At 65.4% G+C, this 56,000-nt stretch carries 52 protein-coding genes, 1 tRNA gene and 1 pseudogene (2 of these 54 running past the window's edge); 18 read left to right on the top strand and 36 right to left on the bottom strand.

Annotation, left to right across the window (positions count from 1 at the left end; translation table 11 throughout):
- On the bottom strand, positions 1-265 hold the 5' portion of the coding sequence (locus tag RRU_RS15060) for a DUF2321 domain-containing protein (protein WP_042440478.1). Its footprint begins 218 nt before the window's first position; 265 of the gene's 483 nt are visible here — the first part of the coding sequence; its start codon is at positions 263-265; its stop codon lies off the left edge, out of view.
- 299 nt (positions 266-564) lie between these two features.
- Here RRU_RS15060 and RRU_RS15055 point away from each other — a divergent pair, with 299 nt between their 5' ends.
- Positions 565-819, top strand: a complete 255-nt coding sequence (locus RRU_RS15055; protein ID WP_011390667.1) for a DUF2442 domain-containing protein — start codon at positions 565-567, stop codon at positions 817-819.
- Between the two features lies 1 nt (position 820).
- On the opposite strand, the gene RRU_RS15050 is transcribed toward RRU_RS15055, so the two are convergent.
- The 11 genes from RRU_RS15050 to RRU_RS15000 form a co-directional block, all read right to left on the bottom strand.
- Positions 821-1,546, bottom strand: a complete 726-nt coding sequence (locus RRU_RS15050; RefSeq protein ID WP_011390666.1) for a 4'-phosphopantetheinyl transferase family protein — start codon at positions 1,544-1,546, stop codon at positions 821-823.
- An 89-nt stretch (positions 1,547-1,635) separates the two neighbouring features.
- Complete coding sequence (locus RRU_RS15045) at positions 1,636-2,013, bottom strand: hypothetical protein (RefSeq protein ID WP_011390665.1); 378 nt, start codon at positions 2,011-2,013, stop codon at positions 1,636-1,638.
- Between the two features lie 92 nt (positions 2,014-2,105).
- Positions 2,106-3,707, bottom strand: coding sequence for a sensor histidine kinase (locus tag RRU_RS15040; protein WP_011390664.1), 1,602 nt, complete (start codon positions 3,705-3,707; stop codon positions 2,106-2,108).
- Positions 3,697-4,380 carry a winged helix-turn-helix domain-containing protein gene (locus tag RRU_RS15035; protein ID WP_011390663.1) on the bottom strand — a complete coding sequence of 228 codons (684 nt, stop codon included), beginning with the start codon at positions 4,378-4,380 and terminating at the stop codon, positions 3,697-3,699. The genes RRU_RS15040 and RRU_RS15035 overlap by 11 nt, the downstream gene beginning before the upstream one ends.
- Before the next feature lie 51 nt (positions 4,381-4,431).
- Positions 4,432-5,241: a peptidase gene (locus RRU_RS15030; protein ID WP_011390662.1), complete on the bottom strand. Its 810-nt coding sequence runs from the start codon at positions 5,239-5,241 to the stop codon at positions 4,432-4,434.
- An 82-nt stretch (positions 5,242-5,323) separates the two neighbouring features.
- Positions 5,324-5,935, bottom strand: coding sequence for an ABC-type transport auxiliary lipoprotein family protein (locus RRU_RS15025; protein ID WP_011390661.1), 612 nt, complete (start codon positions 5,933-5,935; stop codon positions 5,324-5,326).
- A 47-nt stretch (positions 5,936-5,982) separates the two neighbouring features.
- On the bottom strand, positions 5,983-6,936 hold the full coding sequence (locus RRU_RS15020; RefSeq protein WP_011390660.1) for an MlaD family protein: 954 nt from the start codon (positions 6,934-6,936) through the stop codon (positions 5,983-5,985).
- Between the two features lie 52 nt (positions 6,937-6,988).
- Positions 6,989-7,822: an ABC transporter ATP-binding protein gene (locus tag RRU_RS15015; RefSeq protein WP_011390659.1), complete on the bottom strand. Its 834-nt coding sequence runs from the start codon at positions 7,820-7,822 to the stop codon at positions 6,989-6,991.
- Positions 7,823-7,827: 5 nt separating this feature from the next.
- On the bottom strand, positions 7,828-8,655 hold the full coding sequence (locus RRU_RS15010; protein ID WP_011390658.1) for an MlaE family ABC transporter permease: 828 nt from the start codon (positions 8,653-8,655) through the stop codon (positions 7,828-7,830).
- 8 nt (positions 8,656-8,663) lie between these two features.
- Positions 8,664-8,999 (bottom strand): STAS domain-containing protein, encoded by a 336-nt coding sequence (locus RRU_RS15005; protein ID WP_011390657.1) that lies wholly within the window; start codon positions 8,997-8,999, stop codon positions 8,664-8,666.
- Positions 9,000-9,542: 543 nt separating this feature from the next.
- Positions 9,543-10,049, bottom strand: a complete 507-nt coding sequence (locus RRU_RS15000) for an Lrp/AsnC family transcriptional regulator (protein WP_011390656.1) — start codon at positions 10,047-10,049, stop codon at positions 9,543-9,545.
- Between the two features lie 188 nt (positions 10,050-10,237).
- Between RRU_RS15000 and RRU_RS14995 the strand changes: the two genes are divergently transcribed.
- A complete protein-coding gene (locus RRU_RS14995; protein WP_011390655.1) occupies positions 10,238-11,215 on the top strand; it encodes a DMT family transporter in 978 nt (325 codons plus the stop codon).
- 598 nt (positions 11,216-11,813) lie between these two features.
- A pseudogene (locus RRU_RS14990) lies at positions 11,814-12,238 on the top strand (transposase); the annotation flags it as partial.
- Between the two features lie 128 nt (positions 12,239-12,366).
- Here the strand turns inward: RRU_RS14990 and RRU_RS14985 are convergent.
- From RRU_RS14985 to RRU_RS14965, 5 genes are all read right to left on the bottom strand, one after another.
- Positions 12,367-13,152, bottom strand: a complete 786-nt coding sequence (locus tag RRU_RS14985) for a hypothetical protein (protein ID WP_148265480.1) — start codon at positions 13,150-13,152, stop codon at positions 12,367-12,369.
- Positions 13,145-13,768: a hypothetical protein gene (locus RRU_RS14980; RefSeq protein ID WP_164922588.1), complete on the bottom strand. Its 624-nt coding sequence runs from the start codon at positions 13,766-13,768 to the stop codon at positions 13,145-13,147. Before RRU_RS14980 ends, RRU_RS14985 begins: the two co-directional genes overlap by 8 nt.
- 64 nt (positions 13,769-13,832) lie before the next feature.
- Positions 13,833-15,269 carry a cryptochrome/photolyase family protein gene (locus RRU_RS14975; RefSeq protein WP_011390653.1) on the bottom strand — a complete coding sequence of 479 codons (1,437 nt, stop codon included), beginning with the start codon at positions 15,267-15,269 and terminating at the stop codon, positions 13,833-13,835.
- A 135-nt stretch (positions 15,270-15,404) separates the two neighbouring features.
- On the bottom strand, positions 15,405-16,055 hold the full coding sequence (locus RRU_RS14970; RefSeq protein WP_011390652.1) for a hypothetical protein: 651 nt from the start codon (positions 16,053-16,055) through the stop codon (positions 15,405-15,407).
- Positions 16,052-16,492 carry an HIT domain-containing protein gene (locus RRU_RS14965; RefSeq protein WP_011390651.1) on the bottom strand — a complete coding sequence of 147 codons (441 nt, stop codon included), beginning with the start codon at positions 16,490-16,492 and terminating at the stop codon, positions 16,052-16,054. Before RRU_RS14965 ends, RRU_RS14970 begins: the two co-directional genes overlap by 4 nt.
- A gap of 319 nt (positions 16,493-16,811) precedes the next feature.
- Here RRU_RS14965 and RRU_RS14960 point away from each other — a divergent pair, with 319 nt between their 5' ends.
- On the top strand, positions 16,812-17,738 hold the full coding sequence (locus RRU_RS14960) for a DMT family transporter (protein ID WP_011390650.1): 927 nt from the start codon (positions 16,812-16,814) through the stop codon (positions 17,736-17,738).
- Between the two features lie 352 nt (positions 17,739-18,090).
- Here RRU_RS14960 and RRU_RS14955 read toward each other — a convergent pair whose 3' ends face one another.
- The 3 genes from RRU_RS14955 to RRU_RS14945 all read right to left on the bottom strand — a co-directional run bounded on the left by RRU_RS14955 (position 18,091) and on the right by RRU_RS14945 (position 20,831).
- Positions 18,091-19,005, bottom strand: coding sequence for a LysR family transcriptional regulator (locus RRU_RS14955; RefSeq protein WP_014626469.1), 915 nt, complete (start codon positions 19,003-19,005; stop codon positions 18,091-18,093).
- 131 nt (positions 19,006-19,136) lie between these two features.
- Complete coding sequence (gene trxB / locus RRU_RS14950; protein ID WP_011390648.1) at positions 19,137-20,081, bottom strand: thioredoxin-disulfide reductase; 945 nt, start codon at positions 20,079-20,081, stop codon at positions 19,137-19,139.
- Positions 20,082-20,216: 135 nt separating this feature from the next.
- Positions 20,217-20,831 carry a peroxiredoxin gene (locus tag RRU_RS14945; protein WP_011390647.1) on the bottom strand — a complete coding sequence of 205 codons (615 nt, stop codon included), beginning with the start codon at positions 20,829-20,831 and terminating at the stop codon, positions 20,217-20,219.
- A gap of 244 nt (positions 20,832-21,075) precedes the next feature.
- Here RRU_RS14945 and RRU_RS14940 point away from each other — a divergent pair, with 244 nt between their 5' ends.
- The 5 genes from RRU_RS14940 (at position 21,076) to RRU_RS14920 (ending at position 25,262) form a co-directional block, all read left to right on the top strand.
- Entirely contained in the window at positions 21,076-21,570 is a 495-nt protein-coding gene (locus RRU_RS14940; RefSeq protein ID WP_011390646.1) for an Lrp/AsnC family transcriptional regulator, read from the top strand.
- 98 nt (positions 21,571-21,668) lie between these two features.
- Positions 21,669-22,601: a metal ABC transporter substrate-binding protein gene (locus RRU_RS14935; protein ID WP_011390645.1), complete on the top strand. Its 933-nt coding sequence runs from the start codon at positions 21,669-21,671 to the stop codon at positions 22,599-22,601.
- Between the two features lie 47 nt (positions 22,602-22,648).
- The gene (locus RRU_RS14930) at positions 22,649-23,551 is read left to right on the top strand and encodes a manganese/iron ABC transporter ATP-binding protein (protein ID WP_011390644.1); all 903 of its coding nucleotides are present in this window, start codon (positions 22,649-22,651) and stop codon (positions 23,549-23,551) included.
- Positions 23,548-24,408, top strand: coding sequence for a metal ABC transporter permease (locus tag RRU_RS14925; RefSeq protein ID WP_011390643.1), 861 nt, complete (start codon positions 23,548-23,550; stop codon positions 24,406-24,408). Before RRU_RS14930 ends, RRU_RS14925 begins: the two co-directional genes overlap by 4 nt.
- Entirely contained in the window at positions 24,405-25,262 is an 858-nt protein-coding gene (locus tag RRU_RS14920) for a metal ABC transporter permease (protein WP_011390642.1), read from the top strand. Before RRU_RS14925 ends, RRU_RS14920 begins: the two co-directional genes overlap by 4 nt.
- 27 nt (positions 25,263-25,289) lie before the next feature.
- Here RRU_RS14920 and RRU_RS14915 read toward each other — a convergent pair whose 3' ends face one another.
- The 7 genes from RRU_RS14915 to carA form a co-directional block, all read right to left on the bottom strand.
- Positions 25,290-25,991, bottom strand: a complete 702-nt coding sequence (locus tag RRU_RS14915; protein WP_011390641.1) for an RES family NAD+ phosphorylase — start codon at positions 25,989-25,991, stop codon at positions 25,290-25,292.
- Complete coding sequence (locus RRU_RS14910; protein WP_011390640.1) at positions 25,988-26,434, bottom strand: antitoxin Xre-like helix-turn-helix domain-containing protein; 447 nt, start codon at positions 26,432-26,434, stop codon at positions 25,988-25,990. Before RRU_RS14910 ends, RRU_RS14915 begins: the two co-directional genes overlap by 4 nt.
- Before the next feature lie 121 nt (positions 26,435-26,555).
- A complete protein-coding gene (locus tag RRU_RS14905; protein ID WP_011390639.1) occupies positions 26,556-27,077 on the bottom strand; it encodes a hypothetical protein in 522 nt (173 codons plus the stop codon).
- A complete protein-coding gene (locus RRU_RS14900) occupies positions 27,077-27,820 on the bottom strand; it encodes a hypothetical protein (RefSeq protein WP_164922586.1) in 744 nt (247 codons plus the stop codon). Before RRU_RS14900 ends, RRU_RS14905 begins: the two co-directional genes overlap by 1 nt.
- A 168-nt stretch (positions 27,821-27,988) precedes the next feature.
- Entirely contained in the window at positions 27,989-28,462 is a 474-nt protein-coding gene (greA, locus tag RRU_RS14895) for a transcription elongation factor GreA (RefSeq protein WP_011390637.1), read from the bottom strand.
- An 85-nt stretch (positions 28,463-28,547) separates the two neighbouring features.
- Positions 28,548-31,796, bottom strand: coding sequence for a carbamoyl-phosphate synthase large subunit (gene carB / locus RRU_RS14890; protein WP_011390636.1), 3,249 nt, complete (start codon positions 31,794-31,796; stop codon positions 28,548-28,550).
- Between the two features lie 84 nt (positions 31,797-31,880).
- Positions 31,881-33,050 carry a glutamine-hydrolyzing carbamoyl-phosphate synthase small subunit gene (gene carA, locus RRU_RS14885; RefSeq protein WP_011390635.1) on the bottom strand — a complete coding sequence of 390 codons (1,170 nt, stop codon included), beginning with the start codon at positions 33,048-33,050 and terminating at the stop codon, positions 31,881-31,883.
- 320 nt (positions 33,051-33,370) lie between these two features.
- Between carA and RRU_RS14880 the strand changes: the two genes are divergently transcribed.
- The 4 genes from RRU_RS14880 (at position 33,371) to RRU_RS14865 (ending at position 38,338) form a co-directional block, all read left to right on the top strand.
- Positions 33,371-33,829, top strand: coding sequence for a GatB/YqeY domain-containing protein (locus RRU_RS14880; protein ID WP_011390634.1), 459 nt, complete (start codon positions 33,371-33,373; stop codon positions 33,827-33,829).
- Positions 33,830-34,023: 194 nt separating this feature from the next.
- Positions 34,024-35,886: a DNA primase gene (gene dnaG / locus RRU_RS14875; protein WP_011390633.1), complete on the top strand. Its 1,863-nt coding sequence runs from the start codon at positions 34,024-34,026 to the stop codon at positions 35,884-35,886.
- Positions 35,887-36,111: 225 nt separating this feature from the next.
- On the top strand, positions 36,112-38,202 hold the full coding sequence (gene rpoD, locus RRU_RS14870) for an RNA polymerase sigma factor RpoD (RefSeq protein WP_011390632.1): 2,091 nt from the start codon (positions 36,112-36,114) through the stop codon (positions 38,200-38,202).
- 60 nt (positions 38,203-38,262) lie between these two features.
- Positions 38,263-38,338, top strand: a tRNA-Ile gene (locus tag RRU_RS14865).
- A gap of 90 nt (positions 38,339-38,428) precedes the next feature.
- Here the strand turns inward: RRU_RS14865 and RRU_RS14860 are convergent.
- Together RRU_RS14860 and mprF are read right to left on the bottom strand one after the other, a co-directional pair.
- Positions 38,429-39,799, bottom strand: coding sequence for a virulence factor family protein (locus RRU_RS14860; protein WP_011390631.1), 1,371 nt, complete (start codon positions 39,797-39,799; stop codon positions 38,429-38,431).
- On the bottom strand, positions 39,796-42,423 hold the full coding sequence (gene mprF, locus RRU_RS14855) for a bifunctional lysylphosphatidylglycerol flippase/synthetase MprF (protein ID WP_011390630.1): 2,628 nt from the start codon (positions 42,421-42,423) through the stop codon (positions 39,796-39,798). The genes RRU_RS14860 and mprF overlap by 4 nt, the downstream gene beginning before the upstream one ends.
- A gap of 360 nt (positions 42,424-42,783) precedes the next feature.
- Between mprF and RRU_RS14850 the strand changes: the two genes are divergently transcribed.
- Positions 42,784-43,803, top strand: coding sequence for a lysylphosphatidylglycerol synthase transmembrane domain-containing protein (locus RRU_RS14850; protein ID WP_011390629.1), 1,020 nt, complete (start codon positions 42,784-42,786; stop codon positions 43,801-43,803).
- A 35-nt stretch (positions 43,804-43,838) separates the two neighbouring features.
- Here RRU_RS14850 and RRU_RS14845 read toward each other — a convergent pair whose 3' ends face one another.
- From RRU_RS14845 to RRU_RS14835, 3 genes are all read right to left on the bottom strand, one after another.
- Positions 43,839-44,486: a hypothetical protein gene (locus RRU_RS14845; RefSeq protein ID WP_011390628.1), complete on the bottom strand. Its 648-nt coding sequence runs from the start codon at positions 44,484-44,486 to the stop codon at positions 43,839-43,841.
- A 77-nt stretch (positions 44,487-44,563) separates the two neighbouring features.
- A complete protein-coding gene (locus RRU_RS14840) occupies positions 44,564-45,832 on the bottom strand; it encodes a threonine ammonia-lyase (RefSeq protein WP_011390627.1) in 1,269 nt (422 codons plus the stop codon).
- Between the two features lie 771 nt (positions 45,833-46,603).
- Positions 46,604-47,599 carry an aldo/keto reductase gene (locus RRU_RS14835; protein ID WP_011390626.1) on the bottom strand — a complete coding sequence of 332 codons (996 nt, stop codon included), beginning with the start codon at positions 47,597-47,599 and terminating at the stop codon, positions 46,604-46,606.
- Positions 47,600-47,730: 131 nt separating this feature from the next.
- Between RRU_RS14835 and RRU_RS14830 the strand changes: the two genes are divergently transcribed.
- Positions 47,731-48,648 carry a LysR family transcriptional regulator gene (locus RRU_RS14830; RefSeq protein ID WP_011390625.1) on the top strand — a complete coding sequence of 306 codons (918 nt, stop codon included), beginning with the start codon at positions 47,731-47,733 and terminating at the stop codon, positions 48,646-48,648.
- A 413-nt stretch (positions 48,649-49,061) separates the two neighbouring features.
- On the opposite strand, the gene RRU_RS14825 is transcribed toward RRU_RS14830, so the two are convergent.
- Positions 49,062-50,369, bottom strand: coding sequence for an NAD(P)/FAD-dependent oxidoreductase (locus tag RRU_RS14825; protein WP_011390624.1), 1,308 nt, complete (start codon positions 50,367-50,369; stop codon positions 49,062-49,064).
- A gap of 198 nt (positions 50,370-50,567) precedes the next feature.
- On the opposite strand from RRU_RS14825, the gene RRU_RS14820 reads away from it, so the two are divergent.
- From RRU_RS14820 to RRU_RS14810, 3 genes are read left to right on the top strand one after another with little or no spacing between them, the layout of a single operon-like run.
- The gene (locus RRU_RS14820; RefSeq protein ID WP_011390623.1) at positions 50,568-51,752 is read left to right on the top strand and encodes an ABC transporter substrate-binding protein; all 1,185 of its coding nucleotides are present in this window, start codon (positions 50,568-50,570) and stop codon (positions 51,750-51,752) included.
- Between the two features lie 58 nt (positions 51,753-51,810).
- A complete protein-coding gene (locus tag RRU_RS14815) occupies positions 51,811-52,302 on the top strand; it encodes an L-2-amino-thiazoline-4-carboxylic acid hydrolase (RefSeq protein ID WP_011390622.1) in 492 nt (163 codons plus the stop codon).
- Positions 52,299-53,474, top strand: coding sequence for a M20 aminoacylase family protein (locus RRU_RS14810; RefSeq protein WP_011390621.1), 1,176 nt, complete (start codon positions 52,299-52,301; stop codon positions 53,472-53,474). Before RRU_RS14815 ends, RRU_RS14810 begins: the two co-directional genes overlap by 4 nt.
- A gap of 29 nt (positions 53,475-53,503) precedes the next feature.
- Here RRU_RS14810 and RRU_RS20190 read toward each other — a convergent pair whose 3' ends face one another.
- From RRU_RS20190 to RRU_RS14795, 3 genes are all read right to left on the bottom strand, one after another.
- Complete coding sequence (locus tag RRU_RS20190; RefSeq protein ID WP_011390497.1) at positions 53,504-55,072, bottom strand: TerC family protein; 1,569 nt, start codon at positions 55,070-55,072, stop codon at positions 53,504-53,506.
- A gap of 45 nt (positions 55,073-55,117) precedes the next feature.
- Positions 55,118-55,780, bottom strand: a complete 663-nt coding sequence (locus RRU_RS14800; protein WP_011390496.1) for an exopolysaccharide biosynthesis protein — start codon at positions 55,778-55,780, stop codon at positions 55,118-55,120.
- A gap of 156 nt (positions 55,781-55,936) precedes the next feature.
- Positions 55,937-56,000, bottom strand: the 3' portion of a protein-coding gene (locus RRU_RS14795; RefSeq protein WP_011390495.1) for a diguanylate cyclase domain-containing protein. 1,604 nt of this gene lie beyond the right edge of the window; the window shows 64 of its 1,668 coding nt (coding positions 1,605-1,668); its start codon lies beyond the right edge, outside the window; the stop codon is at positions 55,937-55,939.

The following is a 56,000-nucleotide window of genomic DNA, read 5'->3' as shown; positions in this document are numbered from 1 at the left end:
TGGCAGCTTCGATCTTAGTCGTCGTCCAAGGGAAAGCTTTGCCGCACGCGTGGCAAAAGCTGGGTGCTGTGTAATTTTGGCCAATGATTGCAAAGTCATCAACGTAATACTTGCCCCTGATCTTCGTAGAACAAGAGGGGCATTTCGTCATGGTTTCCGAGCCGCATTTATCACAGAAATTCGCCATCAAGTTCGGAGAATGCTCGACGCTCGATGTTGTATGGTGTCCATTGCCGCAGACTTGTGCCGTCAAATAATAGCCCATCGCATCGACCCCAGAAATTGATTGCTGAACCATAGCTCAATGAGACATGCCAATCTAGCAACCTCTAGGACGCTCGTGAACCAAGTCTAAGGGGTATTCAAGAGTTGGAAAAAACCGCCATAACGCAGTTACCGCTGACCCCACTCATATGCGGCCTTGGCGCCCATCCACCAAAAGGGGACGGGGATCAAGCAAACCACCCTAGAAAACAGGGCCGTTATCAATTCATCCCAACCCGCGTCTGCTTGCTATGATGGCGTGATCACAAGGAGGTAACGGAAAGATCAAGGAGGCCTGGAATGGATATTTCGGCTAAGTCCGTCACGTTCCATGAAGACCGCATGTGGGTGGATCTTTCCGACGGTCGGACCCTGGGTATTCCCCTTTCCTGGTTTCCCCGCCTGCTGGAGGCGACACCCGAACAACGCCAGGGTTTCGAGATCGGTTCGTGGGGGATCCATTGGGAGGCGATTGATGAGGACATCTCGATCGCCGGTCTTCTCGCGGGGCGGGGGGATCAGACGAAACGGGGCCGTTTGGTGAACGCGCTTTGAGTTAGGCGTTCGCCTCCTCCGCCGCCCTCAGGATCTCGGTCACGCTCAGTCTTTCGGCTTTGGGGAGGGGCGACGGGGCGGGGGGGAGGGGCGACGGGGTAGGGTCGCGCAGGGCGAGGGCCAAGCTGTGGCCGGGGGCAAGCGTCCAGCGGCCCAGGCGCCACGCCGCGATCGGGCCGAAGACCGGGGCGGCCTCGATAAGGCTGGGGGGATCGCTGTTCACGCGGAAGCTGGTCAGCCCCTGTTGCAGCCCGCTACCCAGGGCCTTGACCATCGCCTCTTTGAGCGTCCACAGGCCGATGAAGGCGGCGTCTCGCTCTCCGGGGGGGCGTTCGGCCAGGGCGGCGGCCTCGTGGGGATGGAAAAAGCGCCGGGCCAAGCCCAACGAATCGGGCGCGCGGTCCAGGCTTTCGACATCAACCCCGATGGCGGCACCCGTCTTGGGAACGCCACCGATGGCGGCGGTGATGTCGTCCCTGGAGCGCGTCATCACCCCGCAGGCGGCCATGCCCCGGGTATGGCTCAAGGAAAAGGCCAGCGGCGGACCGCTGGCCGGGTCGACCATCGGCCGGCCATGGGCCGTGGCGACAAAGCGCCAGTCGCGCGGTGGCAGGCCGGCGGCCCGCGACAGCATCACCCGGCACAGGCCATGGGCGGCGGCATAGGACCAGCGGTCGTGGGCATGGTGAAAGCGCGCGAGCCTCGCCCGCTCGCCCGCGTCAAGCAAGACGGCCAGGGCGTCGATTTCGGCTTGCGGCTCGGCTCCGGGGGCGGCGACCCACAGCAGGGTCGCCGGCGGAAGGGGGGGCTGATCGCTCAGAATGCCCGCACGCCGGGCAGGGTCAGGCCATCGGTGGTGTAGATCTGGCGCACATAGCCCGAGGCGTCTTGGGAGACCACCAGCGTCCCGGGCCGTCCCTTGAGCCAGACCCAGGTATCGGCGCCGACGATGATATCAAAGGTGGTCACCACATCGGGGGTCACATGGGTTTTTTCGATCTCGGTCGGGGGAATGCCCAGGCTTTCGACGATGCCGGGCAGGGTGTCGGCGACCATGGCTTCCAGGCCCAGGATATCGGAGGCCCGCGCCTGGATCGGCGGCTGAAGGCCGGGCTGGGCCGGGGGCGTCGCCGATCCGTCGGCGCAGGCGGCAAGGACGAGGGCGGCGCCGGCGGCGAGAATGGCTCGGGTCATGATCGATCTTCCTTACAACAGCGGGCGAACGGCGGGGCGTCCCATTATGGAGCGGCGCGACCGGTCGCGCCAGGGGGAGGGGGCCGTCCGGATCAGCCCGGACCCCGGCGCAGCGGCAAGACGACGCGGACCAGCAATCCGCCGCCCGGCGCGTCTTCCAGGGCGATGGTGCCGTCATGGGCTTCGATCACCGCGCCGACCATGGTCAGACCCAGGCCGTTGCCCGGGGTGGTGCGGGCGGTATCAAGGCGGGCGAAGCGTTCGAAAACGCGCTGGCGGTCGGCTGCGGGGATCCCTGGTCCCTGATCGCGCAGGCTGATCGTCACCCGGGTCTCGCCGCGGATCAGGGCGAGGCTGACCCGGCCGCCCTCGGGTGAGTATTTGACGGCGTTGTCGAGCAGATTGGCGAAGGCCTGGAACAGCAGGTCGCGGTCGCCATCGACCAGCAAACGCGCGCCCGGCGCCAAGGCGAGGTCGAGATCAAGGGTTACGGTTCTTTCGTCGGCCACCGCGTCGTAAAGTTCGGCGACATCGATGAGCAGGGCCAGCAGATCGACGGGCGAAAAGGCCATGCGCCGGCCGCCTGTTTCCACCTGGGCGATGCGCAACAGGGCGTGGAAGGTGGCGAGCAGGCTATCGACCTCGGCCAGGGCGGCGGCCAATTCGTCGCGGTCGGTGCATTGGGCATCGGCCTGCAGGCGCTCCAGCCGGTTGCGCAGCCGCGACAGCGGGGTACGCAGATCATGGGCGATGGTGTCGGAGACATGGCGCACCCCCTCCATCAGGGTTTCGATGCGCCCGAGCATGGCGTTGAGATTGACCGCCAATTGGTCGAAGTCGTCGCCGTCCAGGCCCCGGCCTTGCGGAACCCGCCGCGACAGATCGCCGCCGATGATCTCGCGGCTGGTGCGGTTGACCGCCTCCAGCCGTCGGCTGAAGCGCCGGCTCATCACCAGACCGCCGGCCAGACCCAGCACCACCATGCCGCCCAGCCCCAGGCGCATGGCCCCGGCCATGCGGTGGCGCAGGGCCTGGATCGGCCCAAGATCGCGGCCAATCAACAGGCGCATGCCGCTGGGCAGGGTCAGGGCGGCCACCCGCACATCGCCCCGCCGCCAGGGTCGCGGCCGGACATCGGGATCGGCGGGATCACGGCCGCCGCGATCGGCGAACAGGCGGGGCGGGGGGGGCGGCAGGCTGTCGGGCAAGGGCGGGCGCCAATCGTCCCAGGCCTCGCGGTGACGCTGGCGGCGCTCGGAGTCCTCGGGGCGGTCGGGGCGCCTTGGCGGCGGCGGCAGGGTATCGGTGACGGGAACGACGGTGAGCGCGGTGGCGGGCAGGATGGTCCAGCCGGTCGCCTCTAGCCCCTCGGGCCAAGTGGCCAGATTGCCCGCCAGCGGTTCGCCGTCCTGATCGGCAAGCAGGTAAACCGCCTGGGCCTCGCCGGCCTGACGGGCGCGGGTGACCAGCATGGCGGCCAGCAAGCGGTGGCCACGTTCGCGGGCGGCATTGGTCAGCAGGGCGATATCGTCGCCGATCACCCCATCGACCTGAAACATCAGGAAGCGCGAGGTCGTCCAATAGACCCCGGCCATCAGCAGGCCCGAGGCTCCGCCAAACAACACGAGGAAACTAAGCGCGATGCGTAAGGTGGTGCTGCGCGGCAGCAGCCGGCGGGGAAGCTTAAGAGCCATTGGTGCGCAAGACGTAGCCCGCCCCCCGCACGGTTTCCAGGAAGGGCTGGGCGAAGCCCTCGTCCATCTTGCGGCGCAGGCGGCTGATATGAACGTCAACGACGTTGGTCTGCGGGTCGAAGTGATAATCCCAGACGTTTTCCAAAAGCATGGTGCGGGTGACCACCTGATCGGCATGGCGCATCAGGTATTCAAGCAGGCGGAATTCGCGGGGCTGAAGATCGATGGTGCGCGAGCCACGGGTGACCCGGCGGGCCAGCAGGTCCATCTCCACCTCGCCCGCCCGCAACCGCGTCTGTTCGGCGTCGCTTCCCGCCGTGCGCCGGGTCAGGGCGTCGATGCGGGCCAGAAGCTCGGCGAAGGCGAAGGGCTTGACCAGATAGTCATCGCCCCCCGCCCGCAGCCCCTTGACCCGGTCGTCGACCTCGCCGAGCGCCGAGAGGATCAGCACCGGCACCGTTTTGCCCGAAGCCCGCAGGGTGCGGACGATGGTCAGACCGTCGACATTGGGCAGCATGCGATCGACGATCAGCAGGTCATAGGCTTCCCCGGCGGCCTGGAACAGGCCGTCGCGGCCATCGGCCACGCTGTCGGCGACATGGCCGGCCTCGCGCAGGCCTTTGAGAAGGTGGGCGGCCACCTCCTTGTCATCCTCGATCACCAGGATGCGCATCGGGCCGCCCTCCCTTTCCGTTATCAACGCGAGGACGCGTTGGGTCTTAGATCAACGCGGGGACGCGTCGGGGGTGTCGTCGTCGGCGTCAGGCAGGGTGTCGGCGCCGTCCGCCGGGGGGATCGATCCCGGATTGCCGGGCCTGCCCATCTTGTTGGGCATCTGACGCGTGCTTAGCACGGAGCCGCTATCGGGGTCGATGAAGACCATCGTCGCCGCGCCATCGGCGGCGCTCGGCGCGACGGCCACCACCCAGGCGCTGTCATCGCCACGGCGGATGCCCTTGACCATCATCGCCTTGCCCGAGCCCATCTTTTCGACGGCGGTGGTGATCGCCTGATCGGCGGTGACCTTGGCGCCGCTCAGATCGACCGGGGTGCGGGCATGACGGGGGCCGCCCATGCCGGGGTGGCCGGAGAAGCCGCCGCGATAGGCGAGGATGCCCGAGGCGCTGCCAACCACGGCGGCCTGACCGGTGGCGGCGTCAACGGCGACGATGCGCCGGGTGTCACCCTCGATCACGCTGACCAAATAGGTCGGCTTCAGGGCCGGATCGGCGAAGCTGCTGGGGCGATCGGCGCCCGGGGCGGCGACGGCGAAGGGCGACAGCCGGGCCAGGGTGACGGTGCCGGGGGCGGTGGAGCGGGCCTTTTGCACGGCTTCTGCCAAACCGAGGGTGGCGGCGTTCGCCGCCTCGCGCATCTGGGCGATGGGGGCGCCGCGCCCGCCCATCGGGCCACCCATGCGGTCGGGGCCCATGGGGCCGCATCCGTCGCCGCCCGGCCCGAAAGCGAAGGCCAGGGCGGGGGCGGCAAGCAGGCCGGCGGTGAGCGGGAGAAGAAGCATCATGCGACGGGTCATCGGCGGTGTCCTTTGCAGGGGGGAAGTCATCCAATGGAAGGAAGACTAGCCCCCCCGCCCTGACCGGCCGGTGGCGCGGCGGTTACGTCTTGGTAATATCGGCGACAAAGCGGGCGTAGATCCGCGCCACCGCCTCGCGCATCGCCGAGGTGGCGGCCAGCACCGAGGTGTTGTCGGCCGGAACCGTCTCGACATAGGTGCCAAGCAGCTTGACGTCGTCGGTGGCGGTATCGATCAGCGACAACTCGATGCTGACGGCGACGCCGGCGGCGCCGCTGGGCGGCAGAAGATGCTCGAAGCGCAAGATGCGGCCGCGGATCGTCAGATCGGTCCGCGCCCGCAATTCCGGGGTGACCACCTGGGTGAAGACATTGGCGGCGCGCAGGTATTCGACCAACTGCTGCTGAAGAAGAACCGGCGGCGTCTCGATCCAGAAGTCATAGGCGTATTGTTCAAGCACCCGACCGGTCGAGGTATGGGCGACGGGACGGTCGGCCAGCACGCCCGCGGCCAGGAAGCGGGTGACCTCGACGACGCGCGGCTGCGGCTGGCCGAGCACCGGCATCACCCCTTCGGCCGCATCCAGGCGATAGAAGGTGTCGGTGGGCGCCGGGGGGGCGGCCGTGCAACCGGCCAGCAGCACGCCGGCGGCGAACAGGGCGGCCAGCGGCCGGGATATGCGCGAGAGGATCATGGACGTCTCCTTGGGAAGCGGGCGTGGGCGGAGAGGACGGTGCGCGGTTAGCGGCCGTCCTCGGCGGGAGCGCTGCCGCGCAGCAGCACGCCGGGGTTCTGCCGGAGCGATCGGCTGAACTCCTTCATGTCGCGGCTGGCCCCCTCCATATTAAACGTAATGGCATCGATGCTCGACGCCAGGGCGCGAAGCGTATAGCGAAGATCGCGCAACGACGAATCCACCAGCGGCGCCGAGCCGGCGACCATGCCGTCCAGGGTCTGGCCGGTCTGGCGCAGCTCGCGGCCCAGGCCGTTCAACTCGGCGGAAAAGGCGCTGATATTGCCGATCGAGGCGCCGAGGCCGTCGATGTTTTTTTGCGACAGGACCTCGGCATCCAGGCGGGCGGTGAAGCGGTCGACGCGGGCGATGATCGGCGGCAGATCGCGGGCGATGGCTTCGCTGGTGATGCGGGCATTGCCCAGGATGGCGGGCAGATTATCGGCCAGACTGCCGCCCAGGGTATCGACATAGGCGTTGAGCTTGGCGACCAAGGGTTCGAGCCCGTCACGCGACAAGGTGCCAACCTCGGAGGCTAGGTCGTTGATGGCGGCGAACATGCCGCCCGAAGCGCCGCCCGGAATCTCCGATCCCGGCGTCAGGCTCGCTTCTGCGGTGCCGCCCCGGATGTTGATGGCCACCGCCGACAGCAGGCCGGAAGTGGCGATGGTGGTCTGGCTGCCCTCGGGAATGCGCCAGCCCTTTTGCACCGCCAGACGCAGGCGGAACGAGGTGCCCTCGGCGCGCTGTTCGGGGATGATCTCGTCGACCTGACCGATGCGATAGCCCTCATAGAGCACCTGGGTGCCGTATTTGATGCCGGTGACGTTGTCATAGGAGGTGAAATAGGTATCCGTCGAACCGGTCTTGCCCGCCAGAATCGTCGCCGCGGCGATGATGCCGCCCAGCAAGATCAGCACGAAACCGCCGACGATGAGGGAATTGACGCGACTGCTGGTCATCGGGACTCTCCGGGGATTTCCCAGGCTTGAAGGGGAGCGGGCGGGGTGCGGGTCATCGGCCGCCTTCGGTTAAACGGCGCAGGTAATCATCGGGATCCGTGGCCGGACGTTCGGTGCGCCGGCCGAGCAGGTCCTGAATGCGCGGATTGGCGCTGCGGCGGATCGCCTCGACGGTGTCGATCTCCAAGATCCTGCCGTGATCAAGCACGCAGATGCGATCGGCGATCTTGAAGGCGCTTTCCAGTTCATGGGTGACGACGATCACGGTCATGCCGGTGGCGTCGCGCAGATGGGCGATCAAGTCGTCGATGGAGGCCGAGGTGACGGGATCGAGGCCGGCGGAGGGTTCATCGCAAAACAGGATGCGCGGATCCATGACGATGGCGCGGGCGAAGGCGGCGCGCTTGATCATGCCGCCCGACAGCTCGGCGGGCATCAGATCCTCGGCGCCGGCGAGATCGACGACCTCGAGCTTCATGCGCGCCATGATGCGCATGGTGCTTTCGGCCAGATCCGTATGCTCGCGCAGGGGCAGCATGATGTTTTCGCCGACGCTGAGCGACGAGAACAACGCCCCGCTTTGAAAGGCGACGCCGATGCGCTGGCGCAGGGCGTTGAGCTGGCGGGCCGAGATGGCGTTGATGTCATGGCCAAGCATGCGGACTTGGCCGGCCGCCGGGCGCAGCAGGCCAAGCAAATGCTTGAGCAAGGTGGTTTTGCCCGATCCCGAGCCGCCCATGATCACCAGCACCTCGCCCGTCCGCACGCTGAGCGTCACGCCATCAAGGATCTTGCGCTTGCCGTAATAGGTGACGAGATCGCGCACCTCGATCGCCGGAAGGTCCGGCGCCGGGGTGGGGAGGGCGGGAGGGGGGATCTGGGCCATGGGTCCTACCGGGTCAGGATGAAGGCGAAGACCATGTCGGTGACGATGATCGCGCTGATCGCCTGGACGACCGACCGGGTGGTCATCTTGCCCACGCCCTCGGCTCCGCCGCTGACCGATACGCCGTTGACCACGCCGACCAGCACGATTTGCAAGGCGAACAAGGCGCTTTTGCCCAGGCCATGGGTCAGATCGATCAGGCGCAGGATATCAAGCGTTTGATGAAAAAAGGCCGAAAGCGACATGCCAAGGTCGATGCGCACGGTCAGCGAGGCGCCAAGCAGGGCGACCAGCATGCCGAGAAAGGTCATCAGCGGCACCATCACCAGGGCGGCGATCAACGGCGGGGCCACCAAATAGCGGACGGGCACGATGCCCATCACCGTCAGGGCGTCGATCTCCTGATTGATGGTCATGGTGCCCAGGCGGGCGGCGATCGCCGATCCCGAACGGCCGGCGACCAGAATGCCGGTGATCAGGGGCGCGAATTCGCGGACCACGGAAAAGGCCACGCCCAGCACCACCTGCTGCTCGGCCCCGAACATGCGCAGGCTGTAGATTCCCTGGATCGCCAGCATCATGCCGATGGTGAAATTCATCACCAGCACGATCGGCAGGGCGCGGATGCCCATCTCCATGGCCTGCTCGACAATGGCGCCCAGGCGCACCGGCTGACCGCGAAACCGCCCGACTACCAGCCAATAAAGGCTTTCGGCGCCAAGAAGCGACGCCTGACCGATCTCGGCCACCCCGGCGATGACCCCCTGGCCCAGGCGTTCCACGGCCTTGAGCAGGGCCTGGGACAGGCCGGGTTTTGTCTTGGGGCTGTCCAAGGCCGGTCTCAGCCGGCGGCGGCCAGGGCGTCGTCGACGCTGGCGCGGATGGGGAAGACCTGATCAAGGCGGCCCAGGGTGATCACCCGCATGGCATCGGCGGAAACCCGGGTCAGAGTGAAGTCAAGGCCGGTATCCCGGGCCTTGATCAGCGCTTCGAGCAGGCTGGAAACCCCCGAGCTGTCGATCGAGCCGACCTTGTGCAGATCGACGACCAGCCCGCGCCCGCTGTCGAGCGCGCGCAGCAGGGCCTCGCGCAGCCGGGGCGAGCTGCGCAGATCCACGGCGCCGCTGACCTCGAGAATGGCCGGGCGGGCGGGATGTTCGGTGACGGTAAGCTTCATTGGTGCGGTATTCCCTGTTGGCTTCCCCCGTCGCGCTCCCCGGCGCCGTGGCTTGGGGGAGGGGAGGTCCTTGGCTCGTCTTGAAAAGACCGTCTTCCCCCGCCGGCGGACGCGGCGGCTGTCGGTGCGGTCATCAATGAAAGGAGGGCCGGGCCCGCCGGGACGAGGGTCGTCAAGCGGGCGCGGCCTCACCATAGACGCATCCCCCGCCGTTGCGAAGTCCCCAAGCCCGAGAGCGCGCCATAAGCCCCACCCCGGCCCTTGGCGGGGCAAAGGGCGTTCGGGCCGGCCTTGCGGGCGGCAAATCTCTCATAGGGGGTATCCCTCCACTGCGTTCCCCGGGGCCCAGGGCTTTGATCGTCCCTCGGATCATGTGGAGAGGGCGACCGCGCCTCTCCACCCTTTCTTTGGGAAAATCCGGCCAAAGGACCTTCACCCCCCCGCCTTCACGCGGTGGATACCCGACGGACTTGATCCGCTTTCGCAACGATAAACCTGCGATGGCAGGCCGATCCTTGCGCCGCAACAACGGCCGGCTTTCTTTCAAGGGTAGGGTAGGGTCAGCGGGTCGACCGAGAGCAGGCGTTTAAGTTCGCGCAGGGCGAAGGTCGAGCGGGTATGGCGGATACCCTGGATCCGATAGAGCTTTTCGCGCAGGAATTGCTCGTAATGATGGGTGCTGGCGACCGCCAGCTTGACCAGATAGTCGTAATCCCCGGTCACCAGATAGCTTTCCAGCACTTCCGGCATCGCCGACAGGGCGTCGCCGAAGCGGTCGAGCGCTTTGTCGTCGTGTTTGTCGAGGGTGACTTCGATGAAGACGATGATCTCCAATCCGAGGGCGGCGGCGTCGAGGACGGCGACATAGCCGCGAATCGCCCCGCTTTCCTCCAGCCGCTTGACCCGGCTCCAGCAGGGCGAGGACGACAATCCCACCCGCTCGGCCAGATCGTTCATCGTCAGCCGGGCATTGGCGCGCAGTTCGGCCAAGATCTTGCGGTCGATGGCGTCAAGGGACCGCGGGGTGGCCGGGGCGTGAGGCTGCGGCATGGGATCCTGCCATACGATTATTTCACGGGATGATTTTCTGAATTATGCCGGATGAACCCCAATGTTTGGAAGAAAATCCGCAAAAAATCGGCATAGACTTTCTCTAGATCGTAAAGCAAGCGGTCGGCGCGTTCCCGTCCAGAGCGCTCGGACTTTGCTCACGGCGACCCCGGTCGGAGGGAAAGACGATGGCGGCGAAAACCATGGACTTCGCGGGACCGGCGGTCTCGACCGGTTTGGGCGGCCTGGGGCCGACGCGGGTGTCGGGCGCGGCGCTGATGGCGACGCTGCTGTTCCTGGGGGCGCCGTTGTTGTTCGCGGGCAATATGCTGGCCGCCCGGATGATGCAGGGCGTGCTGCCGCCCTTCACCCTGGCGTCGGCGCGCTGGGCGCTGGCCGCCCTGGTGCTGCTGCCCTTTGTGCGCCGGGAGCTGTTTGGCCAGCGCCGCGCCGCCCCCGGGCGCTGGCGGGCTTTGGTGCTGCCGGCGGTGCTGGGCGGGGCGCTGAGCGTTGGTCCGCAGTATTGGGCGGCCCATTTCACCTCGGCGGGCAACATCGCCCTGGTCTTCGCCATGACGCCGTTGCTCGTCGCCCTGCTTGACCGGCTGGCCGGCGGGGCCCGCCTGGGCGCCCCGGCGCTGGCCGGCATGGGGCTGGCGATCGCCGGCATCGCCACCGCCTCGTTCCAGGGCAGTCTGGCCCGGCTGCTGGCGTTCCAGATCAATCCCGGCGACCTTCTGGCCGGCCTTGCCGCTCTGGCCTGGGCCGGGTACACCGTGGCGACCCGCCGGCCGCGCGCCGGGCTGTCGGGGCTGGCCTTGCTATGGGGCGTCGCCGCCGGCGGCGCGCTGACCCTGGCGCCGGCCGCCGCCGTGGAATGGCTGGTGCTGGGCGTGCCAAGCCTTAGCCGCGAGGCGGTGCTTGGCGTGGCTTTCCTGGCGATCGTTCCCAGTATCGGCGCCTATCTGGCCTATGGCCGGCTGATCGGGCTGGTCGGTCCGGTGGTCGCCGGAACCTCGATGTATCTGATCCCGCTCTATGCCCTGGCCCTTGGCGCGATGGTGCTGGGCGAAGCCTTGGGTCGCTATCATCTGGCCGCCGCCGCCCTGGTGATCGGCGGCGTGGCGCTGTCGCGTTGGCGTGGGGCAGCGAAAGTGTGCGGGTGAGTCGGCGAGGCCGGCCGCAGGGGCGCTTCTCAAGGAAAAATACGGCTAAATGCCCTGATCCGATTTCTCTTTGGACAACGGTATTCAAATAAGGCAATCTTAAGTTGCTTTTGGGCGATCTTTCTTGAAACAAGAAGGGTTCGCCCCGTTTGGTTTTATGCAAATATAAAAAATTACCCCGGTCGCATACCAAAGGCAGAGGCGGGGCCGGGGTGTCCACGATCAATATGGACTCGGGTTTTTGTTTTTTCAAGCCCGATAAAGAAGAGAGAGCCCTCTCCCATGCGAGCTGTCGATATCGAGGAAGCCCTCTCGTTAGACCGTTTTAAGCGCTATATCCTTTGGGCCGGAGGAAATTCCGAGCAAGCCTTGGTCCTATACACACTCAACACTCAACTTTCCGAGGCTCTTTATCCACCCCTTCAAGCTTTGGAACTCTCGCTGCGATCGTGTCCCGAGGAGTGGTGTAGGAGCGCTGCCAGGATAGCCCCGTAGGGCGGCGTAGTCGGCCGAAGGGGCTATCCTGGCAGGGGCGGTCATCGTGGATCTTCGGTAAAGTTTGGTCACCACAACAAAACCCCAACCGAGGGTGACCACGATGACCGACGAGAGGGGGCACTGCGCACGATGCTGGAAAAGGGGGTCGATGCCGATGTTCTGCGGGACATGATCGGCTTTGCCGCGCACCGTCTGATGGAGTTGGAGGTGCAGGCCCGTACCGGGGCGGCTCTGGGGGAGCGCTCGCCGGACCGGCTGGCGCAGCGCAACGGGTACCGGGATCGCGATTGGGAAACCCGGGCCGGGACCGTGGAGTTGCGCATCCCGAAGGTGCGCAAGGGAAGCTATTTCCCTGGGTTCCTGGAGCCCCGGAGGATGGCCGAGAAGGCTCTGACCGCCGTGATCCAGGAGGCCTACATCCAGGGTATTTCCACCCGTTCGGTCGATGATCTGGTGCAGGCTATGGGGATGTCGGGGGTGTCCAAAAGCCAAGTCAGCCGGGACTGTCAGGAATTTCGTGTGCGGGCGGGCGGTTGAACATTACGGCGCCCATGGGCGCGGTCAAGCGATTCCGCGAAAATGAGTCTGCCCCCTTTTCGCGTTCAAGATAACTACCGTGAATACCTAGCAGCCTTGTTTACGGCATCAATCCGTCAAACCCCGCCTTCTGCGCCGCACGCCTCGCCCTCCGCGAGCCAGGGCCGATGAAGCGTGACTTGGTCTGATACGACGGCCAAAATCGCATGTACGACCATGGAACCGTCGTCCGGGCCTGCATCCTCCGATTCATCCAGAGGCTCGATTTTCCACGTCATTCGGTTTCGCTTTCCACCTTCTGTGTGATAGTAGACTGCGCGGCACCGCTTATCAGCGGGCTCAGTGACTACCGCAGTGTGGTCAACCTGCAAACCTTTCGCTTTAATTGCACAAAGCTCCCCCATGTAGGGCCGTCCAGCGATATGATCGCAATCTCCGTAATCTTGACCGCAGATTGAGCATTCTTGCTCCTGCACAACGTATCCAGCACTAAAGAAAAGTTGCGGTGGAAATACTAATTTTTCTATTTGCTCCATTTTATCTCTAAATTCTTTGACCTTGCTGAAATCTTCATGAGCGTCTATTGCGGAATCAGCGTAACGTTGCGCTAACACTAGGCAATCCCACGCGTTGTCAGGGTTTTCTTGCTTCAAATACAGCCACATACATATCTGAGAGCGTAACGCCAAAGCAGAATATATAAAGCCAAGAAACAAATTAGCCGCGTCTTCAAATTGGTGGGAAACCGCCTGCTCTTTATAGTTGGCCGCAACGTAGACGAGCAATTCAAGCCTGTCGCACGCTTCCCTTTGCAGGCCGCTATCTCTGGTCATGTGAGCCATAACAGAGCACTCATCCAGCTCTTTATTTAGCTGCTCAACCAAATCATTGATATTAGTCAAACGACACCTCCCGAATAATGTCTGGAAGAGAAGACATACCCGCAACATCGCCCTCATAAGTAATTAATTTACAGTTTTTGTTGCTCTGCTTCTCGACTACAATATTGAGTTTGACGGTATTTTTTCCCTGAGAGGTCTTGAAAAAATCGTAGAGAAAATTTGATATTAAATTCAATGAAACGGAGACGTAATTTGCATTATCACTTATTACTCCAGCCCCAATAAAAATTAGTGGGCCAACCCATTCGAAGCCATTATTCTGAATATAGGGAGCTTTAAAAGGCTTGCTGTCGTCGGTCGGAACGTTTTCCAACCTAAAAAGTTTGCGAACAGTATCGGCCTCTGATCTTTGGAGAAAGTCGGCGGCAGTTCTAACGGTGGCAAAATTTTCCGGAAGCACCGCTATCTTTTCTAGCGCAGGACATCCAAGCGCTATCGCTTGCTCGGCCACATTTACAAAATCAGCCACTGTAACACTCATCGTAAACTCCAAAATGTGCTGCTGCCGGTTTGATGGACGGCGCCCAGCATGTGGGCATCCAAGGATCGTGTCCCATTGCGTGGTGTAATAGGGTGGTCGCCGATCCGGCACCTGATTGATCCCGGCTTCGGCCATTCTGGAATTCTGATGGGGGAGCAAATCGTCGTCGCGCTCTGGTCCAGAGTGCTCGGGATTTGCCCTAGCGGTTCACCACCGCCAAGGCCTCCAGCGCCCGGACGCGGGCGTGGGCGTGGTCGATCAGGGGGGGCGGGTAGGTTTTACCCAAGGTCACTCCGGCTTGGCGCAAGATCAACGGCGGTGCCTCCCAGGGGCGATGGATCAGCGAGCTCGGCAGATCGGCCAGCTCGGGCAGCCAGCGCCGGACATAGGCGCCTTCGGGGTCGAAGCGCTCGCCCTGGGTCACCGGATTGAAGATGCGGAAGAACGGCGCGGCATCGGCGCCGCAGCCCGCCACCCATTGCCAGCCGGCGGCGTTATTGGCCGGGCAGGCGTCGACCAGGGTATCCCAGAACCAGCGCTCGCCGTGCTGCCAGGGGATCAGTAGATCCTTGATCAGGAACGAGGCGGCGATCATCCGCACCCGGTTGTGCATCCACCCGGTGTGCCACAGCTCGCGCATGCCGGCATCGACGATCGGATAGCCGGTCTCGCCGCTTTGCCATGCCGCCAAAGCCGGGCCGATCTCTTTGGCTTCGGTCCAGGGGAAAGCCAGGAATTCGGCTTTGAGCGGCTCTTCGGCCATGGTCGGCGCCTGGAACAGCAGGTGATGGCAGAACTCGCGCCAGCCCAATTCGCGCAAAAAGGCGTCCATGCCGCCACCGGGGGGGTGATGGCGGGCCGCCGTCCACACCTGACGGGGGGAGATTTCGCCAAAGCGCAGATGGGGCGACAGCTTCGAGGTCAGCGGCTTGTCCGGGCGGTCGCGGCCGCTGGCGTAATCGGCGACCGGTCCGTTAAAAAAGGCCTCAAGGCGGGCCTGGGCGCCGGCTTCCCCCGGTTGCCAAGTATCGCGCAGCCCGCCGGCCCAATCGGGCGTGGTCGGCTCCAGCGACCAATCGGCCAGGGAGTCGCTGGCCGGCGGCGGATCGTCCACCGGCGGGAAGCTGTCGGGCGCGGCCAAAGGCAGTCCGGGATCCAGCGTGGCCGAGAGGGTTTTCCAAAACGGCGTGAACACCCGGAAGGGCCGGCCGGTTTTGGTGGTCACCGCCTCGGGCCGGTGCAGCAACCCGCTGTCGAACAGCCGGACCGTCAGCCCGGCCACCCGCAGCACCATGAACAGATCGTCATCGCGCAAGCTGTCCATGCCGTACAGACGGTTGGCGAACAGGGCGGCGGCGTCGGTCTCGGCGGCGAGCTCGGGAACCGCGCTCAACGCCTCGCCCCGACGCAGCACAAGGCGGCCGCCGCGCTGGGCGATGGACTCGGCGAGCGAGGTCAAGGACCGCCCCAGCCACCAGCGGGTCGCCCCGCCCAGCGGGCGGTGGCCATCCGAGGTGCTGTCATCAAGCAGATAGAACGGGATCACCGGCGCCCCGCTGTCGAGGGCGGCGCAGAGGGCCGGATTATCGGCCAGCCGCAGGTCGTCGCGAAACCAGACGAGGACGGGGATGGTCATAGGGGTTCTCCGGCAAACCAGATCAAACGGCGTTAAACCAGATTCATGTAGCGCGAAGACCTTGATCTCGCTTTAACGATTTAAGGTTTTAAACGGAAAAGTAGTTATTTCCCACTCCCTTACAGCTCCAGGCGCTCAGGGTTTGGCGGGGCGGACGGTCAGGCTTTCCACGATCAATTGGGCGGCGGGCAGCCCACGGTCGAAATCATTGTCAGGCGCGGTGTAGATCAGAATATGGGCGACCGGTATATCGGTGCGGGCGATCGCCACCACCCAGCTTCGCATCGGCTCGCGCGCTCCCATGAAGCGGATGACCGCCTGTTCGCCATCGGCGCCCGGGCCATCGTTGACATAGTGGAAGGGCGCTTGGCGCAGGCGCTCGTGATTGACGGTGCGCGCCTCGATCGCCCGCAGGGTTTCGGTCACCAGCACCGCCGTTCCGGCCACCGGGTCGTCGGGTGCCGGGTTCTGCTGATTGGTCAGCGTCAGCGCCGTGTACCAATCGGCCCCGCCCTTCGCCCCGCCGAGGACCACGGTATGACCATCGACGGCGGTGAGCGACCATTGGGCGGGATAGCGCAAGCTGACGCCCATGCCCTTGGGCGTGGCGTCGCTGACCGCTCCATCATGGTCGCCGCTTTCGCCGCCGCCCTGGTCCTCGGTCGCGGCGGGGGCGCCGGGTTTGAGGCCGGGAGGCGAGGGGGCGGCGCTGGCCTGGGCGATCATCCCCAGGCCGATCAGGCCGGCCAGCCCGCCGAGGACGGCGCGGCGCAGGCGACCGATCATCGGGTCTGGCCTTCTTCGACGATCCCTTGGCCCGGCGCGATCAATTGGGCACGCAGGCCGGAGAGGAACTCGGCCAGTTCGGCCTGATCGTAGCGTTGCCGTTCGCCCACGCCCCAGACCGGCCCGGGCCAAGCGCCGTCGTCGGGGCGGCGGGCGATGATGTGGATGTGAAGTTGGGACACCTGATTGCCCAGGGCGCCGATGTTGATCTTATGGGCGCCGCTCAGGGTCTTCAAGGTGGCGGCGGCATGGGCGACCTCGCGCCACATCTTGTCCTGGTCCTCGGCCGGCAAATCGAAGATCTCGACCAGTCCGGGGCGATCGGGGATCAGCACCAGCCAGGGAAAGCGCACGTCGTCCATCAGACGCACCTGGGACAGCGGCCATTGGGTCACCGGGTGGGTGTCCGCGGCCAAGCGCGGGTCCAAATCGATCATGGCGAAGATCCTTCGTGAACCCTCCGAAGGCCGCGCGGACCGCCGGGGGAGGAAATGATGCGAACCAACGGGCGCGATGGCCGGGCGTTGCCAGCGCCGGGTCGGCTCGTTAGGGTGCGCCGCAGCGTGAACTCCGCAGGAAACGATAGTCTTCCCGCCGGGGCAAGCAAGAGCGTACCGCGCGTCCAGCGCAAAACCATACCGCGCTTCCAGCGCGCCGTCTGTTCCGCGCTTCCAGCGCACTGTCCGTCCTGCGCTTCCAGCGCACTGTCCGTCCTGCGCTTCGAGCGCAAGCGCTATAAGGGGAAGGGTTCGCCTCATGGCAAGCATGCCATCGCTGCGCGACCGGGTGTTTTCGGCCTACGGTCTGCTTATTCTGCCCCAGTTCCTGTGGGCGACCAACGCCATCGTCGGCAAGATCGCCGCCCAGCACGCCATTCCGCCGGTGGCCCTGGCCTTTTGGCGCTGGGTTCTGGCCTTTGCTTTTCTGCTGCCCTTCGCCTGGAGCGCCCTGGTCGCCGACCGCGCCAAGCTGCGCGCCCATTGGCCGATGGTGCTGGTGCTCGGCGCCCTCAGCGCCGGGGCCTATAACGCCTTGATGTATGCGGCGCTGGCCACCTCGACGGCGATCAACGTCACCCTGGTCGCCTCGGCGATGCCGGTGGTGATGGCCCTGCTCGCCCGGGTTTGGCTGGGCGAGCGGTTGAACGGCCGCCAGGGGCTGGGGATCGTCATTTCCGCCCTGGGGGTGGTTGTGGTGGTGGCGCGGGGCGATATCACGGTTTTGCTGTCCCTGGCGCTCAATCGCGGCGATCTTTTGATGCTGCTGGCGATGGCCAGCTGGTCGGTCTATTCGGTGCTGCTGCGCCGCCATCCCCTGGGGCTGAAGCCGGTTTCCCTGCTGGCCGGGCAAATCGGCGCCGGCGTCCTCGTGCTGGTGCCGATCTATGCCTGGGAAAGGGCGGGCGGGGCGGTTCTGCCGCTTGATCTGACCACCGCCTGGGTGCTGCCCTATACGGCGATTTTCCCGGCGATCTTCGCCTTTTACTTCTGGAACCGCGGCGTCGCCGCCGTCGGGCCGTCGATCGCCGGGGTCTATACCAATCTCATGCCGATCCTCACCGCCCTGCTCGCCGTCTGGCTGCTTGGCGAGGAGTTCGCTTGGTACCATATGGCCGGCCTGGCCCTGATCCTGGGCGGCATCGCCTTCGTCACCGGCCTGCCGCGCCGAAGGGCGGGGGCGTAACCCGGTCCGCCGCTGGCCAAAAAGAAACCCCCGGAGCAAGTCCGGGGGTAAAGTCGGAACAGGGAGGTTTCACGTCTGGGAGACGTAGGACACCGAAAAAGCGGCGCCCTGGGTGCCGGGTCGCCCCGGCAAAATGGCGGCACAAGGGAGGAGAGCCACCAAATCTCATCGCTCTGGATCCGGTCAATACCGTGTCATCAAGCGGTGACCCAATGTTTAAACGGTAGTTCCCATAGTAACCATGGGGTTTTGGGCAAGCAGGCCATGCGGTCGGCGCATGGCTATGGCCCTTTTCCCGCAGCCCTGGGAAAAGTGTTCAAAATCAGTCTTTTGATCGGGTGGTTCGCGGGGGTCAGGCCAGACCGGAACTGCCCAGTTCCTTGATCAGAAAATCGCGGAAGACCGCGACCCGCTTGCTGTGGCGCAATTCCTCGGCATAGACAAAGAAGATCTGCATCTCGGGGCCGTGTTCCTCGGGGAGGATCTTGACCAGAGTCGACGCCTCGCTCGAGAAGTAATCGGGCAGGGCGGCGATGCCCAGGCCGCTTTCGACGGCGCGGAACATCCCATAGATGTTGTTGACCTTAAGGATCGGCTTGCGCGCCCGCCCCTCGCGGGTGCCCGCCGTCAGCAGCCAGCTCATATTGGCGACCGGCGGCTTGAACTCCTCGCCATAGACGACAAGGGCGTGATCGTCGAGATCCTCCACCCGCCGGGGCGTGCCGTGCTTCTTCAGGTAATCGGGCGAGGCGAAGACATGATAGGGCATGCTGAAAAGCTGGCGCTGGATCAGGTCGGGCTGGCGCGGCGGCATGAAGCGCAGGGCCACGTCGGCCTGACGCATCGCCAGATCCAGCTCGGTATCATTGAGCGCCAAGGTGACATCGATATCGGGATAGCGGTCCATGAAGCGCTTGATGCGCGGCGTCAACCAGATGGCACCAAAGGACAAGGTGGTGGTGATGGTCAGCGGCCCTTCCGGCCGCTCCTTGGTCTCGCCCAGCTTGGCCTCGACGGTGGCGAGCTTGCCAAAGACATCGTGAACCGTATCAAACAGCAACTCGCCCTGTTCGGTCAGGATCAGACCCCGGGCGTGGCGATGGAACAGCGCCACCTTGAGGCTTTCCTCCAGGGCGCTGATTTGACGGCTGACCGCCGATTGACTGAGATTGAGGGCTTCCCCGGCGTGGGTGAAACTGCCCGCTTCCGCCACCGAGTGGAAGACGCGCAGCTTATCCCAATCCATATTGCCCGGCCGTTGCGCCATGCCCCGTTTTCCGCTCGCCGCTTTGGCCGATCCGGGGCTCCCTCCCCAAACCACGCCGGTCCATCCCTGTCAGCAGGCCAAACCGCCAAAAGGGCGTGGAACGCCCCTTCGCGGTCGGCTTGCCGGTCTTGTCATTCCTGCGTCAAAGCCAGGAAGTGATCCGCTTCAATGGCGGCCATGCATCCCGTTCCGGCCGCTGTCACGGCCTGTCGGAAGATATGGTCCTGAACATCGCCGGCGGCGAAAACCCCGGGCACGTTCGTTGCCGTGCTGTCGGGCGCCGTAATCAGATAACCGTTGTCATCGCAGTCAAGCTGGCCGGCGAACAGCGCGGTATTGGGCGTGTGGCCGATGGCGATGAACACCCCGTCGCAGGAAAGCTCCGACAGCGCGCCGGTTTGCGTATCGCGCAGGCGCACCCCGGTGACCCCGGGGGGATCGCCGCCGCCCAGGATCTCCTCGACCGTGCTGTTCCAGACGACGCCGACCTTGGGGTTCTTGAACAGGCGGTCCTGCATGATCCGTTCGGCGCGCAGGCTGTCGCGGCGGTGGATCAGCGTGACCTTGCTGGCGTGATTGGTCAGATAAAGCGCTTCCTCGACCGCCGTATTGCCGCCGCCGACGACGACGACCTCCTTGCCGCGGAAGAAGAAGCCGTCACAGGTGGCGCAGGCCGAGACGCCCAGCCCCGACCAACGCTTTTCGCTTTGCAGTCCGAGCCAGCGGGCCGAGGCGCCGGTGGCTACGACCACCGTGTCGGCGATATAGGTGTCGCCCGAATCACCCTGGCACACGAAGGGGCGCTTGGACAGATCGGCGCTGATGATCAGATCATCGATCATCTCGGTGCCGACGGCGCGGGCTTGGGCCTGCATCTGCTCCATCAGCCAGGGGCCGGAAATCGCCTCGGCGAAGCCCGGGTAATTCTCGACGTCGCTGGTGATGGTCAACTGACCGCCGGGCTGCAGGCCGGCGACCAGGATCGGTGCCAGATTGGCGCGGGCGGCATAGATGGCGGCGGTGCATCCGGCGGCGCCGGAACCCAGAATCAGGACTTTAGTGCGATGTTCGGCCATTGGTCTTCCGGGGCTGTCGGAAAAGACGGAGAGGAGTATAAAGGATAGAGGGCCCGTCCGCCGGGGTAAAGCAAAAGCGGTAACCGCGCCCGGGTACCGCGCCCGGGGCGGAAGGGGCCTTACCGCGTCCCGGTCCTAAAGGCGCTCGGCGTTGGCCGAAAGATAGGCCGCGACCCCCTCGGGGCTGGCGGTCATCCCCGGATCGCCGGTCTTCCAGCCGGCGGGGCAGACTTGGCCATGGGCGTCGTGAAAGCGCAGGGCGTCGATCATGCGCAGGGTTTCATCGACATTGCGGCCCAAAGGCAGGTCATTGACCGTTTGATGGCGGACGATGCCGCCGCGATCGACCAGGAAGCTGGCGCGCAAGGCGACGCCGGTTTCCAGCAGCACCCCGAACGAGCGGGCGATCGCCTTGCTGATGTCGGCCACCATCGGAAAGCCGATCGGGCCCAGGCCGCCCTCGGCGATCGGCGTCTTCTTCCAGGCGAGATGGCTGTATTGGGAATCGACCGAAATCGCCACCACCTTGGCCTCCTTGGCGGCGAAGGCGGGCAGGCGGTGGTCGTGGGCGAGGATTTCCGAGGGACAGACGAAGGTGAAATCCAGCGGATAGAAGAAAATCAGGCCATAAAACCCCGCCAGATAGTCCTTCAAACAGAAATCTTCGACAATGGAATTGTCCGCCAGCACCGCCGGGGCGGTGAAATCAGGGACCGGCCGGCCGGTCAGGGTACCAACACTTTCGGTCATCGCGGATAAATCCCTGGATTTTGGCGATGGGGCTCCATAAAAAGCGCCCCGATACGAGCCACCCCCGCCCACAGGGGCTTCCACCCGTGCAGCGCGCTTTGTATGTCGGGTAGCAGACCTTAAGCCGCAAGGGGGGTGGTCGCGGCCGTGGGGCAAGGGGTATTCTCGTTGCGCGGTCCGGGTGATTACGTGTAATTTCCTTTCTCGTATCGACCGACACCGATAGCTTGAAGGCAGGGTTTTCATGGCGACACAGCGCGTTAAGCTGGACCGCATCGACCGCAGGATTCTCAACGATCTCCAGAGCGACGGCCGGATGACCAACGTCGATCTGGCCAAGCGGGCGGGCATCTCGGCGCCCCCGTGTTTGCGCCGCGTTCGCGCGCTCGAGGAGGCCGGGTTCATCCGGGGCTATCACGCCGATCTCGACGCGGTGTCGCTGGGCTATAATGTGACGGTTTTCGCCCATGTCGGCCTGAATAGTCAGGCCGAATCCGATCTGCGCGCCTTCGAGGATCTGGTGGCGAGCTGGCCCGAGGTGCGCGAATGCCACATGCTGGCCGGCGAGACCGATTTCCTGCTGAAGGTGGTGGCGCGCGACTGGGATGATTACCAGCGCTTCCTGACCTCGCGTCTGACCCCGGCGCCCAATGTCGGCCATGTGAAATCCGCCCTGGCCATTCGCACCGGCAAGCTGCAACCCGGCGTTCCCGTTGCCGAGACCGATCCCGACGACTAAGTTTTCTCGCCGGCCCCGCGTCGGCGAAGCCAAAAATGGACGCTGGCGGAACGGGGAACGGTCCTTATCTTCTGTGTAAATCCATGCGGGAGGGGGCGATGACGACGGGCAAAGGCAATAACGGCGGGGCGTGGACACGGCGCGCGGTCCTGGGGACGGCGGCCGGCGTGGTCGCCGCCCTCGGCTTGGGCGCGGGTCGGGCGCGGGCCGCCCGGCGGCTGAAGGTGGTGACCACCTTCACCATCATCGCCGATATGGCGCGCAATGTGGCCGGGGAAGCCGCCGATGTGGTGTCGATCACCAAGCCCGGCGCCGAAATCCACACCTATCAGCCGACCCCGGGCGACCTTATGCGGGCGCGCGGCGCTGATCTGGTGCTGTGGAACGGCCTGAATCTGGAATTGTGGTTCGAACAGTTCTTTGAAAACCTGGGGGACGTCCCCGGTGTCGTGGTGTCGCAAAAGGTGGTCCCGATCGGCATCGGCGAGGGCCCCTATGAGGGCAAACCCAACCCCCATGCCTGGATGTCGCCGACGGCCGCCCTGCTCTATGTCGATACCATCGCCGAGGCCCTGGCGACCCACGACCCGCAAAACGCCGCGCTCTATCGCGACAATGCCGCAAGCTACAAGCGGCGCATCGAGGAGACGGTGGCGCCCTTGCGGATCGCCCTTGCCGCCCTGCCCGAGGAGCGGCGCTGGCTGGTGACCAGCGAGGGGGCCTTCAGCTACCTCGCCCGGGATTTTTCGTTGCGCGAGCTTTATCTGTGGCCGATCAACGCCGACCAGCAGGGCCGCCCCCAGCAGGTGCGCAAGGTGGTCGACGCCATGCGCGCCCAGGCCATTCCCGCCATCTTTTCCGAAAGCACCATTTCTTCGGCCCCGGCCGAACAGGTGGCCCGGGAAACCGGGGCGCGCTATGGCGGCGTCTTGTATGTCGATTCCCTGAGCGGGCCCGAGGGGCCGGTTCCCAGCTATCTTGATCTGCTGCGCGTCACCATCGAAACCATCCTTCACGGGCTGGCCCCGTAAGGGGGCGGCCGTGGTCGCCAGGTTTACCCGGAGGAGCCATTCTGCCCTTGTCCTCGCCCTCGGTCGTTTCGGCGCCCTATCCCTTCGGTATCAAGGTTACCGGGGCCAGCGTCACCTATCGCAACGGCCATACGGCCTTGCGCGATGCCTCCTTCGAGATCCCGACCGGCACGGTCACCGGTCTGGTCGGCATCAACGGCAGCGGCAAATCGACGCTGTTCAAGGCGATCATGGGCTTCGTGCCCCTGTCGGTCGGCTCCATCGCCATTCTCGGTCTGCCGGTGCGCGAGGCCTTGAGGCGCCATCTGGTGGCCTATGTCCCGCAAAGCGAGGATGTCGACTGGACCTTTCCGGTTCTGGTCGAAGACGTGGTGATGATGGGCCGCTATGGCCACATGAACCCGCTGCGCATCGCCCGGCGCGCCGATAAGTCGGCGGTTGACCAGGCGCTTGAGCGCGTCGGCATGGGGGCCTTGCGCAAGCGCCAGATCGGCGAATTATCGGGCGGACAGAAAAAGCGGGTGTTCCTGGCCCGCGCCCTAGCCCAGGACGGCCGGGTCATCTTGCTTGACGAACCCTTCACCGGCGTCGATGTGACCACCGAAAGCGAGATCATCACCTTGTTGCGCGCCCTGCGCGCCGAGGGGCGGGTGATGCTGGTCTCGACCCATGATCTGGGCAGCGTGCCCGAATTCTGTGACCGCGCCGTTTTGCTCAACCGCACGGTTCTGGCCAGCGGGCCGACCGCCGAGGTGTTCACCCGGCGCAATCTGGAAGCGGCCTTCGGCGGGGTTCTGCGCCATGTGGTGCTTTCCGATCGCGGCCAGGGCGGGGATGGCGCCGGTCAGCGGCCCCTTGGCGTGCTGTCGGACGACGAACGTCCCTTGGTTCTCTACGACGACCCGCCCGAGGGCGGGGAGGCGCCCAAGGGCGGCGGAGCGCCGCGATGATGGCCCTGCTCGCCCAGCCGTTCGCCTATGACTACATGATCAACGCCATGTGGGTGAGCGCCCTGGTCGGCGGCGTCTGCGCCTTTTTGTCGTGCTTCCTGATGCTCAAGGGCTGGTCGCTGATCGGCGACGCCCTGTCCCATGCCATCGTGCCCGGCGTCGCCGGGGCGGCGATCATCGGCCTGCCGTTTTCCGTCGGCGCCTTTCTGGCCGGTGGGCTGGCGGCGGGGGCCATGCTGTTTCTCAACCGGCGAACGCGGCTGAAGGAAGACGCGATCATCGGCCTGATCTTCACCTCGTTCCTCGGGTTGGGATTGTTCATGATCTCGCTCGATCCGGCCTCGGTGAACGTCCAGACCATCGTGCTGGGCAATATCCTGGCGATCACCCGGGGCGATACCCTGCAGTTGGTGCTGATTTCAGGGATTTCCTTGGCCGTTTTGCTGGCCAAATGGAAAGATCTGATGGTCGCCTTCTTCGATGAAAGCCATGCCCGCTCGGTCGGGCTCAATCCGGCGCTGCTGAAGGGCGTTTTCTTCACCCTGCTCAGCGCCTGCACGGTGGCCGCCTTGCAGACCGTGGGCGCCTTCCTGGTCATCGCCATGGTGGTCACCCCCGGGGCCACCGCCTATCTGCTGACCGACCGTTTTCCCCGACTGATCGTCCTGAGTGTTGGCCTGGGCGTGCTCAGTTGTCTGATCGGCACCTATCTCAGTTTCTTCCTGGATGGGGCGACCGGCGGGGTGATCGTGGTTTTGCAGACCCTGGTCTTCCTGCTCGCCTTTTTGTTCGCCCCCAAGCACGGGCTGCTGGCCGCCCGCTTGCGGGGACGCCGCATGCGGGAGGCCGGCCGATGACCGGATCCTGGCTGGAAACCCTGCTGCTACCCTTTACCGTGCCCTTCCTGCGCGATGCGATGATCATCGCCCTGCTGGTCGCCGTGCCGACCGCCCTGCTGTCGTGTTTCCTGGTGCTCAAGGGCTGGGCCCTGATGGGCGACGCCATCTCGCATGCTGTGCTACCCGGGGTGGTTCTGGCCTATGTGGCCGGCCTGCCCTTGGGGGTGGGGGCTTTCGCCGCCGGTCTGGGCTGCGCCCTGGTGACGGGCTATCTGAAGGATAACAGCCGCATCAAGCAAGACACGGTGATGGGAGTGGTGTTTTCGGGCATGTTCGGCCTAGGCATCGTGCTCCATACCAGCATCCGCACCGATGTTCACCTTGATCACATCCTGTTTGGCGACATGCTGGGGGTCGGATCCTCCGATCTGCTGGAAAGCGGCCTGATCGCCCTGCTGGTGGTCGGCGCCATCGCGCTCAAGGGCCGCGACCTGCTGCTCCACGCCTTTGATCCCCAACAGGCCCGCGCCATCGGCCTGCCTGTCGGCCTGTTGCACTACGGCTTGCTCTGTCTGCTCGCCCTGACCATCGTCGGCGCCTTGAAGGCGACGGGGATCTTGCTGACCGTCGCCTTGCTGATCGGGCCGGGCGCCATCGCCTTTTTGTTCACCCGGCGGTTTTCATCGATGCTGCTGGCCGCCGTGGTGATTTCGAGTCTCGCCTCGGTCCTCGGCGTCTATATCAGCCTGTTCCTAGACAGCGCCCCGGCGCCGACCATCGTTTTGCTGCTGACCTTGACCTTCATCGCCGCCTTCATGGTCTCGCGCCAGCGCGACCGCCAACGGGCCCGGGGCGTCGATCGTCCCGTGTGAGGGCGGGCCGGTGTGAGGGTGGGCTCCTCAGGCGTTGAGCAGGGTTTGGCGGGGATTGGGGCTCCCCCACCAGTCCAAACGCCAGATCGCGCCTTGGCGCAGGCTCTGCACAAGGTCGGGGTGGAAGGCGACCAGACAGGTTCCGCCGGCGTGGCGCCGCGAAGGATAGACGATGCCGTTGCTGGCGCTCTCGCGGCGCAGACGGCCGGCCAAGGCCTGCCCCGGCCCATAGGCGAGGGCGGGGTCCTCGGCCAGCGCCGGCTCGTCCGCCCCGTCGTCGCCGCGCAGGTCATGGAAAAGACCGATGAAATCGGCGAGCAGGACGGCGTAATCGGTGGTGTTCTCGAAGCGGCCGATGGCGGCCAGTTCGCGTCCCAGATGATAGGAGACCTCGGCCAGGGCGGTTTCCACCGTAAAGGCGCAATACCAAGCCCCCCGATCCTCGCCATTGAAGCGGTTGCCGCCCGGCCGGGTATGGGTAAAGGCGGCGTTGATGAAGCTATGGCCCGGTCGGCCGAAAACCAGTTCCCGGGGGTCGAGATCGGCCATGCCCAGGCTCTCGGCCTCGATCCGGCCATTGGTCACGCTTTCCAGGGCGGCCAGATCATCCAGGGCCCGGGGCGTCGCCGCCAGCGGCTGAAGCACCGGCTCCTTCAGGCGCGCCGTCGGGATCAGGCGGACGGTATCGCGCTGGGCCAAAGGGATGGTCGGCGGCGGGAAGAGGCTCACAATCCGCCACGCAGGGCATCGATATGGCGGCGCACCGCCAGCATCCGGGGAATGCCGCCTTCGATCATGCCATCAAGGGGGCGCTGACCGTGATAAAGCGGACTGGCGTTGGGCAGGCCGATCCACTCCTCGGCCAGCGGCGAGGAAAACAGCAGGCGCAAGCCTTTATAGAGGCCGATCAAGGCGCTGATCCGGGTCAGGGCATCTTGGGAAAGCGTTCCCGACCATGTTCCCTTCTTCATGCGGAACCACGTTCTTTCGGAAACATCGCCAAGAAGGGCGCAGGCTTCGGCCGTGCTCAGCCGCCAAATCGCGACAAGGCGGACAAAGCCGTCGATCGCCGCCGGGGTCAGGCGCCCGCGCGTCGGTCCATCGGCGAGGCTGGGAACGCCGGCCCCCAGCGGGTCGCCGGTTCCCCGCAGGGGCGTAAGCGCCGGGGTCATCCCTCTTCCTCCAAAGCTGCCCTTTGGCATCTTATCTGCTGCCAGATGGCAGTCTTTTCAAGGGGGCGGCAGGAAGGCGTGATCGTGGGGGGCTATTGGCGGTGGGGAAGCCGGTGGGCTCCTAAATGTCGAGTGTTCGCTGGGTGTCTTCGGGAGGCAGGGGCAGGTCCCAACTACTGATCGTCGGAATCTTTGCCGCCTTGGCGAGCGTCACGACACCCTCATCGTCAGTATAGATAGAGGACGCATTGCCCACGATCGCGATGGCGGCTATTTGCCGATCGACCTTTACCTTCTGCCAGGGCGCGAGGCTACCGGATCGTTTATCGCCGGCGGCGATGGCGGATGCTGTCATTGCCGCAAGCTCGACGGCGCTACGGAGATCGAAAGGCAAGATCCGGAAGCGGCTGGTATTGTTGATAACGCTGAGATAGCGGGGGCCGGCGGACCCCGCATGAACCAATATTTCGGCGATGACCGGGGTCGGGATACCGATGGCCTCCCGCTGTTTGGATAACGTTGCGATCAAGGCTTCGACACGGTCCTTGGCGCGGGTCAGCGGCCGCCCTGTCGCCGGGTCTTTTGGAACGTCCACATCGGGATCAAGGAGAAGCAGCAGAAAATTGGCGTCGAAGATCACCATTAAGGCGTGATCTCCTCACCACGGATGTCACGTAAGACCTTTAAGGGACGAGTGACATCCCGCCAACCGTTCCCGTCAATGTCGCGTAAGCGCGCCACCACCGACTCAAGGGGCGCGTCATCTAAAGGCTCAAAAGAAGTGATAACGAATCGCTTTAGCGTCCACCCGTCATTCGCTTCGCGCTTCCACCGTCCTTCGCCATGGGCTCGGATCGGGCTCTGGAACAAATACTTCGCGACATCGCGGGCAATCGCTCGGGTGGCAACGCAGTTATGGACGAACAGCGCCGGGCCAATTTCCTGGAGATGGATAGGGACCAATTCGCCAAGGCCGCCGACTTTGATCGGGATGCCGTCAAAGCTCCCGGGCTGGGAAAACGTTCCGTAATCCAGGGATTTTGGCCGCTTTCCCCCGGTAAACGCGATAACCACAAGATCCTGACCCGAGGTCAGAACACCGGTGGCATTATCGTTGGCAAGCATATTGTCAATAAGATGGTGCGCTTTGACCGCATCGGCGGGGGCGTTCCCAAGGCGAAGAGACGCCAAGCGATCTTCTACTTTGGGCCGATCTTCTAAATCGACGCGATGAACTATTTCGATGCTGCCCGGGTCAAGACGAAGGAAATGCACACTCTTCTCGTTGCCAAGAAGGGCGGCCAGCCCCGCCATGTACTCCGCCAAACGCGCCATCGGGATCGTGTCCGGTCGGAAGGCGTCTATCTTGAACCTCAGGTCATCCACGGCAGCCTCCTACGCCTGCTGACTATATGGGAGAAGACCCCGCGTCCACCAAGACCGCAGGTTATCCTCTCCGAGGACGCCTGCGATAATCCCGCCGCCCGCCTGCGGGCAAAGAAAAACCCCCGCCGGAAGCGGGGGTGAGAGCGGGAAGGGAGGGGAGGGAGAGGGTCAGCCGAAGCGGACCATCGTCACTTCATAGAACTTCGAGCCACCCGGGGCCTTGACCTCGATGGAATCGCCGACCTTTTTGCCGATCAGCGCCTTGCCGATCGGCGAGGCCACGCTGATCCGCCCGGCCTTGAGGTCGGCTTCGTGGGCACCGACGATCTGATAGGTGGTCTGTTCCTCGCTGTCCTCATCAAGCACGCTGACGGTCGCGCCGAAGCGCACGGTATCGCCGCTCAGCTTGCTGATGTCGATCACCTCGGCCCGCGAGGTCACATCCTCGAGTTCCTTGATTCGGCCCTCGATGAAGCTCTGGCGTTCACGGGCGGCGTGGTATTCGGCATTCTCCGAAAGGTCGCCGTGGTCACGGGCTTCGCTGATCGCACGGATCACCGCTGGCCGGTCCACGGACTTCAAAGACTTCAATTCTGCCTCCAGGCGGGCAAGCCCGTCGGGAGTCATGGGAATCTTCTCCATGGGAACGGATCCTTAAAATACAATGGTCCATGCCGTCGCGCGGCACCCCGCCACGCGACGCTTCGCCTAATCCCCCCTGCGGCGGTCAGGAAACTTTAAAGTATTCCTGTAACGGAGCCACTTCAAGATGACCTTGCCGCAAGGCGGTCATGGCCTTCACCGCCGCCGTCGCACCCGCCACGGTGGTGTAATGGGGAATGTTCCTCATCAGAGCCGTGTGGCGGATGTCGAAGCTGTCTTTTTGCGACTGGATGCCCTCGGTGGTGTTGAACACCAGATGGATATCGCCGCTGATCATGGCGTCGACGCAATGGGGCCGGCCTTCCAAGACCTTGTTGATCACCTCGACGCTGAGACCGTTCTCGGCCAGCAGGGCGGCGGTGCCCCGCGTGGCGACCAGGCGGAAGCCCAGTTCGGTCAATTCGCGGGCGATTGGCATGATGGCGGCCTTGTCGCCGTCGCGCACGCTGATGAACGCCGTCCCGCCCTCGGGCAGGGTGACGCCGGCGCCAAGCTGGGATTTGGCGAAGGCGCGGGCGAAGGTGGTGTCGATGCCCATCACCTCGCCGGTCGATTTCATCTCGGGGCCAAGCACGATATCGACGCCGGGGAAGCGGGCGAAGGGGAACACCGCCTCTTTGACCGCGACATGGGCGAGGCGCTTGGTCACCAGCCCGAAGGAGGCGAGGCTTTCGCCGGCCATCACCCGGGCGGCGATCTTGGCGACGGCGACGCCGGTCGCCTTGGCGACGAAGGGCACGGTGCGGCTGGCGCGCGGATTGACCTCGAGGATGTAGATATCGCCGTCCTTGATGGCGAACTGGATGTTCATCAGGCCGCGCACGTTCAAGCCCTTGGCCAGGGCCTCGGTCTGCTTGGTCAGTTCGGCGATGGTGGCTTCATCAAGGGAGTAGGGCGGCAGCGAACAGGCCGAGTCGCCCGAATGGATGCCCGCTTCCTCGATGTGCTGCATGATGCCGGCGATATGGGTGGTCTCGCCATCGGCGATGGCGTCGACATCGACCTCGATGGCGCCTGACAGATAATTGTCGATCAGCACCGGATCATCGCCCGACACCTTCACGGCGTTGACCATGTAGTCGTTGAGTTGGGCCTCGTCGTGGACGATCTGCATGGCCCGGCCGCCCAGAACATAGGACGGGCGGATCACCACCGGATAGCCGACGCGGGTGGCGATGGCGCGGGCCTGTTCGACCGACAGCGCCGTGCCGTTGCGCGGCTGGCGCAGGGCGAGCTTGGCGATCAGCTTCTGGAAGCGGTCGCGGTCCTCGGCCAGATCGATGGCGTCGGGCGAGGTGCCGAGCACGGGAATGCCGGCGGCTTCCAGGCCGCGGGCGAGCTTGAGCGGCGTCTGGCCGCCGTACTGGACGATGCAGCCGAGCAGCGTGCCGCGCGCCTGTTCCTTGCGCGCCAGCTCGACCACGTCTTCGATGGTCAGCGGCTCGAAATACAGCCGGTCCGAGGTATCGTAATCGGTCGACACGGTTTCCGGATTGCAGTTGACCATGATGGTCTCGAAGCCGGCGTCCGACAGGGCGTAAGCGGCGTGGACGCAGCAATAATCGAATTCGATGCCCTGGCCGATGCGGTTGGGGCCACCGCCCAGGATGATGATCTTGGTGCGGTCGGAGACCTCGGCCTCGCATTCGGCCGGGGTCAGGCCGTCGCCCTCGTAGCACGAATACATGTAGGGCGTGCGCGAGGCGAATTCGGCGGCGCAGGTGTCGATGCGCTTATAGACCGGATGGACGTTGAGCACCTGACGGCGGAAGGACACCTCGGTCACCGTCTTGCCGGTCAGCTTGGCGAGGCGGGCGTCGGAGAAGCCCATCTTCTTGACCCGGTGCAGGGAGACGGCGTCGCCCGGCAGGCCGTTTTCGCGCAGCCGCCGTTCCTCGTCGACGATCTCCTTGATCTGCTCGAGGAACCAGGGGTCGTAGTAGCAGATGGCCCGCACTTCTTCGACCGTGAAGCCCTGGCGCAGGGCCTGGGCGATGATCAGGATGCGGTCGGGGCGGGCCTTGGACAGGGCGGCGCGGATGGCGTCCTTGCCGTCCTGACCGGCCGATCCGGGGATCTCGACCTCGTCCAGGCCGTCAAGGCCGATTTCCAGCGAGCGCAGGCCCTTTTGCAGGCTTTCCTTGAAGGTGCGGCCGATGGCCATGGCCTCGCCCACCGACTTCATCGACGACGACAGCAGGGCCTCGGTATCGGGGAACTTCTCGAAGGTGAAGCGCGGCAGCTTGGTGACCACGTAATCGATGGTCGGCTCGAAGCTGGCTGGGGTGACGCCGGTGATGTCGTTGGACAATTCATCCAGCGTATAGCCCACCGCCAGCTTGGCGGCGATCTTGGCGATGGGGAAGCCCGTGGCTTTCGAGGCCAGCGCCGAGGAGCGCGAGACCCGGGGGTTCATCTCGATCACCACCAGCCGGCCGTCCTTGGGGTTGACGGCGAACTGCACGTTCGAGCCGCCGGTCTCCACGCCGATTTCGCGCAGACAGGCGATCGAGGCGTTGCGCATCACCTGATATTCCTTGTCGGTCAGGGTCAGCGCCGGGGCCACGGTGATCGAATCGCCGGTATGAACGCCCATCGGATCGATATTCTCGATCGAGCAGACGATGATGCAGTTGTCCGCGCGGTCGCGGACCACCTCCATCTCGTATTCCTTCCAACCCAGGACGCTTTCCTCGACCAGGATCTGGCGCACCGGTGAGGCGGCGAGGCCGCTGGCGACGATGCGGTCGTATTCCTCGCGGTTGAAGGCCATGCCGCCGCCCTGGCCGCCCAGGGTGAACGACGGGCGGATGATGACCGGCAGGCCGATCTCCTCGAGCGCCTGACGGCTTTCCTCGATGCTGTGGACCAGGGCGCTGCGCGGGCAATCCAGGCCGATCTTGCGCATGGCGTCGCGGAATAGCAGGCGGTCCTCGGCCTTGGCGATGACCTCCTTATTGGCCGCGATCATCTCGACGCCGTATTTGGTCAAAACGCCGCGATCGGCCAGGGCCATGGCGGTATTGAGCGCCGTCTGGCCGCCCATGGTCGGCAGCAGGGCGTCGGGGCGCTCGCGCTCGATGATGGCTTCGACGATTTCTGGGGTGATCGGCTCGATATAGGTGGCGTCGGCGGTTTCCGGGTCGGTCATGATCGTCGCCGGATTCGAATTAACCAGGATCACCCGATAGCCCTCGGCGCGCAGGGCCTTGCAGGCCTGGGCGCCGGAATAATCGAATTCGCAGGCCTGGCCGATAACGATGGGGCCGGCCCCGATGATCAGGATGCTTTTGATGTCCGTGCGTTTGGGCATGGGGTTCCTCGGGAAGGCGACCAGACGGGGAGGCGAGCGTGCCGGCGGCGGCGGCGCTGACGAAGGACGCGAAGGACGACGTGTTCAGACGCGGCGGGCGTCCATCAGATCGACGAAGCGCTTGAACAGATAGTGGCTGTCCTCGGGGCCGGGCGAGGCTTCCGGGTGGTATTGCACCGAAAACACCGGCTTGCCATCGACGGCCAGCCCTTCAAGGACATTGTCAAACAAACTGGTGTGGGTTTCGGTGACGCCGGCGGGCAGGCTGGCCCGATCCACGGCAAAGCCATGGTTCATCGAGGTGATTTCGACCTTGCCGGTGGTGTGATCCTTCACCGGGTGGTTGGCCCCGCGATGGCCGGTGGCCATCTTATAGGTCGTCGCCCCCAGGGCCAGGGCCAGCATCTGATGGCCCAGGCAAATGCCAAACAGCGGCTTGCCGGTCTCGATCAGCTGTTTGATCACCGGCACCGCATAGGTTCCGGTGGCCGCCGGGTCGCCCGGGCCGTTCGACAGGAAGATGCCGTCGGGCTGATGGGCCATCACCTCGTCAAGGGTGGTCTGGGCCGGCACGACGGTGACCTTGCAGCCCAGCGAGGCCAGATTGCGCAAGATATTGCGCTTGGCGCCGTAGTCGATGGCCACCACATGGAAGCGAGGATCGCTCAACCGTCCATAGCCGCCGTCCAGCGACCACAGGGTCTCGTCCCAGGCGTAGGTCTGGGTGCAGGTGACCTCGGCGGCGAGATCCATGCCCTCGAGCCCGGGCCAGCCTTGCGCCTTGGCCACCAGGGCGGGGATGTCGAAAACGCCGTCGGCGGCATGGGCGATCACCCCGCTGGGGGCGCCAAGGTCGCGGATGCGCCGGGTCAGCTGGCGGGTATCGACGCCGCTGATGCCGACAAGGCCGCGCGCCGCCAGCCAGCCGTTCAAGGCGCCGGTGGCCCGCCAATTGGCCGGTTCGGTGATGTCGGCGCGCAGCACGCAACCGCGGGCGGCGGGGACGGTGCTTTCGATATCCTCGGCGTTGGTGCCGACATTGCCGATATGGGGAAAGCAGAAGGTGACGATCTGCCCGGCATAGGACGGATCGGTCATCACTTCCTGATAGCCGGTCATCGCCGTGTTGAAGCAGACCTCGCCGACCACTTCGCCCAAGGCGCCCACGCCTCGGCCCCAGAAGAGCGTGCCATCGGCAAGCGCCAGAACGGCCGTGGCCCCGGGGGGCTTGGGAGTGTGCGAGGGCGTGGACATGGCGATGGTTCCCCGGATCCTAAAGGGCGCGATCCGCCCTCTCCGGAAGCACCGCGCGAGCGGAGGCTCGGGCGATCGGGGGAAGGCGGTCAGGGTTAGGGCCCGGGTCTTGAAAGTGCGGGCGGCACGAAGCCGCCCGCCGCGACCGGCGTGCGGGCCGAGGGGTACTTAAGGGATGCCAAGGGGGAAGTCAAGCACCCTGGAAAAACGAAAAGTTATGATATTCAACGGATTATCGAATGGCAGCGGGGCTTTGCGTTCAGGAACGCTTTGGAGTAAGGTCCCGCCTTTCCCCTGTAAACCATCTGGAGTCCCACGCGATGTTGCGTGCCCAATTGAACGACGCCATGAAGGCTGCGATGCGTGCGAAGGATCAGCGCGCGCTGTCCACCGTCCGCTTGATCCTGGCCGCCCTCAAGGACCGGGACATCTGCGCGCGCGGCAAGGGCAACATGGAGGGCATTGCCGATGAGGAGGTTCTCCAGATGCTGCAGTCGATGATCAAGCAGCGCCGCGAAAGCATCTCCATGTATGAGCAGGGCGGCCGTCTCGAGCTTGCCCAGCAGGAGCAGGAGGAAATCGAGGTCATCGAGCGCTTCCTGCCCGCCCAGATGGACGAGGCCGCCATGGCCGCCGCCGTCGAGGCGACGATCACCGCCCTGGGCGCCCAGGGCATCAAGGACATGGGCCGGGTGATGGCGGCGCTGAAGGAGCGCTTCGGCGGCCAGATGGACTTCGCCCGCGCCGGGGCCCTGGCCAAGGCGAAGCTGACCAACTAGAGCAAATCCCCAAGCCCCTTCATTCCGGGGGCGGCGACGATTTGCTTTCCTCCTAGAGCAAATCCCCGGGCCCTTCATTCCAGGGGGCGACGGGGATTTGCGCCGCTCCCAGACCCTCGAAAGCGGTTGCGCCGCGGATCTTGGGGCGAGGAAGCGGTTGCGCCGCGGATCTTGGGGCGAGGAAAGGGCGTTTCATGGCCTTGCCAAATGCCTTTCTCGATGAATTGCGCGCCCGGCTGACCCTGTCCTCGGTGGTCGGCCGGCGCGTGAAGCTTGCCCGCAAGGGCCGCGAATTCCTTGGGCTCTGTCCCTTCCATAACGAAAAATCGCCCTCGTTCACCGTCAATGACGAGAAGGGGTTCTTCCACTGCTTTGGCTGTGGCGCCCATGGCGACGTTATCGGATTCGAGATGCGCGCCGCCAACATCGCCTTTCGCGAGGCCGTCGAACGGCTGTCGGCCGAGGCCGGGCTGGAGATGCCGCGCGAAACCGCCGAGGACCGCGATCGCTCGCGTCAGGCCGCGAGCCACCGTGAGATCATGGAGATGGCCTGCGCCTTCTATCAGAAGGCCCTGCGCCTGCCCGAGGGACGCGGCGCCATGGAGTATTTGCGCGGTCGCGGCCTGGATGACGCCACCCTGGCGCGGTTCCGCCTGGGGTTTTCGCCCCAGGGCGGGGCGCTGAAGGCGGCGCTGGCCCGCGAGGGCGTGGACGAGCAGGCGATGGTCGACCTTGGGCTGATCCTGCGCTCCGACGACGGCCGGCCCGCCTTCGATTACTTCCGTGGGCGGGTGATGTTCCCGATCGGCGATCCGGCCGGGCGGGTGGTGGCCTTCGGCGCCCGCATCCTCGGCGAGGGGCAGCCCAAATACCTGAATTCGCCCGATACCCCGCTCTTTCACAAGGGCCACAGCCTTTACAATCTGGGGCCGGCGCGCGAGGCGGCGCGCCAGAGCGGCGCCATCATCGTCGCCGAAGGCTATATGGACGTCATCGCCCTGGCCCGCGCCGGGCTGGGTTGGGCGGTGGCCCCCCTGGGCACGGCGCTGACCGAGGCCCAGATGGAGGCGCTGTGGCGCACCATCCCCGAACCGGTGCTGTGCTTCGATGGCGACGGCGCCGGGCGGCGGGCGGCGGCGCGGGCGATGGAACGGGCCCTGCCGTTGATCGGCCCCGGGCGCTCGTTGCGCTTCGCCCTGTTGCCCGGTGGACGCGATCCCGACGATCTGTTGCGCGAAGGCGGCCCCGTCGCCCTGCGTCAGGTGCTTGATGTGGCCGTGCCGTTTTCGGAAATGGCTTGGCGCGAGTTGAGCGAGGGGCAGGCCCTGACCACCCCCGAGCAGCGCGCCGCCCTGGAGGCCGCCATCGACGCCTTCGTCGCCAAAATCGCCGACCGGTCGCTGCAGGGCCATTACCGTCAGGCGCTGCGCGACCGCTTCTGGACGGTATTGCGGGGCGACTCCGCGCGCTCACGGGCCGAGCGGGCGCGCAAGGACCCCCGAAAGGAGCGCAAGGACGGTGGGCGCTGGCGCCCGGGCGACCGCCCGCCGGCGCCCGGTCTGCCGGTCGCCGCCCCGGCCGATCCGGCGCGGTTGCGCGAACGCCTGCTGCTGGCGGCGGTCTTGAATCATCCCGAGGTTTTCGATCATGTCGGCGAGCGCCTGGGGGCGATGATTCTGGGGGAGGGGGCGCTTGACTCCTTGCGACAGGACGTCGTAATGATCCTCGGGGGTGGGAAAAGCCTTGACATGAATGGTCTTTGGAGCCAGTTGAGCGCCAGGGGATACGCGGCCGACGTGGCCGCCCTGACGCGGCCGGAACTGTTGATCCATGGGAAATTCGCACGCCCGGGCGCAGATCCGGGCTTGGTCAAGGCCGGATGGGACCATACATATGATCTCCATCAACGCGGAGCGTTGCAGGCCGACTGTCAAAGGGCCAATGAGCGGTTGGGAGAACACATGACTCAAGAGGCCCTTGAGCATTTCCTGGCCTTCAAGCAGCAGGACAAATGGGCCGACGAGCCGGTGCTCGATGGCCCGGTCCCCGAGGGATGAGCCTCCAGGGGATCAGATCCCGGCTGATCGGACGGACGGTCCGGCGCCGGGACACGTGAGTTTTCCCTTGGAGGTCGCGGACTTGAGGGTCCGTGGATTTTTTTGGGAACGGCTCGAGCGTTCGGGACCCCCGGGCGCGATGGGACGAGGGCAGGCGGTCACGGATGATCCCAAGATTTCAAGGGGACACGGGGGGCCGGATATCGGGCAAGGATGGAAAACCGTATGGCGACCAAGGCGACCAACACGGCGGAAGCGGTGAACACCCAGGAAGAGGGCGGCGATAGCCCCTTGCTTGATTCGATGAACGCCGCCGTCAAGAAATTGGTCAACCGGGGCAAAGACCGGGGTTACATCACCTACGACGAACTCAATAACGCTCTGCCCCCAGACGATGTGTCCTCCGAGCAGATCGAGGACACCATGGCCATGCTTTCCGATATGGGAATCAACGTCGTCGAGGACGAGGAAGAGGGCGAGGCCAGCGCCGCCCCCCCGGCCGAGGCCGGCGAGGAGGAACCCGGCCGCGAAGTCGCCGCGACCGGCAATGTCAGTGAAGACGATATCGGCCGGACCGACGATCCGGTGCGCATGTATCTGCGCGAGATGGGCTCGGTCGAACTGCTGTCGCGCGAGGGCGAAATCGCCATCGCCAAGCGGATCGAAGCCGGCCGCGAGATGATGATCGGCGGCATCTGCGAAAGCCCGCTGACCATCCGCGCCCTGCTGCAATGGCACGACGCCCTGGTCGATGGCCGCATGCTGCTGCGCGACATCATCGATCTCGACGCCACCTATGGCTCGGGCGCCGGTCCCGACGTGGTGGCCGAAGGCCTGGAAGACTCGGTGGTGCCGCTGTCGCCGTTGGCCCTGTCTCCGGCCCGCGCCCTTCCCAAAGAGGCCGACGAGGCCGAAGAGGCCGTGACGCCCGGGCGCGATGACGACTCCGAAGATGAGGACGAGGGCGACGACGCCAAGCCCGCCGATGGGGCGGGCGACGAGGAGGCCGCGCCGAGCGGCGAGGACGAGGGCGACGGCAGCGAGAACAACGTGTCCCTCGCCGCCATGGAACAGGAGCTGATGCCCCGGGTTCTGGAAACCTTCGAGCATATCGCCACCACCTATGGCAAGCTGAAGAAGGCCCAGGATCAGCGCATCGCCGCCTTGCAAAAGGGCGAGGAGCCGGGCGCGGCGCTGGAGCGCAAATACGACAAGCTGAAGCTGGAGCTGGTCGGGCTGATGGAGGATGTCCATCTGAACAACGCCCGCATCGAGCAGCTGGTCGAGCAGCTCAACGCGCTGAACAAGGGCCTGATCACCCAGGAAGGCAAGCTGCTGCGTCTGGCCGAACGGGCCAAGATCCGCCGCGATGAATTCCTTGATCACTACTTCGGCCGCGAGATGGACCCGAGCTGGCGCGAGGATGTCGCCGCGCTGCCGGGCAAGGGCTGGCGCGATTTCACCACGCGCTTCGCCGATGAGATCAAGGATATCCGGGGCTCGATCGCCGAGATCGCCGAGCGCTCCTTGCTGCCCATCCCCGAGTTCCGCCGCATCGTGTCGACGGTGCAGAAGGGCGAGCGCGAGGCCAGCCGGGCCAAGAAGGAGATGATCGAAGCCAACCTGCGCCTCGTCATCTCGATCGCCAAGAAATACACCAACCGCGGTCTGCAGTTCCTCGACCTGATTCAGGAAGGCAACATCGGCCTGATGAAGGCGGTTGATAAGTTCGAATACCGCCGGGGCTACAAGTTCTCGACCTATGCCACGTGGTGGATCAGACAGGCGATCACCCGCTCGATCGCCGATCAGGCCCGCACCATCCGCATTCCGGTGCATATGATCGAGACGATCAACAAGCTGGTCCGCACCTCGCGCCAGATGCTCCACGAGATCGGCCGCGAGCCGACCCCCGAGGAACTGGCCGAAAAGCTTCAGATGCCCTTGGAGAAAGTGCGCAAGGTTCTGAAGATCGCCAAGGAGCCGATCAGCCTGGAAACGCCGATCGGCGACGAGGAAGACAGCCACCTGGGCGATTTCATCGAGGACAAGAACGCCGTTCAGCCTTTGGACGCGGCGATCAACTCGAACCTGCGCGAAACCTGCACCCGGGTGCTGGCCAGCCTGACACCACGCGAGGAGCGCGTGCTGCGCATGCGCTTTGGCATCGGCATGAACACCGACCACACCCTGGAAGAGGTGGGCCAGCAGTTCAGCGTGACCCGCGAGCGTATCCGCCAGATCGAAGCCAAGGCCCTGCGCAAGCTCAAGCATCCCTCGCGCTCGCGCAAGCTGCGCTCTTTCCTCGACAACTGATCAACGATCGCTAAACTGCCGACAGCCGCCGCCCAAGCCCGCTTGGCGCGGCGCTCTGGTGGGCCTGTAGCTCAATGGTTAGAGCCGGCGGCTCATAACCGTCTGGTTGCAGGTTCGAGTCCTGCCGGGCCCACCACTTCCCCATGAAAAAAGCCAGCCGGTTTGGGCTGGCTTTTTTCATGGGGTTGGAGGCTGTTTCCTAACCATGAAATCTCCGACCTTCCCCCTATTTCCCCTCCGCCTCGGCCAGGGCCGCGCGGCGGTCGAGGCCGGCGAGGATGCGGGTGGCCAGGGCCTTGTAGTCGCCGTCGAAGTGGTGGCCGCCGGTGGTCGACAGGATTTCGATGCCGCTGTCCTTGAGCTTGGGGCAGGCGCTGTCGTCTTCTTCCAGGCCGTAGAAGCACTGGATTTGCGCCGGGTCGAGTTTGGCGAGGTCGGGCAAGGTGGGCTGGCTTTCGCCGTGCTTGGCGCCGAACCAGCCGGTCACCGAGATTTCGAAATTGGCCTCGGTGGAAAAGCCGAGCAGGGAAATCTGGGTGATGCGGGCGCGGTCGGCCTCGGGCAGGGCGGCCAGGGTGGCGGGCAGGATGTCGGCGCCGAAGGAATAACCGACCAGCAGCACCTTGTTCACCTGCCAGCGCCGGGTATAGGTATTGATCAGCCGCGACAGGGTCTTGGCGGTTTCCTCGGGGGTTTTCCGGCTCCAGAAGGCGCGCAAGGAGTCGACCCCCAGGGTGGGCACGCCGCGCTTTTGGAATTCGTCGGCGATTTCCTTGTCAAGATCACGCCAGCCGCCATCCCCGGAATAGACGATCGCCAGGGTATCGCGGGTGGCCGTGGTTGGCAGTTCGGTGGCCCAGGCGTCCTTGGTTTTGGCCGATGGGTCGGTGAGCAGGGCCATCAGGGCGGTTTCAAGCGCGGCCTTGGCGGGCTGGGTGGTTTCGGTCGCCGTGATCGCTCCCCAGGTTTCGCGCAAGCTGGCGACATGGTCGCGCCCCGGCGCCGGGGCGGCCGGGGTGAACAGCGTATCGATCGGATTGGGCACCGGGCCGGTTTGCAGGCCATAGGCGATGCCGGCCGTCGTCGTGCGGTGCGGTGCGTCGGTGCACAGGATCTTCTTGAGCGGCAGGCCGCCGGTGGGATCGACGGCCAGGGTATGGCCGATGGTCGCATCGGGGGTCTGGGCGGCCATTGCCAAAGCCAGATCGGCGCCCTCGCCGCTGCCGGCGATCACCGGCAGGACATAGGCCGATCCCCCGGCCGCCTTCTGCACCTCCTGGCTCAATTCCTCGATATCGCCGACCAGATAGACGCAGTCCTCGGGGTCTTTTTCCAGAATCGCCAGATAGCGCGGCAGGTCGATGCCGACCACCACCGAGCCGCTGTCCTTGAGGCGGGCGCTGAGGCGGTCGTCCTCGTCGGACCAGCCCTGGGCATCGGAGATCAGCACCACCAGGGCGTTTTGCGGGCCCTTGGGCATCTCGATCTTCGGGTCGGGAAGACTGCCGGTGGTGAATTGCTTGGTATGGGTGGCAGCAAAGCCAATGCCGAGGAGGGTAAGGGCGACGAGGGGAACGATGATACGCAGTCGGATCATTTTCCGACCACTCCTTTCAGGCCGCCGCCAATCAGTGTGGCGATGTCGGCGAGGGCGAGAGCGGGGTTGAGGCCGCCGGCGACAGCCAGGTAGCGCGGTTGCCATTCGGGCTGGAATTTCGCCTTGAAGGCGCGCAATCCCTGGAAATTGTAAAAGCGTTCGCCGTGCTCGAAGACCGCCCGGCCCACCCGGTGCCAGAAGGGCGCCGCCGGGCTTGACGACAGCCCCGATAGCGGCGCCATGCCCAGGTGGAGGCGGTCATAGCCGGCCGCCTTGAAATGCTCCATCAGGCGGATGAACAGGAATTCCATCGCCGAGCGCGGCGCCTCGTCGTCAAAGCGCATCAGATCGATGGTGGCCTCCTCGGTCAGGGCGGTGGTCATCACGGTGGCGAAGGCGACGATCTGATCGGCCCGGCGCAGCACGGCGACCGTTTGGCTTTGCACATAGGAGCGATCGAAGGCGCCCAGCGAAAAGCGCTTCTCGCGGGCCCGATGGCTGGCCAGCCAAGCGTCCGAGATCTCTTCCAGGCGGTCCATCTCGGCGGCGATCTCATCGGGGCTTAACAGGGAAAAGACCAGCCCGTCGCGGCTGCAGCGGCTGACGGTCTGGCGCAGGCCATAGCGCTTGGAGCCGCTGAGCGAGAAATCGGCCAAGGGAATGCGCGCCTCCTCGCCCAGCTTGAAGGCCGAAAGACCGGCATCGGCGTAAAGCGCCAGATTTTCCGGGACCACCTGATAAAAGGCCGCCCGCCCGCCCGAGGCGCGGGCGGTCTCCACGAAACGCCAGACCAGTTCGGGCCAGGAGTCGCGCGCGCCCACGGGATCAAACAGCGCCACCCACGAGCGGCCTTGCCGGCCATACATGATGAAGGCCTTGCCGTCTTCGGAGAACATCAGGCTTTTGTCGCCCATGCGCAGCAGATTGGCCGCCGCCATCGGCTGGGTTTCAAGGATGGCCAGGGCGCGGTCGATCTCCTGGGGGGAGGGCAGATGGGTGCGGCCGGGCGCCGGGCGCAGCAGGTTCCAGATGGCGAAGGATCCGGCCCCCAGGCTGACGGCGAGCAGGGCGCGCAACGAACGCGGCGCCTCGTTGGAAATCTCGAACTGCCACCACAGGTCATCGGTGTAGTCCACCCCCTGATAGGTGAGGAACAACAGCACGAAGGCCGAGATGACGATGGTGGCGATGGCCGCCAGCCAGGGCGGGGTCAGGGTTTGGTGGAGCAGGGAGGCCGGTCGCGAGAATTCGGCCCGGGTCGCCAGCAGGGCCAGCACCAGAACCGACAGCACGATCGCCTCGCCCAGGGCCACCGCCTTGAGCACCGACAGCACCACGGCGAGGGCGGCGGCGGCGATCGCCGCCCACCACGCGCCGTCCAAGCGGAAGGCCAGACCCCGGGCGACGATCACCAGGGCCAGCCCAAGAACGCTGGCCAGGAAATGGGCGCTTTCAACGATCGGCAGCGCGATCCAGGCGTCAAGGATATCGAGATCGCCCGGCAGGGCCGGGGTGACGCCCGAGAAGATCAGCATGGCGCCCAGAACCAGCGTCATCGCCGAAATCACCGGCGGCGCCATCTGGCTGGCCGAGCGCACCACCTTCGAGGCGGCGGGGCCGGCCATCGCCCGGCGGGTCTCGACGATGCTGACCAGCACGGTGGCGAGCAGCAGCGGCAAGATATGATAGATCACCCGGTAGAGCACCAGGGCGCCCAGGATCTGGTCCATCGGCGCGAGGCGGCCGAGGGTGGCGATCATGATGGTTTCGAAAACCCCCAGACCGGCCGGAACATGGCTGAGTACGCCCAGGCCGATGGCCACGGCGTAAAGGGTGACGAAGGCGGGGAAGCCCAGGCCGATCTCGGGCAGCAACACCCAAAGGATACCGGCGCAGGCGACGATATCCACGGCCGTGGCGGCGAATTGGCCAAGCATGATGCGCGGTCGCGGCAGGCGCAGGGCGACGCGGCCCAGCGCCACCTTGCTTTCCGGGCGCGAAGCGCGGACGACCAGGGCCAGCAGGCCGCCGATCGCCAGAACGGCCCCACCCTGCAGCGCCAGGGGTGGCAGCGACAGCACCCCGGCCACGTCGTCGGCGGCGACCAGCAAGCTGAGGGCGGTAACGGCGGTCAGCCCCAGACCGAAGGCGGCGGTGACGAAAACCACCACCTTGCCGACGCATTCGGGCTCCAGCCCCATCGGCGCGTAGAAGCGGAAGCGGATGGCCCCGCCGGTCAAGGGACCAAAGCCGGCGGTATTGCCCACCGCATAGGAACAAAACGAGGTCAGGGCGACCACCGGATAGGGCACCTTATGGCCGATATGGGCCAGGGCTTCGACGTCATAGACGCTTAGCGACAAAAAACTGACCGCCGTCAGCAGAACGGCCCATCCCACGGCATGCCAGGGCGTGCCGCGCAGGGCGGCCAGAACATCCTGGAAATCCACCTCGCGCGCCATGTGGTAGATGGCGAAGGACAACACGGCCAGCACCACCACGCCGGCCGCCGAGGCCAGGGCATGGCGCCGCGCCGCCAAAACGGCGACGATGCCCGATGTCCAATGGGGAGGGGTCTCGGCCTTGCCTTCGGCAGGCTGGGCGGGAAGATTAACGCCATCCATGGGTGCTATGCGCCTTAATCGCGACGGTCTTCGCCAACCGGGTTCGCTTCCGCCCCCGGGGTCGGTTGCACAGAAACTCGTGAGCAATCATGGCGGATTCAAGGTCGGCCAGAGGGCGGAACGGGGTCGTTTTGGATAAACTTCATGAGGGCTGGCTTTACGGCCTTTCGTCCACATCCTGGGATAGGATAGGCCGCGCGATCGTCCTGTCAACGGGTAAGCGCGCCAAGGCGCGGCCTTGGGCGACGCCCCCGGCGCCCGGCGCGGCGCGAGGCGGGTTGACTCGGCGGGAGCGGCGGATGAGGGTGCGGCCCGGGTCGCCCTCGCCATCCCCTTTCTCTTCGTTGTCCGGAAACGTCCATGGCCAAACCCCTGTCCGTCGTTCTTACCCTGGCCAAGCTGGCGGTGTCGGCTGGGATTCTGTGGGTCATCTTTTCTGGCATTGATACGCAGGGGCTCTGGGCGCGGCTTGATCGCGATGTCGCCCTGGTCGGCGGGGTGGCGCTGGTTTTGCTGCAGATCCAGGCGCTGGGCGGTGGCTGGCGTTGGACGCTGGTGCTGCGCGCCCATGATCGCCGGGTCGGCTTCGCCCAGGCGTGGCGCAATGTGCTGCTGGGGCTGTTCGTCAATCAGGCCATGCCCTCGACCATCGGCGGTGACACTGTCCGGGTGTGGAACGGCACGCGGCTGGGTCTGCCTTTGGGGTTGGCGGCGCGGTCGGTGGTGGTTGATCGCGTCTGCAGCTTTCTGGGGCTTATCTTGCTCTGCGCCCTCGGCCTGCCGGCGCTGCGCCGTCAGGCCAGTGATCCCCTGGTGGCGGCCGGGCTGACCACTTTGGTGATCGGTGGCCTGTGCTGCCTGGGCGCGCTGCTCGCCCTGCGCTTCCTGCCCGGGGCTGTGGCCCGGGCGCGGGGCGTCGCCCCCTTTGTCGCCCTGTCGCGATCGGCGTGGAGCGTGCTGCTGGGGCGGACCACCGCCTTGCCGATTCTCGGCCTGCTGCTGTTTCCCCACGTCATCGATATCCTCGTCGTCTGGCTGTTCGCCGGGGCCATCGGCTCGCCGGCCACCCTGTGGCAGATCGCCCTGGTGTTTCCGCCGGCCATCCTGGTGGCGGCGGTGCCGCTGTCGATCGCCGGCTGGGGCCTGCGCGAGGGCGCCCTGGTTCTGGGCTTCGCCATCATCGGCCTGCCCGCCGATCAGGCGGTGACCGTGTCCTTGCTGTATGGGCTGTCGGCGGTGATCACCGGGGTGATCGGCGGCGCGATCTGGGCCTTGGGCGATCGCGATGGCCTGGGGGCCTTGCGCCGGGGCGGGCGCGAGGCCCTGGCTGAAACCCGCGCGCCCGCCGCCCGGGAAAAAGACGCTCAAAGCGGCGGGTGATCCGGATCAGAACGCGACGACGATTTGCCTGCCTATCAGGGCAGCGGAACGTCGATCGTCACCGTTTGGCCGTCGCGTCCGGGGAAGGCGCGCAGGGCGGCGGTGATCATCGCCGGCATCACCCGATTGATCCCAGGGCTGGGGCCCCGGCTTTCGACATGAAGCTCGTTGAGCGGCAGAACCTCGGCAAGCGGCCGGTCGCCGGCGGCTTTGGCGTCGTAAAGCCGCAAGGTGAAGCTGCGGGTATAGACGGTGCGGGTCGTTATCTCGGTTTCCCAGGGATCGCCGTAGAACGGCGGATCATAGGCATAGGGACGGCCCCAGGGCCGGCGATGGAAGCCGGGGAAGCCCGGGTTCATCATCATCGGCTGGCTGATCACTTCCGTCCGGCCGCCGTCGACGTCATAGGTGAAGCTCATCAGGCTGTCGCTGGCGGCGCGATCGGCGGCCAGGCTGGCGCCCCAGGCCGGCAACTGGTCGGCAAGCATGCGGCGGATGGCATCCCATTCCAGGCTGCCGGCCTGACCGGGCAGGGCGACGATGGCGATCTTGCGCCCGGTCAGGGCGCCGGGCGCATCGGGTTGGGCATAGGCGGTGACCGCCGAGCGCAGGGTCGGCGGGGCGCAGCCGGCCAGGGCGAGAAGGCCAAGACACAGCAGCAAGGATCCAAGCGGAGGTCTCATCGGCGTCCCTTTCGCGTTCTTCCCGGCAAGCCGCCCGATGGCCGGAGGGCCGCGCCCCCCGGCCATCGGCGAGAGGCTTAATCGCCGGCGGCCGGGCCGCTGAACGAGCGTTCGTTGGCCGGAAAACCGGCGGCGGCGAGGCGTTCAAGGATCTCGGCCAGATGGGTATGGTCGCGGGTCTCCAGGATCACCCGCAGATCGGTGGATTTGACCGAAATATCCGAGGTCAGGCGTTCATGGCGGACCTCGACGATATTGCCGCCGGTTTCGCCGATCACCGTCGCCACCCGGGCGAGTTGCCCCGGCTTGTCGCCGATCCTGATCGAGAGATGGGCGATTCGGCCCTCGCGCACAAGGCTGCGCATGATGACCGAGGCCATGATCCGCGGATCGATATTGCCGCCGCTCAGCACCAGACCGACCTTTTTGCCGCGAAAGCGCTGGGGCTCGGTCAACAGGGCGGCGAGCGACGCCGCCCCCGCCCCCTCGGCCACGGTCTTTTCGACCGAGAGATAGAGCGAGATGGCTTCCTCGACCGCCGTCTCATCGACCAGGATGATGCGCGAGACCAAAGCGCGCAGCAGCGGCAAGGTCAGATCGCCCGGTTCCTTGACGGCGATGCCCTCGGCCACCGTGGCGCCGCCGGTGCAAGGCGGCAGGCCGTGGAGGGCGTTATAGGCCGAAGGATAAAGCCCGACCTGAACGCCGATCATCTCAATGGCCGGTTTGACCGCCTTGGCCGCCACCGCCATGCCGCCCAGCAGGCCGCCGCCGCCGATCGGGGCGACCAGGATGTCGAGGTCGGGCTGATCGGCAAGCATTTCCAAGGCCACCGTCCCCTGGCCGGCGATCACCCAGGGATCATTATAGGGATGAACGAAGGTCAGTCCCTCCTCCTCGCGGATGCGCTCGGCCACCAGCCGCGATTCGGCCACGGTCTCGCCTTCCAGCACCACGCGGGCGCCGAAATCACGGGTGTGCTTGACCTTTACGAAGGGCGTGTCAGCGGGCATGACGATAACGGCGGGAATGCCCAGGCGCTGGGCGTGATAGGCCACGCCCTGGGCGTGATTGCCCGCGCTCATGGCGATGACGCCGCGCGCCCGCTCGGTCTCGCTCAGCGCGCTCAACCGGTTGAGCGCGCCGCGCTCCTTGAACGAGGCGGTGAACTGGTGGTTCTCGAATTTGATGAAAACCTCGGCCCCGGTCAGCCGCGACAGGGTGCGCGAGGGGAGCAGCGGGGTATGGGGCACGGCATGGGCGATCAGCCGGGCCGCGGCTTCCACATCGGCCAGGGTGACGGCGGGGACGGCCGAAGCGGCCGGAAACGGGGGGAAGGGCGACATCGGGGGAAGACTCCTGGGGCGAACATGGGTCTTTGCCTAAACCCAGCCGCCGGGTGGGGCAAGCCCCCGTTGGCGATCTCCGCTACGGCCCGCCGTGTGAAATGCCTCGCGTTTTGCGAAACCTTGCAGAAAACACGATCGCGCCCTTCCCCTGGGATCGTGCCAAACCACTGATTTCGAGCGAAAAAAGCGCTCAAGCGGCGATGGCATGGTCCGTGCAAATCCAAACGTGATCTCTGTCCCTTTCAAGAACCACGCTGGTGATGGAAAGGGGTTCCTTCCGGTGACAGCCGATCCGGAAACATCCTAGGATTCCCGGCGGTTCCCAACCGCACTTCCCCGCCGCCAGCCGGGGATCCGACCGATTGGAAAGGCTTTAATCGGGCGGGACGTCTCTCTCAATGGGACGTCCCGCCTTTTTTTTGTCCGGGCCGGATCGGGGATTTATCCATCTGCGTCGCATTTTAAAAGAATTCGCGAAACGGTACTGGGCGGCACGCGCGCCTTGTGTCGGCGCTGCCTTGTAAACACAGGCGAAACCGGGGGGCGAGCTTTTGGCATGGGGCGTGCTTGGAAGGGTGCGATCTCTGTTCCTTCCCATCCCGATCTTGGACGACGAAGGTTCACTTTCCGATGAGGGCCGATCCAGCACGGATCAAGGGGTTTCCGGCCGGTCTGAACCGCACTTCCCCGCCGCCAGCCGAGACTTCCGCGATCGGAGAGGCATCATTGGACGGGACGTCCTCAAACACTGGGGCGTCCCGTCTTTTTTTATGGCCGCTCGCTGTCGAGATGGGCCATCTGCGGCGCGTTATAGCGCTCGCCGGCGGCGGCGCCTTTGGGAACGGCGGCTTCGATGGCGGCCAGATCCCCGGCATCAAGCGACACCTCCAGGGCGCCCAAGGCTTCGCTCAGACGATCACGGCGGCGGGCGCCGACCAAAGGCACGATATCCTCGCCTTGGGCCGCCACCCAGGCGATGGCGATTTGGGCGACGCTGACGGATTTCCGCCGGGCGATGACCGCCAGGGCCTCGACCAGGGCGAGGTTGTGTTCGATGTTGCCTTGCTGGAAGCGCGGGCTGCGGCTGCGAAAATCCGACGGATCGGTGCTTCCGGCTTGCCAATGGCCGCTGATCAATCCCCGCGACAACACGCCATAGGCGGTGATGGCGATGCCCAACTCGCGGCAGCGCGGCAAGATGGCCTCTTCGATGCCGCGCGAGATCAGCGAGTATTCGATCTGCAGATCACAAATCGGATGGACGGCGGCGGCGCGGGCGATGGTGTCCGTCCCCACCTCGGACAGGCCGATATGCCCGACATAGCCCGCCGTCACCAGATCGGCGATGGCGCCGACCGTCTCTTCGATCGGCACGGCCGGATCAAGGCGGGCCGGGCGATAGATGTCGATGTGGTCAAGGCCGAGCCGCCGAAGGGTGTAGGCCAGAAAATTTTTCACCGCCTGGGGGCGGCCGTCATAGCCCAGCCAATCGCCAGCCGGTCCGCGCAGGGCGCCAAACTTGACGCTCACCTGGAAACCGTCACGCGGGCGGCCCTTGATCGCCTCGGCGATCAGCATCTCGTTATGGCCCATGCCATAGAAGTCGCCCGTATCAAGCACGGTGACCCCGGCCTCGAGGGCGGCATGAATGGTCGCGATGCTTTCTTGGCGATCGGAGGGGCCATAAAGGTCCGACATGCCCATGCAGCCAAGGCCAAGCGCTGAAACATGGGGGCCGGTGGTTCCAAGACGATGGTGTCGCATTGCCTGATATCCTTGCCTGGGGGCGGGGTGGGGGGGCCTGTGGCCGCGGTCTGGCGGAAAGGAAGTATGGCGGGCGGGACGCTGTGCGATAATCGGCCTTCTTTCGAACGGGCTGTGCGGGAAAATGAACAATGGCCGAGGCGGACCTTCATGATCTGGATGCCTTCGTCGCCGTCGCCCGGGCGCGCAGCTTTCGCGGCGCGGCGACCTTGCGCGGGGTATCAGCCTCGGCATTAAGCACGGCGCTGCGCCGGTTGGAGGGGCAGCTGGGGGTTCGCCTGCTCAACCGCACCACCCGCAGCGTGACGCCGACCGAGGCCGGCCAACGCCTGCTCGACCGGCTTGGTCCGGCCTTTGGCGAGATCGCCGGGGCGCTCGACGCGGTGGCCAGCCTTGGCGATCAGCCAAGCGGCACGCTGCGGCTGAATGTGCCCTCCATCGTCGCCCGCCACGTCCTGCCCGCCATCGCCGCCCGCTTTCTGATCGCCCATCCGGCGATCACCCTGGAGGTGACGACCAACGACAGCTTCATCGATGTGCTGGCCGCCGGCTTCGACGCCGGCATCCGCTATGACGAGCGGATCGAGCGCGACATGATCGCCGTCCCCCTCGGCCCGCGCATCCAGCGCTTCATCGCCGCCGGCGCCCCAAGTTATCTGGCGCGGCGGGGCGTTCCCGCCACCCCGCGCGCCTTGGTCGACCACGCCTGCATCCGCCACCGCTTCGCCAGTGGCGTTATCCTGCCCTGGGAATTCAGCCACCAAGGGCAGGTCCTGCGCATCGCGCCAAACGGACCGCTGGTGTCGACGAGCATCGATATCAGCATCGCCGCCGCGATCGCCGGTCTGGGCCTGATCTATACCTTCGAGGAGTATTTGAGGGCGCCGCTGGCGCGTGGCGAGCTGGTGGCGGTGCTCGCCGACTGGGGACAAAGCTTCTCCGGCCCCTTCGTCTATTTCCCCAGCCGTCGCCAGATGCCGGCGCCTTTGCGCGCCTTCATCGATTTTCTCAAGGATGACGCGAGAACCCCGCCATCACCCAGGGCCTAAAGACCACCACCCCCGGCACGTGGGCGCCGGGGGTGGTCGCAGAGGGGCAGGGGCGCATATTCTGCCCGATCGAAGGTTTGGTTTGGGTAAAGCCGCTCTATTGGGCAGTTCGGTCTAGAAACCGATGATGCCGGTGATCCAAAGCAGAATAACGATGAAGCCGGGAACGCCGACAAGCCATAAGATAAGGGGCATGGTTGTCTCCTTATGTTGGAGCATAGGACGCAACGCAGGCGCCTTACTATGCTTTCGCCCGTGACGGGGCGTGGGTTGTTTCCTGGGATCGCTTGGTTTCTTGCGGTCGTAAAAGCACAAACGCCAGCCATCCGTTCAGGTTCCCCGGCAATGCGGGGAGTGAACGATTTGGCTGGCGTTGCGAAACCAGGAAACGCCGCCGCCGAGGCGGCGCGGCCTTAGTCGCGGCCGTCCTTATGGCGCCACCAATGCATCATCAGCGGGGCGACGCCGGTGATCAGGCCGTGGAAGGGCAGGGGGCGGGGTTTGCCGCCATCGGGCAGGGCAAGCTGGGAAAACGGCGTTCCCGCCGCCGCCCGGGCCAGTTCGCGACCAACGGCGACGCCCAGCGCCAGACCCCGGCCGTTATAGCCGATGGCGGCGAAAATGCCCGGTTCCAGGCTGTAGAAGCGCGGATGGAAATCCGGGGTGAAATCAAGCTGACCATGCCAGCAGTAATCGATGGTCTGGCGGCCGGCCTGGGGGAAGACCTCGAGGATGCGGGCGATCACCCGGGCCTTGGCCTCGGTCGGATCGCTGGTGCGCGAGGTCAGGGTGCAGCCGCTGACCAGCCGGCCGTCGGCGGTCTTGCGAAAGAAATAAAGATCGCCATGGGTATCGGAGATGGCGACATCGGCGGGGATGACCTTGGCCAAAACCTCGGGCGGCAGGGGCTGGGTGCTCATCTGGAAATTGCGCACCGGCACGATGGAGCGTTCCAGGGTGGGCCACACCCCTTGACCATAGGCGCTGGTGGCGATGACCACGGCGCGGGCGGTGACGGCGCCACCCGGGGTGGCCACCCGCCAGTCGCTGCCCCGGCGGTCGATGCCGGTGACCGGCGAGGCCGTATAGACGGTGGCCCCGGCCTTCTGGGCGGCCCGCGCCAATCCCCGGGTCAGGGCCAGGGGGGTGACGTGCCCCCCGGTCGGGCAGAGCAGGCCGCCGGCCCAATAGTCGCTGCCGGTCAGCGCCGCGGTCTCGGCGCGATCGACCAGACGGCAGTCCAGGCCACGCGCCGTCCATTCCCGGTGGCGCTTCTGGCTGACCGTCAGGCGCGAGGGGCGGTGGGCCGGCTGCAGCCAGCCGTGCTGAACCGCCTCGCAGGCGATGGCGTGGCGGTCGATCAGATCGAAAACCAGGGCGGCCGATTCGCCGACCATGCGGGCAAGGCGTTCACCGGCCTCGCCCCATTTGGCCACCAGATCGCTGGGATCGGGCTTGGCCAGGGTCGGGATCACCTGACCGTTGTTGCGCCCCGATCCGCCGAAGCCGGCTTCCTCGGCCTCGACCACCGTCACCGTCAGCCCGGCCTCGGCGGCGTGAAGCGCCGTGGACAGACCGGTGACGCCGGCGCCGATCACCGCCAGGTCGGCGCGGGTCTCACCGGCCAGGGTCCGGGTTGGCGGGGCGCTTGGGGCGGTCGCCGCCCATAACGAGGGAGGCGTGGAAGAGGGGGAAGCGGGGGTAGGCGACGAACCAGACAATTTACGCCCCTTTGTTGTATAAGAGGGTTTCTATCTACAAGGCAGCCTCGGATATCGCGCCCGGCACGCTAGCAAGGGCTTGCGTTTCCGTCCAGCGGCGTTAGATCCTGGGGTTCCATGGGTCAGTAAACGACCGGCTTGTGGCGAGGGCGGGGCGGTCTGCGTTGTGCGATCCCCGATGATAGGGTTTCCCAGACGATGAAAGTCTTCGGCCGGATTGGCCCGTTTTGCGCCTTGCTCGCCATGCTCGGGCTTGGTCTCGTTTCCCCCTCGGCCGCCCGCGAGGATACGGGCGAGGGCGTTTCCCAGGAACCCGCCCTTCTTCTGGGCTACGAGTTGCCGCTGACCGGCGCCAATGCGGCCTATGGTCGGGTCTTCCAGGAGGCGGCCCGCTTGCAGCTTGATCGCTTCAACGCCGCCGGTGGCGTCGGCGGCAGGCCGGTCGACATCCTCTATGCCGATTCCCGCGATGACGCCGATCAGGCCCGCACCATCGCCCGCGCCTTCGTCGACGATCCGCGGGTTGTCGGCGTGCTGGGCGATTTCTCCTCGACCGTCTCGATGGCGGCGGGATCGATCTATGGCAAGGAAGGCATGCCCCAGCTGTCGCCGACCGCCGCCCATCCCGATTACATCAAGATCAGCCCCTGGCAGTTCCGCGCCATCACCACCCCGGCCTTCGAAGGCCCCAATAACGCCGCCTGGATGATCGGCGACGGCTTCACCAGCGTCGCCGTGATCGGTGTCACCACCGATTGGGGGCTTTCCTCGGCCCAGGCCTTCCGCAAGGCTTTCGAGCTGCGCGGCGGTGCGGTGGTGGTCAACGAAGAAGTCCCGCCGGGCAACCGCCGCTTTGATGACGTGATCGACGAGATCGAGGATGAGGCCCCCCAGGCGATCTATCTGGCCATGGCCTATGAAGACGCCGCCCCCTTTCTGCGGGCGCTGCGCGCCCGGGGCAGCGCCCTGCCGGTCTATGGATCAAGCGCGCTGTATTCGCCGAAATTCATCGATCTGGGGGGGCCGGCGGTCGAGGGGGTGCGCCTTGCCACCGCCTTCGTTCTCGGCGCGTCCGACCCGGTGGTGGTCGAGTTCGTCAGCGCCTATGAAACCCTTTACGGCGCCATTCCCACCCTGTTCGCCGCCCACGGCTATGACGCCGTCGGCATCATGCTGGCGGCGGTCGGCCGGGCCGGCCCCGAGGTGACGCGCGAGAGCCTGCGCGACGCCCTTGCCGCCACCGACCGCTACGCCGGGGTCACCGGGATCACCCGCTTTGATCCCGAAACCCGCGAAACCACCAAGATTCTGACCCGGCTGGTGGTGCGCGAGGGCGATTTCCGGGTTATCGACCGCTCTGATTTCTCGCCGGTTCTTCCCTGATCGGCCGTCGATCGCCAGTCAGAGCGTTTTCCCCCGTGGACGGAGGTCCAAGACGATCATGAGCATCAGTATTTTGGAACAACGGCGCATAGAAGCCGCTTTCGCCAAGGGCGTTTTCGACGAAATGGCCGCCCGCCTGGGCGAGGAGACCGCCCGCGAGATCCTGGGCGCGGCGGTCATTCGCATGGCGACGGCCCATGGCAAGGCCTCGGCCGCCGAAATCACCGCCCAGGGCCGTCCCGCCGACATGGAGGCCTTCGCCGATATCCTGCCGCGCTGGCAGGCCGGCGGCGCCCTGGAGTTCGATGTGGTCGAGCGCGGGGCCGAGGCGGTGTCCTTCGATGTCACCCGCTGCAAATACGCCGAGATGTACCGGGAGATGGGCGTCGAGAAGATCGGCGATCTGCTGTCGTGCAATCGCGATGCGACCTTCATCGAGGGCTTCAATCCCGATGCCACGATGGAACGGACCCAGACCATCATGAAGGGCGGACGCTGCTGCGATTTCCGCTATCACCTGAAGACGACCGATACGGAGAACGCGCAATGACCCCCGCCATCCCGCCCGCCATCGCGGCGCTGACCGGTGATATGAAAGCGTGGCGTCATCATCTGCACGCCCATCCCGAAACCGCCTTCGAAGAGCACGCCACCGCCGATTTCATCGCCGGGCTGCTCGACGACTTCGGGGTCGAGGTCCATCGCGGGCTGGCCGGAACCGGGGTGGTCGGGGTGATCGCCGGCAAACGGACGGGAAACCGCGCGATCGGGTTGCGCGCCGATATCGACGCCCTGCACGTCACCGAGGCCACCGGCCTGCCCCACGCCTCGGTCCATGCCGGGCGCATGCACGCCTGCGGCCATGACGGCCACACGGCGATGCTGCTGGGAGCGGCCAAGCATCTGGCCGCGACCCGCGATTTCGCCGGCAGGCTGATCCTCATCTTCCAGCCCGCCGAGGAAAACGAGGGCGGCGGCAAGGTGATGGTCGAAGAGGGCTTGTTCGACCGGTTCCCCGTGGATGCGGTCTATGGCATGCACAACTGGCCGGGGCTGGAGGAAGGCCACTTCGCCCTGCGCACCGGTCCGATCATGGCCGGCTATGACGTGTTCGAGATCACGCTTACCGGCAAGGGGGGCCATGCCGCCATGCCCCATCTCGGCACCGATCAGTTGGTGGCGGCCGGGCATCTGATGACCGCCTTGCAGTCGATCGTCGCCCGCTCGGTCAATCCGACCGAGGCGGCGGTGGTGTCGGTCACCCAGATGCACGGCGGCGACACCTGGAACGTCCTGCCCGCCAGCGTCGTGCTGCGTGGCACCGTGCGCACCTTCACCAAAGCCGTGCAGGATCTGATCGAGACGCGGATCACCGAGCTGTCGCGATCGATCGCCCAGGGCTTTGGCGCCGAGGCGGCGATCCATTACGAGCGGCGCTATCCCGCCACCGTCAACAGCCCCGAGGAAGCCGCCGTCGCCGCCCGCGTGGCCAGCGCCGTGGTCGGCGCCGACAAGGTGGACACCAATTGCCCGCAGACCATGGGGGCGGAGGATTTCGCCTTCATGCTGGGGGTCAAGCCGGGCGCCTATGTGCAGCTTGGCGCCGGCCCGGGGCGGGGCGGTTGCATGCTCCACAACCCCGGTTACGACTTCAACGACGCCCTTCTGGGCGTAGGGGCGAGCTATTGGGTGGGGCTGGTCCACGACCAACTGGCCGGCTAGGCTTCTCGCGAGCCTCGGCGGCGAGGGGGTTAGGCCCCCTCGCCGTCGGTGTTCTCGAAGTGGAGACGCACCTTGTCGATGCTGCGGCCCTGCATCGAGACGACCTCGACGACCAGATCGCCCTTGATCACCCGCTCGCCCTCGGTGGGCAGATGGCCGAGTTGCCAAAGAATGTATCCGGCCAGGGTGGAATAGCGATCGGCCTCGTCGACCAGATCGACGCCGATGATGTTGGAGATGCGGCGGATGTCGAGCCAGCCTTCGACCAGCCAGGATCCGTCCTCGCCGCGCTCCACGGTCACGTAATCCTCGTCCTCGTCGGGGAACTCGCCGGCGATGGCTTCCAGGATATCGGTCGGGGTGGCGATGCCTTCGAGCGAGCCGTATTCGTCAAGCACGACGGCGACCTGCAGCGGCGACTGGCGCAATTGCTCCATCAGCCGCAGAACCTTGACGCTTTCATGGACGACCAGCGGCTGGCGCACCGAGCGTTCCAGGTTGATCTGGCCCTCTTCCATCAGGTCGCGCATCAGGTCGCGGGCCAGGGCGACGCCGATGAACTGGTCGAGGCTGCCATGGGCGAGCAGGAAGCGCGAATGCCCCATCGACAGGATTTCGGCGCGCAGTTCATCCTTGGGGGAATCGAGGTCGAGCCAGTCGATATCGGGGCGCGGCGTCATGATCGACTTCACCGGCCGCTCGGCCAGGGTCAGCACCCCGTGGATCATGTCCTTTTCCTCGGGGGCGAAGATCTGCTTCACCGCCCCGCGGTCGGCGACGACATCGGCGGTTTCCCCCAGGCCCTGTTCGGCCGACCGGCCGCCGATCAGGCTAAGAACGGCATTGGCCGTGCGCTCGCGCAGGTCACTGGTGCTGGTGATGCGTTCGCGGTTGCGCCGGGCGACCTGATTGAAGGCCTCGATCAGGATCGAGAAGCCGATGGCGGCGTAGAGATACCCCTTGGGGATATGGAAGCCGAAGCCTTCGACGATCAGCGAGAAGCCGATCATCATCAAAAAGCCCAGGCAGAGGATCACCACGGTCGGATGGCGCGACACAAAAGCCATCAACGGCTTGGAGGCGGCCATCATCACCGCCATCGCCACGACCACGGCGATCATCATCACCGACAGATGGCTGATCATGCCAACGGCGGTGATCACCGAATCAAGCGAGAAGACGGCATCGAGAACGACGATCTGGACGATGACCTGCCAGAAGACGGCGTGAACCACCTTGCCTTCCTTGGGCCCCTCGGCGCCCTCCAGGCGCTCGTGCAGTTCCATCGTGCCCTTGAACATCAAGAACAGGCCGCCGATCAGCAAGATCAGGTCGCGTCCCGAAAAGCCGAAACCGTAAACGGTGAACAACGGCTGGGTCAGGGTGACGATCCACGAGATCGAGGCCAGCAGCCCAAGGCGCATGATCAGGGCCAGCGACAGGCCGAGCAGGCGGGCCTTGTTGCGCTGGGATGGCGGCAGCTTGTCGGCGAGAATCGCGATGAAGACGAGATTGTCGATCCCCAGAACGATCTCCAGCAGCACCAGGGTGGCCAAACCTACCCAGGCGGAGGGGTCAGCGATCCATTCGAACATCATCGGTTCTTTCCTGCGGCAAAGGCCCGCAACGAGCGGCCGCTCAGTTCATGAAAAGGCATTGGCGATAAGAAAGAAGGCACCTTTGATCACCGTATAGAAAACGCCCCAGACCAGGGCTACCGAAGCCACGGCGGTGACCAGACCGGCAATGACCCAGACCCCGTCGCGTTCCAGAATCCCCAGGGAAAAACAGCAGATGGCCAGGGCGGGCAACATGTTGCCCAAAGGGATGGGCAGCGCCAGCACGATCGCCAGCACCAGACAGACGAAGCCGACGATGTTTTCGGCCGGGGGGTGGGTCAGAATGGTCAAACGGGGGCTGAGCAGCTTTTCCGCCCGGTTCAGCCAGGGAACGGCGCGGGTGACGATCGCGGCGAAGTCGCCACGATTGATCGATCGCTCGGCGATCAGCTTGGGAAGCCAGGGCGATAATCCCACCGTCATCTGCGCGGCGAGGATGATCAGCGGCATCCCCAGAATGGCCGAGGTTCCGGGCGGCGTGGGCAAGACATTGGGAAGGGCGAACAACACCATCAGGGCGCCGAGGGTACGATCGCGCATCGAGGCGATCAGATCGGCGATGGAAATCCTCTCCCGGCTCGGATCCTCGGCGAGCCCGGTCAGAATTTCCGAGAGTCTGCGTCCATGTCGGCGGGGGACGGGATCCGGCGCATGGACGTCGATACTCGGAGGATCATCGGCGGGCATGAAACCGTTGTTCTCCACTGGGAGCGGATGGGAGGGCGCCAAGCCGCCGGAAGTCCGGTCTAACGTGGCGGCGAATGACGGGCAAGATAAGCATATGTGACCATCGGAGCAATCGCTACAAACGCCCGGACGGCGAGAAGGCGCCCGCATCGGCCCTTATCCGTCGTGAAGGACCGATTTCGGCAGGTCGGCATAGACCACCGATTGGCCCTTTCCCAGG

It is taken from the genome of Rhodospirillum rubrum ATCC 11170 (assembly GCF_000013085.1).
Lineage (GTDB): Bacteria > Pseudomonadota > Alphaproteobacteria > Rhodospirillales > Rhodospirillaceae > Rhodospirillum > Rhodospirillum rubrum.
The sequence above is the reverse complement of the archived record's forward strand: the minus strand, read 5'-3'. Positions and strand labels throughout refer to the sequence as shown.

Excerpts from the sequence above, each read along its gene's own strand:
- RRU_RS14910 (WP_011390640.1), bottom strand. The coding sequence starts at position 26,434 with ATGACCCCGGCGCTTACGCCCCTGCGGGGAACCGGCGACCCGCTGGGG.
- RRU_RS20190 (WP_011390497.1), bottom strand. The coding sequence starts at position 55,072 with ATGATGTTCGAATGGATCGCTGACCCCTCCGCCTGGGTAGGTTTGGCC.
- mprF (WP_011390630.1), bottom strand. The coding sequence starts at position 42,423 with ATGGATGGCGTTAATCTTCCCGCCCAGCCTGCCGAAGGCAAGGCCGAG.
- RRU_RS14850 (WP_011390629.1), top strand. The coding sequence starts at position 42,784 with ATGGCCAAACCCCTGTCCGTCGTTCTTACCCTGGCCAAGCTGGCGGTG.
- RRU_RS14920 (WP_011390642.1), top strand. The coding sequence starts at position 24,405 with ATGACCGGATCCTGGCTGGAAACCCTGCTGCTACCCTTTACCGTGCCC.
- RRU_RS15040 (WP_011390664.1), bottom strand. The coding sequence starts at position 3,707 with ATGGCTCTTAAGCTTCCCCGCCGGCTGCTGCCGCGCAGCACCACCTTA.
- RRU_RS14830 (WP_011390625.1), top strand. The coding sequence starts at position 47,731 with ATGGCCGAGGCGGACCTTCATGATCTGGATGCCTTCGTCGCCGTCGCC.
- rpoD (WP_011390632.1), top strand. The coding sequence starts at position 36,112 with ATGGCGACCAAGGCGACCAACACGGCGGAAGCGGTGAACACCCAGGAA.
- RRU_RS14860 (WP_011390631.1), bottom strand. The coding sequence starts at position 39,799 with ATGATCCGACTGCGTATCATCGTTCCCCTCGTCGCCCTTACCCTCCTC.
- RRU_RS14955 (WP_014626469.1), bottom strand. The coding sequence starts at position 19,005 with ATGGCGCAACGGCCGGGCAATATGGATTGGGATAAGCTGCGCGTCTTC.
- RRU_RS14800 (WP_011390496.1), bottom strand. The coding sequence starts at position 55,780 with ATGCCCGCCGATGATCCTCCGAGTATCGACGTCCATGCGCCGGATCCC.
- RRU_RS15015 (WP_011390659.1), bottom strand. The coding sequence starts at position 7,822 with ATGGCCCAGATCCCCCCTCCCGCCCTCCCCACCCCGGCGCCGGACCTT.
- carA (WP_011390635.1), bottom strand. The coding sequence starts at position 33,050 with ATGTCCACGCCCTCGCACACTCCCAAGCCCCCCGGGGCCACGGCCGTT.
- dnaG (WP_011390633.1), top strand. The coding sequence starts at position 34,024 with ATGGCCTTGCCAAATGCCTTTCTCGATGAATTGCGCGCCCGGCTGACC.
- RRU_RS15055 (WP_011390667.1), top strand. The coding sequence starts at position 565 with ATGGATATTTCGGCTAAGTCCGTCACGTTCCATGAAGACCGCATGTGG.
- RRU_RS14845 (WP_011390628.1), bottom strand. The coding sequence starts at position 44,486 with ATGAGACCTCCGCTTGGATCCTTGCTGCTGTGTCTTGGCCTTCTCGCC.
- RRU_RS14995 (WP_011390655.1), top strand. The coding sequence starts at position 10,238 with ATGGCGGCGAAAACCATGGACTTCGCGGGACCGGCGGTCTCGACCGGT.
- RRU_RS14940 (WP_011390646.1), top strand. The coding sequence starts at position 21,076 with ATGGCGACACAGCGCGTTAAGCTGGACCGCATCGACCGCAGGATTCTC.
- RRU_RS14840 (WP_011390627.1), bottom strand. The coding sequence starts at position 45,832 with ATGTCGCCCTTCCCCCCGTTTCCGGCCGCTTCGGCCGTCCCCGCCGTC.
- RRU_RS15020 (WP_011390660.1), bottom strand. The coding sequence starts at position 6,936 with ATGACCAGCAGTCGCGTCAATTCCCTCATCGTCGGCGGTTTCGTGCTG.
- RRU_RS14965 (WP_011390651.1), bottom strand. The coding sequence starts at position 16,492 with ATGATCGATTTGGACCCGCGCTTGGCCGCGGACACCCACCCGGTGACC.
- RRU_RS15025 (WP_011390661.1), bottom strand. The coding sequence starts at position 5,935 with ATGATCCTCTCGCGCATATCCCGGCCGCTGGCCGCCCTGTTCGCCGCC.
- greA (WP_011390637.1), bottom strand. The coding sequence starts at position 28,462 with ATGGAGAAGATTCCCATGACTCCCGACGGGCTTGCCCGCCTGGAGGCA.
- RRU_RS14880 (WP_011390634.1), top strand. The coding sequence starts at position 33,371 with ATGTTGCGTGCCCAATTGAACGACGCCATGAAGGCTGCGATGCGTGCG.
- RRU_RS14970 (WP_011390652.1), bottom strand. The coding sequence starts at position 16,055 with ATGATCGGTCGCCTGCGCCGCGCCGTCCTCGGCGGGCTGGCCGGCCTG.
- RRU_RS15000 (WP_011390656.1), bottom strand. The coding sequence starts at position 10,049 with ATGCCGCAGCCTCACGCCCCGGCCACCCCGCGGTCCCTTGACGCCATC.
- RRU_RS14815 (WP_011390622.1), top strand. The coding sequence starts at position 51,811 with ATGAGCATCAGTATTTTGGAACAACGGCGCATAGAAGCCGCTTTCGCC.
- RRU_RS14945 (WP_011390647.1), bottom strand. The coding sequence starts at position 20,831 with ATGACCGAAAGTGTTGGTACCCTGACCGGCCGGCCGGTCCCTGATTTC.
- RRU_RS14975 (WP_011390653.1), bottom strand. The coding sequence starts at position 15,269 with ATGACCATCCCCGTCCTCGTCTGGTTTCGCGACGACCTGCGGCTGGCC.
- RRU_RS14905 (WP_011390639.1), bottom strand. The coding sequence starts at position 27,077 with ATGGTGATCTTCGACGCCAATTTTCTGCTGCTTCTCCTTGATCCCGAT.
- RRU_RS14980 (WP_164922588.1), bottom strand. The coding sequence starts at position 13,768 with ATGGCCGAAGCCGGGATCAATCAGGTGCCGGATCGGCGACCACCCTAT.
- RRU_RS14935 (WP_011390645.1), top strand. The coding sequence starts at position 21,669 with ATGACGACGGGCAAAGGCAATAACGGCGGGGCGTGGACACGGCGCGCG.
- trxB (WP_011390648.1), bottom strand. The coding sequence starts at position 20,081 with ATGGCCGAACATCGCACTAAAGTCCTGATTCTGGGTTCCGGCGCCGCC.
- RRU_RS14810 (WP_011390621.1), top strand. The coding sequence starts at position 52,299 with ATGACCCCCGCCATCCCGCCCGCCATCGCGGCGCTGACCGGTGATATG.
- RRU_RS15035 (WP_011390663.1), bottom strand. The coding sequence starts at position 4,380 with ATGCGCATCCTGGTGATCGAGGATGACAAGGAGGTGGCCGCCCACCTT.
- RRU_RS14960 (WP_011390650.1), top strand. The coding sequence starts at position 16,812 with ATGGCAAGCATGCCATCGCTGCGCGACCGGGTGTTTTCGGCCTACGGT.
- RRU_RS14925 (WP_011390643.1), top strand. The coding sequence starts at position 23,548 with ATGATGGCCCTGCTCGCCCAGCCGTTCGCCTATGACTACATGATCAAC.
- RRU_RS14835 (WP_011390626.1), bottom strand. The coding sequence starts at position 47,599 with ATGCGACACCATCGTCTTGGAACCACCGGCCCCCATGTTTCAGCGCTT.
- RRU_RS15045 (WP_011390665.1), bottom strand. The coding sequence starts at position 2,013 with ATGACCCGAGCCATTCTCGCCGCCGGCGCCGCCCTCGTCCTTGCCGCC.
- RRU_RS14820 (WP_011390623.1), top strand. The coding sequence starts at position 50,568 with ATGAAAGTCTTCGGCCGGATTGGCCCGTTTTGCGCCTTGCTCGCCATG.
- RRU_RS15005 (WP_011390657.1), bottom strand. The coding sequence starts at position 8,999 with ATGAAGCTTACCGTCACCGAACATCCCGCCCGCCCGGCCATTCTCGAG.
- carB (WP_011390636.1), bottom strand. The coding sequence starts at position 31,796 with ATGCCCAAACGCACGGACATCAAAAGCATCCTGATCATCGGGGCCGGC.
- RRU_RS15030 (WP_011390662.1), bottom strand. The coding sequence starts at position 5,241 with ATGACCCGTCGCATGATGCTTCTTCTCCCGCTCACCGCCGGCCTGCTT.